A 57,267-nucleotide genomic window follows, 5' to 3' on the forward strand; every position below is an offset into this window, starting at 1 on the left:
AATTTCGAACTCCGCATCAAACTGAAGACTGTGACGCGAGAGGTCGTGCAGGTACTGTGAGGCATTGACACCTATTTCGATTCCTCCCCAAGGCTGTACGACTTCATACCCTGCGTTGAGCAGATGCTGTGGAAGCACTTCTTCGATTTCGTTGTAGATGGTCGTGTCTCGGTATGAGATGTGTGAGGTGCCCAGCCGATAAGCAACCGTCAGCTGTCGCCGATTCGCCTCGCGGTAAGGGTAGAGGCTCCATTCCACTGCACCCATGAAACGGTAGCGCCAGTCTACATTAGAGTAGGTGGAGGTTAAAACGTCTCCATAGGCACCGACAGACCAGTGAGGCGAGATGCTTCGTATGGCATAACTGGTAAACCCATCACGCCGGGCGGAACTCGTGATCGTTTCTTGTTCACGCTCAAATCGGTCGTAGTTGTAGTTAAAGAAGGGTCGGAGCTGAAGCTTCCACTCCTCGGTCACACGGCTGACGTACATCCCGTACCGGGTGTCGAAGGAGCGCTGCTGGGATTCGAAGTCGGCACTGCCGTCAGCATAGATCTCGATCGTCCAATGATTCCAGGGGTCTTCCATAGTCTGGGCCTGTCCGGCGGCGTACACCTCGGCAGGAGCAATGTTCACACGCAGTCGGTCTCGTATGGGAGTCTGTATCAGGTACGGCACCAGTGCGGCTTCGAGGGTTCGGAGGAATCCGTTCCGCTCTTCGGCCTCAGTGGCGTTGGCAGGTGTATTGAAGACGGTCGAGAAATCCAGCCCATCGAAGATGCCCAGGCCGATGACGTCGATGGTCAGTGCTTCCCCGCCCGATCCCGTGTCCTCCCGGGTTACAAGAACGTGAACATCAGCGACTTCACGGTCACGGACATGATCCAGGTAGGGCATCTCCTGACGAATGAACGTCTCATCGCAGAAGTTACAGTCGAGGAAGAGGGCGAGCCGGTTGGGTGTTCCCATCTCGGGTTCCTGTGCTGCCAAAGGACTGACGGCAGCACCGATCCATAAAAGTACGATTAGACAAACCTTGATCGTGGTACAAACTTTTCTCTTCATGAAGTCGCGTACCCGGGGTAGTGGAGTTGAATGAAGCTTGAGGCCCGGGCTGAAGGAAAACATAGTGTCATCTCTTGCTTCAGTGTGTGCAAGCCCAAAGTATGGATCACTTAGGCAGGTACCTTGAAAATCTAAACCGTTACGAATTTTCCGGGAATTTTGGTCATGGATTGGTCGCGGCATGGCTCTCTAATTAGGGAGTAATGACCCGCGATATCGGCGCGGGGATTATGATTTTGTTGAAGTAGCGAAATTAATTTCTTGCAATCAAGTTTCCATCGCACCCAGTTCTGCCTGTTCCGATTATTTGGGGCGTACGATTTAAAAAGCTTTGCTATCACCGGTCATTTTCTTGACTCCCAATATCCCGGTTTTCTTTTCAGATGCTTGACAGCAGTAATTGTGATAATAGTTTTAGAAATGTCATAAATAATTTCATAAGGAAAACGGTCAAGTAAAATCCTTCGATCTTGTTTGGTAAGTAAAGATCCGGATTTGGGATGTGCTAATGCCTGAGCGATGGCTTCTTCTATCTCATCAAGAAATTCAGCCCCAAGTCCAACAGACTTATCTTCGTAGTATTGAATGGAAATCGTTAACTCTTTAGCTGCATCAGGATGGTATTGAAAAGTCACTATTTTAGAAGTTTTCGAGCAGCTTTATGTACTTCCTGACCTGAAATTGGAGTTACTTTTCCCGACTGGATCTCAGCTTTTCTTCGTTTGACTTCATCAATCCAAGCTTGCTCAATATCATCATCAATTCGCTGATCAAGGCTATCAATAAGCTTTTTGGCTAATTCAGCGCGATGATTTTCGTCTAACTCAAGAGCCGAATTCTGAATTTCTTTATAATCTGTAATCATAGCTTTGGGGTTAGTTTCTTTCTCCAATCTATTGAAAAACGAAGAATTCTTGCAATTATTTATTTAGTGGAAGAGTGGGTATAACGGCCCGGCGTTTAAGCGGCGCGGGGATTATGATCTGGTTGAAGTAGCGAAATTAATCCCTGGCAATCAAGTTTCCATCACACCCAAGTCCAGCCTGTCCCGATTATTCGGGGCGTCCGATTTAAAACGCTTTGTTATGTTTTGAATTTACTGGATTTCGAGCTTTACCTTTTTACCCAATGCCTTTGCATATTTGGTAAGCGTAGAAAGTTTAATATCCTCGGCATGATTCTCCATTCTGGAAATCACTGACTTAGTGGTGTTCAACTTCTCAGCAACATCAGCTTGAGTTGCTCCCATATTTTCGCGGGCCTGTCGAAGAATCACTCCGATTTTGAAATTGAGATATCCTTCCTCAAAGTTCTCAGCAAACTCTGGGCTTTCGGCTTTCTTTTGATCGATGAAAATTTCTAAATCATCTTTACTCATTGTTCTTTCCTCCGGTAATAATCACGTTTACGTTCTTCAGGTGTCTCAATTTCCTGTTTTGGGACTTTATTTGTTTTCTTGGCAAAACCACTGGTTAATACAATTAGTTTTGGCCCGTCAAAGAATCCTAATAACCGAAAAGTGTTGTTTCCAAGCGTTGCCCGAACTTCCCAAATATCATCGGTGCTTTTGAGCTTCTTCAAATACTGAGTGGGAACCTGTTTTAAATCACGAACAACACGAAGTGTCCAGGCCACTTTCTTGGATTGCTTGTCAGGAAGACTTTGCAAGAAATCTTCGACAGGACAATTCCCGGCTTTAGTTCGGTAAAACTTGATAACGCGCATATTTCAAAGTTAGCATATATGCGAACATTGTCAAATAAATTTTATTCCGAAAAGAGAGGGGAAGTAAATGAGGAAAATAACGACCCGGCGTTTAAACGACCCGGGGATTAAAGTTTCTTTGAAGTAGCGAAATTAATACCTGGCAATCAAGTTCCATCACACCCAAGTCCAGCCTGTCCCGATTATTCGGGGCGTCCGATTTAAAACGCATTGTTATGCTACCGGATTAGTCGTAATGAGTCCACATTCTGATTACTTTAACAACTTTCTCCTTTTCATATACTTGATACACTAAGCGATGCTGGATATTAATTCTCCGTGAATAAGCCCCTTCCAAACTACCAACCAATTTTTCATAGGGAGGATATTCTTCAAAAGGATTTTCTTCAATGATCTCCAATAAGTCTTCGATCTTTGATTTTAAACCGGATGAAGCTGCTTTCTTGGCATCCTTTTTTGCTTGTTTGGTATAAACGAGTTTGTAATTATTCACCAGTCAAGTTCGTCTTCGGTTTCTTCAAGAGGGGTATTCATTCCTTCAGCAATAGACTCTTGCATGCCAGGAATTGAGCTCAGATAAAGAGTTTCTTGAATAGACCGCCAATCATCTTCACTGATTAATACGGCATTTGATCGCTTTCCGGTAATTTGAATTGGCTGGTGCGTATCAGACGCTTCGTCCAATAATCGATATATATCTTTGCGAGCTTGAGTAGCTGTTAATGTTTTCATGGGGTAAAATTGGTTGGTTAATCACTTACTTAAAACGTACGTCATTCCGTACATATTATCAAGTCTTAAGAATAGGTAGCATAACGACCCAGCGTTTAAACGGCGCGGGGATTATGAGTTTTTGTTGAAGTAGCGAAATTAATTTCTGGCAGTCAAGTTCCATCGAACCCCGCCTGCCTGCCGGCTGAGGCAGGTCCGCGTCCGATTTAAAACGCCTTGTTAGTGTGCTGATTGCTAATCAATGAAATTTGGTAACCTTTATGCTGTCTTCTCTAAAGCCAATTAAATAATTATTGTCAATTATGTATTCAGTTGAATCTGTCAAAAGTACTATTTGGCCATTTTTATCTTCAAATTTTCCAGTTAAAAACAGAGTCGAAAACCCCGGCTTGGTAGAGTAAGAAAAGCTGAACGTATCGGTCTTATCATAATGAATAACAGAATACAAAGTATCACTTCTTTGAAAAGTCCATTCATTCAGACTTCTTTCATCCCGTGTATCAATTCCTTGAAGAAATAAAAAACTTATTACAACAGATGAAATTATTGAATTGATTAAAAATGCTATTACATATTCTTTTCTAACAAAGTATAAAATGCCGGCAATAATCACGTTTAGGAAAAAGACAAAAGGGACAGCAAAAAAAATGTAAATGGTGACACTTGGATCAGGATCTATCTCTTCAACCCACAACCAGATTAAAATAAAGTCAAGTGTAGTAAGAACTAGTAATTGTGGTATGAGCTTTTTCATCTAATTCAAATTGGGAAGCACACTAACGGTTTGGCGGCTAAGCGGCGAGGCAACCAATTTTCCAATGCCCCGTAACGCAAACTCGTCCGCTTAAGCCGCATGTTAACCACCGAGGATAACTAAAGTATAGAAGAAGAGAAATTTTGCCGAAAATGGCGTATTGTCAAGATTTCAATTATATCAGGATTTATTTCATAAATGACTCCATAGTTTTTATGAACAACTAACTCCCGGATTTTGTCATCTTTTAATTCTGGCAAAACTCTTCCTGATTCTGGATTTTCTTTTAATTTTTCAACTTTTGCTTCGAACTGATCGATAAGAGATAAAGCCGCTTCTGGATTATCCTCAGCAATGTACTCGAGAATTTCATTAATTTTGGTTTTGGCGGTTGGCGACCATATAATTTTCATGAGGTGTATTTGGCTCTCAGTTCACTAAAAAAATCTTTCTGGCTAATACCTTCGCCATTTTCTAATTCCTTTCGGGCAGTGGATACTTCTTCCAATAATTGAATCTTATCGAGTAGTTTTTGATAATCTTCTACATCAATTAATACTGCAGAACTTTTACCATGTTGGGTAAGAACTAGTGGCCGTCGTTTTGATTTAACACGCTCTATGTAAGAGGCTGCATTAGCTCGAAAATCTGAGAGTGATCGAATGTCTTGGTCAAGTTGAATTTGCGACATGATTCAATTGTGTTAATTTACGTTCTATTAAATGTACGTAATTTAGCACAAAATAGTCTGGAATTTCTCTCTAAGATTAGGTGGTTAACGGTCTGCGGTTTAACCGGCTTGGCCTTATTGAATGGTAATGTAATTAAAACTCGGAATTTCTTTAAGCCAAAAAATATTGAACCAGAAACAGCGGCCAAGTCCGCGTTGAAACCGTTGTTATAGCCCGATTTACTCTTTTAGTAATTCCCAAAACCCTCGCGGCGAAATAATCTTTAGTTGTGGTACATTGTTTGCTATGACCAATAAATCCTTATCTCCGGTTACTAATATGTCGGCTTTTGCCCTCAATGCTGACTCCAACACCCATCGATCATCTTCATCTCTTACTTTTACATCAGAAGGTTTATCAGGAATCGGCTCTATTTGATATTTTCGAAGAAATAAAAGTGTTTTGGAAACTTTGTTCTGTGGAACATTGAGTTTCTTAGTTAGTACCCGTTCCAATTCAGTTAAAACAATTTCCCCAGTTATTAACTGATGATCTGCAAGAATAACTTCAAGAAGGTCTGCACATAATCCCCTTGCGGTGAAAGCACTTACTAATACGTTGGTGTCAGTAAAAATTTTCACGAAACTTCACGAAAAACATCTTCATCGGTAAGCCACCCTTGGGCTTCTCCATAGGGTAAAAGTTGTTTACGCAATTCCTGAAAAGTCTCAATGGATAATTGCCGTTTTAAAGCTTGTCGGACTAATTCACTTTTTGAACGACCGGACTTTTTCGATGATTCTTCAAGAAGTTGATCTAGTTCTTTGTCAATTCGAATAGTGAGAGTTGTATCCATGAAAGTAGAATTACGTTTACTGTTTTACAATGTAACACAACTTTAACGAGAGAACAACTGAATTATTAAGAAAGGGCTATAACGACCCAGCGTTTAAACGGCGCGGGGATTATGATTTCTATTGAAGTAGCTATTAATTTCTGGCAAACAAGTTTCCATCGCACCCCGCCTGCCTGCCGGCTGAGGCAGGTCCGCGTCCGCTTTAAAACGCCTTGTTATAATGCGCTTTACTTCGTTTCGGCTTATCTTTTAGACATGAAATATCAAACGCCAAAATCAGAAGATGAAATCCTGCCCAACAAACTTGGACTAACCGATCCTGATAAGATCGCAGAAGAAGAGTATCGGGGATTTCTTAGAGCTGAAATTAAATTTGAATCCGAATTAGATAAAAATGGATTCCTTCGAATGGAATTTGATCTCGGAAATTCACAAGACTGCTCTACATCATTTATACGAATTTGCAGGAGAACTCAGACAAGTGAATATGTCCAAAGGTGGATTTACTTTTCCAACGGCTAAATTTCTGCCAGACATTATTCAGGAATTTGAAACTGAGTTTCTTGGTGATCTTCCAAAGCATGTAGAAGGATATGAAGAGCTCATACAATATGTTGCCCCAATACACGCAGAATTACTATTTATTCATCCATTCAGAGAGGGGAATGGACGTACAGCTCGACTCTTCGTAGATTTAATTGCGGCAAAGTTTGATTTCGAAAAATTCAGCTTCGGAAAGATTACAGAGAAGAAGATGTCGGAATACATAAAAGCTGTGCAATCGGCAGCAGAAAAGAATTACCAGCCGATGATCGAGCTTTTCAGGATGTTGGAGAAGTAACCTTTTGCTGAAATTCCTGAACAACTTCTCGGCGGATTTGCTCAGCTTTCTTTTTGGATATATTAATCCCTTCAATACGAAAAGATGCCCGCTGTGATTTCATAGCTCCACGGGAAATAGACTCGATATTTTTCTTTGATTTCATGCCTCTAATATACCAAAAAGTGAATAAAAGTTCTTAACTGGCAAGCATTATAACGGGTTGGCGTTTAAGCGGCGGCAGAATTTAGAACTAAAATTATAACCAGGACGGCAACGCCGTCCGACTTGAAACGCCTTGTTATACCCACGGTTTTAGGTTCGAGATTCCCAGTACCCTGGCTTTCGCCTTAAATTCATGACGGCAAATATGGTAATAAGCTCATCTTCCACAGAGTAGATGATTCCATACGGAAAGCGTGAAACTAAAAATCTTCGTTCTGTTTTAGTGATTTTAGTTCCGGATGAAGGTTGTTTTTCAATGACATCTAAAACTTTTTCTACTTCATCAATAAAATCATCCCCAAGGCCAACAACCTGTTCCTCGTAGTATTCCGAAGTTTCAAAGAATTCTTTTCTGGCTTCTGAATGAAATTTAATAGTCACTTTTGAACACGTTTTCTCGCTTCTTTTAAAACTTCAGTAGCTGAGTGAAGAGAGGCATCTCCTGATTTAAGCGATTCCTTTCTCTTTTGAACTTCATCAATCCAAGCCTGTTCTATTTCAGGATCAATTTTACCATGAATACTTTGTAATAATTTATCAGCCAGGCGGGCTTTATTCTTACGGTCAAGATTTAAGGCAGAATTTTCTATCTCTTTGAAATCGGTAATCATAATAAATGAGTTAGTTTACCTGAATGTAATTATTACTTAAGAGAACTGGAAGTGAGAACCATTATTGTAGTGGGCATAACGGCCCAGCGTTTAAACGGCGCGGGGATTATGATTTGGTTGAAGTAGCGGAATTAATACCTGGCAATCAAGTTTCATCGCAACCCCGTCCGCGTCCGATTTAAAACGCCTTGTTATGCCTCGAATTATTTTCCAAAGTATTCCAACCCTAATTTTATTGAAAGAAGTATGCTTGTGAAAAGTAACGTTGAATAAAGGGCGATGAAAAATGTATAGGTTTTTGGGTTTTTTGCCTTTGTGTAAACAGGACCCTGAGTCCAAGCCTCTTTATTTCTAATCTGAAGACCTAATAATAAAGCCCAAAAAAATGTCATGAGAAGAATTTTCCAGAAAATATCCATAAACCAGAACTATTTATAAGAGGCATAACATATAATTATTTGGAATGAGGGAATGTGCAAAAATTCTTTATAAAATGACAAATGTGTTAATTATAAGTCCCTGATATCAATTGAAGTATGTTATCAGGAATTATATCCTCAAAAAATTCCAGATAATATTTCCTGATAAAATCTGTAAGGAATGGCTTTGAAATCGCTCTTACTAAAAAAGGCAAGTAAGAGTATCTCATGAAAAAACCAAAACTTTTAGAGCAAGTCCGTACCGAAATAAGACGCAGGAATTACAGCTACAAAACAGAAACCGCATATACCAATTGGATCAAGAGGTTCATAAAGTTTCATGATTTCAGGCATCCGGACAAATTGGCTAAATCCGAGATCGTGGACTATCTGAATTACCTGGCCAACGATATAAATGTGGCAGCCTCCACCCAAAACCAGGCCTTGTGCGCTCTTGTTTTTCTATACGAGCATATACTCGAACAACCTTTCGGAACACTGGATGATCTGAAAAGAGCAAAGAAACCAAAACGCCTTCCTGTGGTACTTTCAAAAAATGAAATAGCAAGGGTACTGCAACACTTATCGGGAGTAAAAAAGTTAGTTGTGCAGTTACTCTACGGTTCCGGATTCAGGATTTCTGAGGCACTCAGGCTTAGAGTTCACGATCTTGATTTTGAGTATCAACAGATCAATGTCAGAAATAGTAAGGGACTTCGTGATCGGGTGACCATATTACCGGAAAGATTGCAGCCTTTACTGAAGACCCATATTCAGAAAGTGAGAAACTTACATGCCAAAGATCTAAATAAGGGATATGGAAGCGTGGTACTGCCAAAAGCATTAAGACGAAAATATCCTAATGCAGAAACCGAATTGGGTTGGCAATATATATTTCCTTCTAAAACCAGGGCAAAAGATCCGCGGAGCGGTAAATGGCAGCGATACCATATTTCCGGCTCAACAATTCAGAAAGCAGTTAAAGAAGCATTCCATAAAGCCCAAATTAATAAGAAAGCGAGTTGTCATACATTTCGCCACTCCTTTGCAACGCATCTCCTTCAAAACGGCTACGACATCCGCACCGTCCAGGAACTGCTGGGCCACAAAAACCTGAAGACGACCATGGTTTACACCCATGTAATAAATAAAGGCGGCAACTACATCAAAAGTCCGGTGGATGTTTTGTAGATCGTCCATCGAAAATCGGTCACTCGATCATTCGCAATTCAAGATCCTGAAATAAATTCAGCATGACGACTTTGAAATGAATTGTGTGAGGGGATGATGCCATAGCCAGAGAAAAATATTTAAAATCAGGTATGGGCAAAAGATATATCAGAAATAGGCTCAAGAGATATTTTGGAGCGGATTAATTTATAACGGGGCGCATGTAATAAATAAAGGCGGCAACTACATCAAAAGCCCGGTGGATGTTTTGTAGATCGTCCATCGAAAATCAGTCACTCGATCATTCGCAATTCAAGATCCTGAAATAAATTCAGCATGACGACTTTGAAATGAATTGTGTGAGGGGATGATGCCATAGCCAGAGAAAAATATTTAAAATCAGGAATGGGCAAGAGATATATCAGAAACAGGCTAAAAATATATTTTGGAGCGGATTAATTTCTAACGGGGCGCACGTCATCAACAAAGGCGGCAACTACATCAAAAGCCCCGTGGATATTTTATAAATCGCTCATCGAAAATCAGTCGTTCGATCATTCGCATATCAAATACCCGGATTCCTGGCTGTGCAGGAATAACAGCATAGGGGCAAAAGTGAAAGGGTAGTGAAAGAATAAGGTTCTCACCCAAACTGCTTAACCAGCTCCCAGCGTTTTACCTTGCCGGTGCCGGTTTTGGGAAAGTCTTTAACGATCTTTAGCTCTTTGGGAATTTTGAAGTCGGTAAGGTGGGATTTTAATTCTTCCCTGATTTCTTCCAGCTCGGGAGTTTTGCCGTTTTTCAGTGTAACTACAGCCGTTACTTTTTGGCCCCATTCTTCATCCGGCAGTCCGATCACCACGGCTTCATCAATGGTGGAGAGCTTACGCATGGCTTCTTCCACTTCGGTGGGATTCACGTTTTCGCCGCCGGTAATAATCAGGTCGCTTCGGCGCGATTCAATGAACAGGTGCCCGAAACCGTTCATGTGGCCATAGTCGCCGGTGTTAAACCAGCCGGCGTCATCAAAGCGGTTTTGGTTTTCGTTGCTGTCGTAATACCCGTCAAAAACCTGCGGGCCTTTCAGCCACAGAGCGCCCGACTGATTTTTACCCAATACTTTTCCGTTGTCATCCCGGATCTGCATTTCATTTGGCGGGAAGGGCTTGCCGACGCTCTTGAGCGGCGTGTACATGCCGGAGGGAGCAAGCAGGGGATTGGCTATGATTTGGGCACAGGTTTCCGTCATCCCATAACTGGATACGATAGGAATGCCTCGCTCGGCCGATTTTTTCAGCAGGGTTTCTGAAATGGGTCCGCCACCCAACAAAATAGATTTAAATTCCCGGTGGGTTTTAAACAGCGGATCATCAAGCAGGCGCTTTAACATGGTGGGAACCAGGGAAGCGGCCTGAAAGCGTTTATTCTCGCCCAGGAATTCCTTCACCATTTCCTCATGAAATTCACCCAGGCGATAAATAGCTGTATCATAAATAACCGAACGAAGAATGATGGAAATACCGCCGATGTGATTCAAGGGAAGACACAGCAGCCAAAAATGATTCGGGTCGGGTTTAAAATTTTGTGCAGAAGCTTCCGCCGCACTTATAATCTGCCGGCGTTTAAGAGGTACAATCTTCGGTTTGCTGGTGGTGCCGGAGGTGAAAAAGTAACCGAATATCTGGGAGTCTTTAATGGAGTCCGGTTCGGGAAGATCAATATTTCGGACATCATGCGTGAAAGCATTCAGGAAAAAATTCTCGTCCATCTTAACCACATGGTCGTCACCAAGTCGCCGCCGGTTTCCCGTATCAGTAAAAACGAGTACGGGTTTCAGCGCTTCGAGGTATTCCTTCAGTTCATCGTCTTTAACTTTTGGATTGATGGGAATGAAGGGGATGCCCAGTTTCCAGCAGGCGGCAATTCCGAATATCAGCATATCGCTCGACTCAGATAGAAAAGCAACGGGCCATTTGAGCGAATCGGCTTTTTCTTCAACCAAATCTTTAAAGAAAGCGGTGAAGCGTTCTAAATCACTGTAGGTGTACATGCCATGCTGAGAAGACAGAAACACGTGCGGCGCTTCTTTTTTCTTAAACTCAAACATATGTAACCGTGACTTAAACATATACTTAAAATAACTTTTTTAATCCTTCCATATCCAGTGAAATTCCCAGCCCGGCTTTTTCCGGGAACCGAATGACGGGATTGTTCATCCATTCATCCGAACTGATGTCTTTGTCCAACAAACTTCCGGTCGCCAATCCGTGTGCCCGTTTTTGATTTCCCAAACCCGCTGCAAGGATGGATGTCATTGCTCTTCCCACTGCTGACTCGAGCATAGTTGTAACCATCACTTCTATATTATGAGTATCTGCCGTACGTTTTGTTACGAAAATAGTATCGAATGTACCCAATAGCATAGGTTTTACAATAAACAAGCTGCCGGCCTTAAGCTCTGATAGTTCAGTGGCATCCTTTTTGTTCCGTAAAGATTCGTCGGCAGCAACGGGTGTTTTTACAGCTTGCTGAACTGCCGCCATATCTGAAAATTTATCTTTGTGAACCGGTTGTTCACAATACTCAATATTCAACGAATCCAACGCCTTCAGATTCTGTATGGCTTCGTCTTTGGTCCAGCTTTGGTTGGCATCAATCCTGATTGCCAGGTCCGGAAATTGGTTTCGGAGATCCTGCAATAATTTAAGTTCAGCATTAAAGTTCTTACCTGCTTTTACCTTCAAGGTGGTGAACCCCTGCGCTGTTAAAACATTTGCTTTGCTGATTACCTGTGCGGGTTCTTGTATAGAGAGGGTGGCATTGGCTTTTACAGACTCCGGAAAATCAGGAAAAAGAAATGTGCCCAATGGTTTATTGGCTTTCTTTGCTTGCAGGTCGTGCAAAAGAGTATCAATCCCAAAGCTGAGGGAAGGGAACCGGTGAATTTGGTCCAATACAGTCAGAGTTTGTTTACCTTCGCCTGTACGAATACTTTCCTGCAGATGACCATGGTTAATTTTAAGGACTTCCTTAACCTGCTCCAAAGATTCCTCTGAAAAGCCGGGGAGAGGAGCAATTTCACCGTAAGCTTCAATACCGTCTTCCTTATAAACCAGGATAATACCTTCCCGGTGCGAAAACTCAGACCCGGCTGTGCGGAACGGTTGCTTGAAGGGAAGGCGGTATGTGTAGTACTTCAGCATTAATTCATCAGTATGCCGATGGAAAGCAAAACACCAAAAATAACCATGTATTGGGCCGTTCGTTCAAGCATGGGGTTTAGTTGGGTTTTGTCTTGTTCTGTCCAAATTCTATAGGTGTAATATGCCGCTAAAGGCAGGCTCAGGTAAGGCAACATAATCCACAAATTATAACCCAGTTGCACATAAAAATGAGGGGGGATGGCAAAGGCCAGCGCAACCATCATCAGGTACTCAAATTTGAGGGTAATTTCCCCAAACAGAACGCCAATGGTACGCTTCCCGGATTTCCGGTCCTGTTCCACATCCCGGAGATTATTGACAACCAGGATATTCACACAAAGCGCACCCACGGCAAGGGATGCCCAGAATGAAGCTTCCGACCATTCAAGGGCATTCACATAGTAAGTAGTCATAACCGCTACAATCCCGAAAAAGATGAACACAAAAATATCACCGAGTCCGTTATAACCCAAAGGGAAAGGCCCGCCGGTGTAAAGAATTCCAAATATCAGGGATAGAACTCCGATCGCTAAGACCACCCATCCCGCAGCCCAAACCAGGTAAAGCCCAAGTACAAAAGCCAGTCCCATAGTGAGGATGGTAGCTTTTTTCATGGCTTCAGCAGAAATCAGTCCGGCCGCCGTTGCCCGCCGGAAGCCAATACGTTCGTCCGTGTCGGAGCCTTTCACAAAGTCGAAATAGTCGTTGGCGAAATTGGTACCTATCTGAATAAGGAATGCACAGATCAGGCCGACCGATGTATTGACCCAGTTCAGGGAGTGAGACTGCCAGGCAAGGGAGGCTCCAACTAAAACGGGGACAAGCGCAGCAGCAAGGGTTTGTGGGCGGGCTGCTTCAACCCAAAGAGCAAATTTTGATTCTTTCAACGGGAAAAATTCGGTGATTTATTGTGGATAACTTATTTGATGAAGATACAACTTTTGGCAGGGGCTTAAAAAGTGAAGTCAATTCATTGTATGGAAAAATATATTAAGTACTACCCCGGCTGAAAGCGCTTCTAAGTAAAATAATTAAGTTGAGAATAAAAAATAGTTACTTTTATTAATTGTTAAAAAAGAAATGACTTAATTATTTGCGTATAATTAAAAGGTAGCTTTATATTTGGTCGTCATTTTTACTTAATAACAAAATTATTTTAACAATCATGACCAAAGTCGCACAACGCTACGATAACTTAGCCGCCGCCCGGAACTTCAAGCCCGGGAAAGCCAAAAACTCAACGATGGATATCCCTGAAATTTTCGGGGAGAATACGCTGACTCTCGACAAGCTGGAAGAACGCCTTCCCAAAGCAGCCTGGAAAGATCTTCAGAAAACAATTGATGAAGGGGAGTCACTGAATATTGACGTTGCCGATGCCGTGGCTTTGGCCATGAAAGATTGGGCTACCGAAAAAGGAGCTACTCACTTTACCCACTGGTTTCAGCCGTTAACCGGATCTACTGCTGAGAAACATGACAGTTTCATCACGCCTAACCAGGGAGGAGGTGCCATGGCGGTATTCTCCGGAAAGGATTTGATACAGGGGGAGCCGGATGCCTCCAGCTTTCCGAGCGGTGGCTTACGCCCCACTTTCGAAGCGCGCGGTTACACAGCCTGGGATCCAACATCTCCGGCTTTTTTAATAGAAAATCAAAATGGAACCTACTTGTGTATCCCAACCGCCTTTGCTTCCTGGAAGGGAGAAGCTCTGGATCATAAGACCCCTCTGCTTCGCTCCAGTGATGCACTGAATAAAGCCGCAAAAGCAGCATTGAAGTTATTCGGCATCGAGTCCAAAAAGGTAAACTCTACTGTTGGATGTGAGCAGGAGTACTTTTTAATAGATCAGGAATTCGTGTACCGCCGACCTGATATTTTGACTTCCGGCCGTACCCTGGTGGGAGCTAAACCGCCGCGCGGACAAGAATTGGATGATCATTACTTCGGCTCTATTCCCGAGCGTGTGCTTTCGTTTATGCTGGAGGCCGAGAAGGAATTATACAAGCTGGGTATCCCGGTAAAAACCCGTCATAATGAAGTAGCTCCGAGTCAGTATGAGCTGGCCCCGATTTTTGAAATGTCGAACGTTGCGGCCGATCACCAACAGCTCACCATGATGGTGCTCAAAAAAGTAGCCAAGAAATACGGGCTTGAGTGTCTGCTTCACGAAAAACCGTTTGACGGGCTGAACGGAAGCGGTAAGCACTTAAACTGGTCGCTTTCAACAGCAGAAGGGGATAACCTGCTGGAGCCGGGAGAAAGTCCGCACGAAAATATGAAGTTCTTATTCTTCTTCACAGCTGTGCTGCTGGGGGTATATCGTCACCAGGATCTGTTGCGAATTTCAGTAGCCCATGCCGGAAATGATCATAGGTTGGGTGCCAATGAGGCCCCGCCGGCAATCATTTCTTCCTTTATCGGCGACCAGCTGAATGATATTGTTGAACAGTTGATCAGTGGTGGGGCCAAGAGCTCGAAACAAGGCGGTTTGCTGGGACTTGGAAGTCCGGTTCTTCCACACCTGCCGAAGCATGCCGGCGATCGTAATCGAACTTCTCCTTTTGCTTTCACCGGAAATAAATTTGAATTCCGTGCTTTGGGATCCAATCAGTCACCTTCCTTCCCCATTGTGGTTTTAAATACCATTGTTGCCGAAGCCATAGAAGATATGACTGAAGACCTGAACAAAGCCAAGAAAGGGGATTCTATTGAAAAAGCTCTTGCTAAGGTGTTGAGCAGCCGTCTGAAGGAATGCAAAGCTGTTATTTTCAATGGAGATGGATACTCAGATGAATGGCAGGATGAAGCAAAAGAGCGTGGTTTACTTAATTTGAAAACCACACCGGATGCTTTGCCCTATCTCACAGAAAAAGAGAACATTACTCTGTTCAAAAAATATAAGGTATTGAACAAGAAAGAGATGCTTTCCCGAAAAGAGATCTGGACCGAGCAGTACATCACCACCCGCACCATTGAGGTGGATACGATTGAATCCATAGCCAAAACGATGATTTATCCCGCTGTGGTTCGCTATATCGGGGAACTCAGCAAAGCTGTGGATCAAACAAAAGCACTGGAATTGGATCATTCAGGATCCCTCAATATGCTTAATAAAGTGAATGATGGGCTGAACAGGCTGAATACTGCTCTTGAGAAGCTGGCTGAAGTTCAGGGCAAACTGTCTTACAAAGATACTTCCGATCACGCCAGGAAAGTGGAAACGGATGTGCTTCCGATTATGAAAGATATTCGGGATGCCATCGACTTTCTGGAGCGATATGTGGCTGATGATTACTGGCCGCTTCCGGTGTACCGTGAGATGCTCTTTATTAAGTAAAGCTCTCCAATATTTCATTCTACTCAGCCCTGTTTCCGAAAGGAGGCAGGGCTTTTTTTCTAATTTTATATTTCCCTTTTTTCAATCATATTCGATTTATGACAGCTTAATGTCATATAACAACCAAATACAAGAGGGGTATATGTTTGACAGAACTATAAATACCATTGTAGCCGGTTTAGTCGTGCTTTTCCTGACTACCGGCGTAGAACTACAGGCTCAATCATCGGTAGATGACGGCCGTAAATCAAAGAAATCTGCACTGCTATTCAAGCATTCAGATAAACCTTTATTACCATCAGATGTACTGAATGCGAGATTTAAAACTGATAATGATATCGGAAGGAGCACCATGCAATGGGCTTCAGAAGAAGGCTGGATGGATGCATACCGAATTACCTATTCGTACAGCACCGATCGGCTGACCATTACCCAAAACTGGCAGATTTACGACGGTGAAGGCTGGGTTGGTGATGGCGCTTATATATTCACATTTTCAGAAGAGGGATATCCATTGAGTTATTCATTTGAGTTCGGGGGAGATGTATTTTCTGAAGTATTTCATTACTCCGCCGGAAGACTGGACTCGGCTACCTTCAGTGAAACTTATGAAGGGGCATCCTATTCAGAAAAAATCGAGCTCGAATACGTTACCGACGATTCGATCCAAATATACAGCACCGTCTTTAGTGAGGGAGGTCAGCCAGAACTAACCGGGTATTTTGTAAACCGGCAAGACGCCTTTGTAGAAGCGTACTATGAAACCGAATACACCGACAGGTACATCTATTCAGGTATAGATTTTGATGAGTATTTAACCAATGTATTCAATGAGTTCTTTTTCGTGGAGATGTATAACGATGAATACTATGAGGGTGATGATGTTTGGATACCGTATTCAAGAACTACCCTGGCTTATGACGGGCAACTTGTTATCGAAGTAGAAGAAGAATACTTCTATGAAAGCGAAGGGGAGTGGATGGCTGAATACAGAAATACCTTTACCTACGAAAACGGGAAGATTGCAGAAGACCTGGCAACCTATTCTTTTGACGGAATGACCTGGGATGACGACAGCCGGACATTGTATGAGTACGGAATGGTTACTTCTATTGATGAGATAAATGATGATATATCCACCTTCAAACTATCCCAAAACTACCCGAACCCGTTCAACCCCACTACACAAATTGCCTACGAGATATCGGCTCCCGGCAAAGTATTGCTGGAAGTGTACAATGTGTTGGGCGAACGTGTGGCTACATTGGTTAATGCCAATCAGGTAGCCGGTGAGTATGTAGCGGGCTTCAATGCATCCGGGTTTCCAAGCGGGATCTACTACTACAAACTGGTATCAGGGCAACACCAACAGGTACGTTCGATGACGCTTATCAAGTAAGCTCAGTTTTATACTGATGAAACCTTAAAAAAGCCCTACTTTCTGAAAGGAAAGAAGGGCTTTCTTTCTTTTACCAACATAATGAGTTCCTATGAAATCACTTTTACTGTTTATCACCTTTCTGGTTCTTGCCAATCCAATTATTAACGCCCAGGACAGAATGCCGGATGGCGGCGGCCTTTATCAACCGCCCACTGATCATATGACTGAAGAAATGCGGGCAAGCATGATCGAGCAGCTGCAACAGAATATAGACAGCCTCAAAGCGATGGGCAGAATTTCTACTGCCAAAACCATCGATATTAAATTGGGCTGGCCGCTGCGTGGACAGGATCATTTATTTGATTTCGATTACCACGGGGTTTCCAATTTTGTGGATTTAAATAACTCCTTCCCCAATCAAATAACTGATTATACCTGTGGTTCACGGAGCTATGATCTGGAAAGCGGATACAATCATGCCGGTACCGATTTTTTCACCTGGCCTTTTGCGTGGAACAAAGTTCAGAATGATGATGTAGCCGTGGTTGCAGCCGCCCCCGGAGTGATTATTCAAAAGATTGATGGTAATCAGGATCAGAGTTGTTCTTTCAACAACACGCAATGGAATGCGGTTTATGTTCGACATTCCGATGGCTCGGTGGCCTGGTACGGACACCTGAAAACAAACTCTACAACCGAAAAAAATGTGGGGGATAATGTTACAGAAGGGGAGTACCTCGGCATTGTTGGCAGTTCCGGGAACTCAACCGGTCCGCATCTTCACTTTGAACTTCATGATGAAAATGGCGCTATTGTAGATCCATTTGAAGGAGCTTGTAACTCTATAAGCGAAAGCCTTTGGTATGATCAGCGGGACTATTATGATTCCGACCTGAATGCCCTTCGGACGCATGGCTCAGCACCCGTCTTTAATCAATGCCCTACGCCGGGTATCCCAAATTTTAAAGATGCCTTTTTGAAAGGTGACCAAATTATTAATGCTATTTACTATCGGGATCAGCTGGAAGGGCAAACGGCTTTTTATTCCGTGAACCGTCCATCGGGGCAAACGCTATGGAATTGGAGTCATGCTCTTTCTGAAATCCCTCATTACTCCGCTTCTTATTGGTATTGGCAAAATGATTTACCCGTGATGGCAGAAGAAGGGGTTTGGGAATTCAGGGTTTCATTCCTGAATGAGGTCTATACTCATCAGTTTACGGTAAGTGATGGAAACACAAGGCCGATTCAGGTTCACCTTCAAAACCCGCAGAATGATACCGAGATAACCGGAAATGAAGTGATTCTGCGCTGGCTTCCGTTGGCCGATGCGGATGAATATGAGCTGGAGCTTGCCATGGACAGTGAATTTTCGGAGATAGTCGATTCATATCAACCTACTGACAGAGAACTGCTGGTGGGGGATCTTTTGGATGGAGAAAGTTATTACTGGAGAGTACGAGCAAAAAATTCGGTAGGCACTGGAGACTGGTCTGAAACCGGAACATTCAACACTGGTGTTTCTACATCTGTTACAGAACCTTTTGCAGACTATCCGGATCAGTACCACTTATATCAAAACTACCCGAACCCGTTTAATCCGACCACTCAAATTCAGTACATCTTGCCGAAAAGAAGTACAGTAAAGCTTGCCGTTTACAGTGCTTTGGGTAAAGAAGTATCACTTTTGGTGAATAAAGTTCAGAACCGGGGAAGCTTCCATGTTACTTTTGATGCCTCACTGTTACCGAGCGGAATTTATTATCTGAAATTACAAACCGAGGACTTCAGCGAAGTCAAACCTATGACGCTCATTAAATAGTTATGAAAGAAATTAGCTGGGCAGACTTTGAAAAAGTAGAATTACGAACGGGTACTGTTGTCGAAGCTGAGTCATTCCCGGAAGCCCGAAAACCGGCTTATAAACTGACGGTAGATTTCGGGGATGAGATCGGTATACGTAAATCATCGGCCCAGATAACGAAGCATTATGACCTTAAAGAATTGAAGGGAAAACAGGTAATCGCAGTGGTGAACTTTCCACCAAAGCAGATTGGGCCGTTTATGTCTGAATGCCTGGTAACCGGTTTTCCGGATGAAAATGGCGATGTGGTACTTGCCGTTCCGGACAAAAAAGTGCCTAACGGAATGAAACTATTTTAGTTTATTTAGGTTTCATAAATTCATCACTCCCAATAATTTTCATCTACAAACCTGTTATACCGCCAATGAAACACTTCCTGTTTCTTAGTGCTTTTTTACTTACCTCATTCACCCTTTGTGCCCAGGAGATATCCTATCCGGAAGACGAACGGAGAATGTCCACCTTCGAACTGAAAATTGAGGGTATCGATAGAGTTGAGGGGGAGATCAGGATTGCCCTGTTCAATTCGGAAGAAGAGTATAACAGGAAAGAGAATCCGCTCTACGCGGTGGTGCTACCTGTTGATGATGAAACAATTACCTGGTCGCAGGACAGCCTGTTTTTTGGAGAATACGCCATTGCCGTATATCATGACAAAAACGAGAACGGTGAGCTCGACTCCAACTTGCTCGGTATTCCCAAAGAGGCTTATGGCTTTTCGAATAATGCACGGGGACGTTTTGGTCCCGCTTCCTGGAAAGATGCTCACTTCAGCATCAATTCTGAAAGGTCAACCATGGCTATAGAGATTAAATAATCAGGCTTATCGGTTGATGCTCATCTACTTGTAACAAACATCCGTTTTCTACATATTCCCCGACTACCATTAACAAACGGAGACAATTATGGAAAATATCCAAGGGGAAACAGCACCGGTAATGAGTCTTAAAGACTGGGTTATTTCGGTTTTAATTTCATTCATTCCGGTTATCGGGTTTATTATGCTGTTAGTTTGGGCATTTAGTGACAGCACCAATCCAAATAAAAAGAATTGGGCTAAAGCAACATTGATCATATTTGCGGCAGGATTTGTACTCTACCTGGTGTTCGCATTCATTTTCTTTGGGGCAATGATGTCGGCAGGTGCCGGAGGGTTTGATTCGATGTAACCGGCAGCAAGACTCACTTATTAATTAAGCCCCGTGTACTATTGTGTGCGGGGCTTTTGTTTTTTATGAAGGTGAAACAATGGAAGAATGCCGGCGTAAATCCATCGGAATCCACATCCCATACTTTATGCAGCAGATTATAAAATCGGTTTCCATTGCCCTTCAGAATATCAAATCCAATCCCTTACACACCTTTTTATCAACGCTTGGAATCATTATTGGGGTGGCTTCTTTAGTAGCCATACTTGCCCTTGGTGACGGATTGGAGCAAACGGGCCGGGAGCAAATCGAGACCACAACCTCAGTACAAATGATGTCGGTAACTCCCAGAACAGTAGATCTTGTAAATGATGTGAGGGTTCCCAGAGATACCGTTTATGAATTTGGAATTGCAGAGGCCCGAGCGATTGAAGAAATGGTAAGTGAATGGGGATACACCGAACTGCTTGCTCAAAGCTCCCGCCTGGCTACGCTACAGGATTCTTCGTTGGCAATTTATATTCAGGCCACCTTAGAAAACATTCCTCATTTCACTGAATCTGAAATCAATGGGAGATATTTTAACAGCGCGGATGTAGAGAATGCCGCCCGGAAAGCCGTTCTGACAGCTCCACTGGCGCAAAAATGGTCACCGGATAGCGAACTTATGATTGGAGAAACCATCACCTTTGAGGGAACAACCTTTGAAATCATTGGGATTTGGAAGAAGAGTCGAGGGGCGCCCAGGCGATGATTCCCATGAGTACATACCGGCATGTGGTGAAAGGGAGCAACCCGGCCAACCTGGTATTCAAAAGCCGGAAAGTGGAAGACCTCCCCAAGATGAGATCGGAAGTAGAAGCCTGGCTGGATCAAAACTATACAGAAGGTACAGAGGCCTTTTCGGTATTTACGTATGAGGGGAGGGTGGAGCAGTTAAGCCAGGGCATTCTGGTTTTTAAACTGGTGATGGGAGCGATTACCGGTATTTCCGTATTGGTCGGCGGGATTGGAATTATGAACGTACTGCTGATTTCGGTGACCGAAAGAACCACGGAAATCGGAATCCGAAAAGCCGCGGGAGCCCGAAAGAAAGATATTGTGATGCAGTTTATTTCGGAGTCAGTGACCATTTCCATCGAGGGGTGCATCATCGGATGGGTGGTAGGAGTTCTCGGAGTATTCGGGCTGGTCGAACTGATAAACCGATTTACCGACTTCGGATTTCAGGCAGCGTTAAGTATAGGTACGGTTGGCGTAGTTTTAATTGTAGCCATAATAGTGGGGATGGTTTTTGGAACTTATCCTGCCTGGAAAGCAGCTAATTTGACCCCGGTGGATGCCATCCGGCATGAATAAAAATTGATCAAGTCACATCCCTGATTTCCGGATTTTTGCTAAAAACAGAGCGTGCAAAAGGACACAGCGGTAATATCTTTAGGTTATTTTCCCGGGCAAATTCCACAGCTTTATAAACCAGTTTCTTTCCTAAACCTTCACCCCGGGTTTCATCGGCTACCTCGGTATGATCAATGATAATACGTTCAGGTCCGGCTTTGGAGTAAGTCATTTCGGCAACTCGTTTGCCTTCGCGCTCTATGTAAAAGGAGCCTTTGGTTTCAGCGGTATCGTGTTTTATTTGCATTGGATTAATTTGAAGTTCGATACTTTTTTCGAGTGATGCAGAGAATCTAACATAATTAGTTGTAAATGAAAGCTAAGAAGACAACGAATATGGCAGCTTTGCAATAAAGGTGAATTTTATTAGTTTCATAATGAAACCAAAATGAAACTACTGAAATGCCTACAAATATTACCATTAAAGGGATTCCGGATGATGTGTACGAAAGCATCAGGAAGAAAGCGGAGTTAAATCATCGCAGCATTAACAGTGAAGTAATAGTAAACCTGAAAAAAGCAGTTCAAAGTACGCCGGTTGATTCCCGCCACATTATTGAACAAGCAAAAAAACTCAGAGAAAAAGCCAAAGGTTCTTTGTCTTTGAAAGAGGTACAGCTTGCCATTGAAGAAGGCCGCCCGTGATAGTAGCTGATACCAATGTAATAGCCAGTTTGTGGTTGCCTAATGGGATGGTAGAAATAGCAGATCAGGTGATGGAAAAGGATCCGGAATGGATTGCACCCGTTCTGTGGAAACCGGAATTCCGGAATGTTCTGGCTCTGTATTTCAGAAAAGAAATCTTTGATCTCCCAACCATTCTGCAAATCATGGAGCAGGCTGAAGCCTTAATGACATCGAATGAATTTCAGGTAAACTCAACACAGGTACTCAGTTTTGTAAAAGATTCCACCTGCTCAGCTTATGATTGTGAATTCATTGCACTGGCAGACGATGCAGGAGTGCCACTGCTAACATTTAACCAGAAGGTATTAACCGAATTCCCATCTTTAGCTATACACCCCGAAAGTTTTGTCTGAGCATTGGAAAACATCAACAATGCTATGCAAGCTGATATTGTTTCGCTAAAATGCTTTGTGGTTAGAGCTTTCGTGGCAACCTTATGAAGGTGAACGGTCAAATTTGTCCCAGTTGGGCTTCCGTTTCTCCAGGAAGGCATTGCGACCTTCTTCGGCTTCGTCGGTCATATAAGCAAGGCGAGTGGCTTCTCCGGCAAATACCTGCTGTCCCACCATACCGTCATCAATCGCATTAAAGGCAAACTTGATCATTTTGATAGCCGTCGGACTTTTCGCCAGTATTTCCTGAGCCCATTCATAAGCCGTTTCTTCAAGGTCATCATGTGGAACTACGCGATTCACCATTCCCATTTCAAAAGCTTCCTGAGCAGAATAGTTGGCACCGAGGAAGAAAATTTCCCGGGCACGTTTTTGTCCAACCTGTCGGGCAAGCAGGGCAGAACCGAATCCGCCGTCAAAGCTGGCAACATCGGCATCCGTTTGTTTGAAGATGGCGTGCTCTTTACTGGCCAGGGTAAGGTCGCAAACTACATGCAGGCTGTGTCCGCCACCCACGGCCCAGCCGGGAACCACGGCAATCACTACTTTGGGCATGAACCGGATGAGTCGCTGTACTTCCAGGATATTGAGTCGTGCAATGCCGTCATCGGCTTTGTAGCCGGTTTTGGAACGCACATTTTGATCTCCTCCTGAACAGAATGCCCATTTGCCGTCTTTGGGAGAAGGGCCTTCACCGCTCAGCAGCACCACGCCGACGTCATTATCCTCTTTGGCATCACTTAAAGCCTCGTACAGCTCAAACACCGTTTTAGGACGAAATGCATTCCGGATTTCCGGCCGGTTAAATGCGATTCTCGCCACGCCATTCAATTTCTTATAGGTGATGTCTTCGTATTCTTTGACGGTTTGCCAGTTCATAAAATTGGAATAATTATTTTGTGAATTATATACTGAAGGTAAAAAGGAGAGAGCATTAAATCTTAGAGAGTTGGAAAGTGATTAAGATTCTTGATTTATTAGAATGCTTGAATTTACTTCTATTATGAGAAAAATGACTTATTTAGTTCTGGTATTATCATTATGGCCTTTTATATCACAAGGACAAACTCCCAAGCGAATACATGATTTAAAAAGCCTTACTGACAGTTCGGGTACTGTTCATTTATTCTACAGAATTTATAGTGAATATGAGGGCACAGAGTACTTCACTGATAATATCTACCAATACAACACAGAAACCGGAGAGAAAGAGCTTTTCTTGGAGGATTATTTCGATGATCGGTATGGCTTCGAATTGAAAGTTACAATTCCAGATTATCAATTTTTTGAGGGTAATTTAGAAAAGTATTTATACATACAAGAAGAATGTTCAAACGAATGTGAAAGATATTTGAACCGATTTGACTCCTTAAGAGTAGTTGGAGGTTATTTTATGTGGGTTGAAGATCTTTTGGTACCTAATTCAGAAAATGAAGTTATCTATGCAAAAGTAAGTGCTCAAAACTTGAAAAGTTTTGACGGTGGACTGACTTGGCCTACCAGACGGCAAATTGAATTTTCTGAGGTACCAGACTCTGTCAAAATTGATATCCCAGCCTTTGCATTCAATCCATATCGAAAGAATTTATTATTTGGTCATAATTTTAGATCTGGAGGTGATGATAATTTTTTTTACCGATCCGTAGATAATGGAGAAAGTAGTGAGATTGTAAGTGATACATTATTTCCAATAGGAGAGATGAGTTTTGATTTAGATTCAACAACCGTTTTTATGTTGGATGTAATAAATGCACCAAGACAGGAAAATCCTTTTACTCCGAATACTTGCCCTGATGAATCTTGTGCTATCGGGTTGTATAAAAGCAATGGGCTTGGGGAGATTGGGACATGGGAGTTAGTGAATGTATTTAGCGAGTCTGTTAAAATTATCAGTAGCGATGTAAACATTGGAGAAATATATGCTTGGGATAATCATTCAATACGTCACTCGTCTAATTATGGGAATGACTTTAATATTCTATATAATAATGATGAAGTAGTCATTACGGGCTTAGATATAAACAATGGTGAACTTTTCTTTTCAACAAATTCAACGATCTATAAGCTTGAAGAAAACCAACCTATACCTATTTATTCAATTCCAACTAGTATCGAAGACCCCAAATCACTTCTGCCTAGTAAGATCAAATTAAATCAGAATTACCCGAATCCCTTCAATCCTTCGACAGTTATAAGATTTAGATTATCCCAATCTACTCAGGTATCATTAAAAATATATGATGTGTTGGGTAACTTGGTTCAAACGCTGGTTTCTGAGGAAGCACTTCCTGCAGGAGAACACCATCATACATGGAATGCAGGTTCTAATATTAGCAGCGGGGTATATTTTTATCGTTTGGTTACAGGGCAGGAAGTCCTGACCAAAAAGATGATTCTCATAAAATAAAACAAGTGTTAATAGATGCTCTTTACAACCCCCAAATATATTTTAGCATTTGTACTACTATTATTTTCAGGCTTATTGCTGACAAGCTGCAAGGATAAAGGAACAAATCCACCTGAACTTCCTGAATTTGAAATATTGAATGTTCAGGTGAATCCTAATCCAGTAATTGGGGGAGATGCTGTTCAGTTTACGGTAATAACTGACGATAGCGTAAAAGCTCCATATGGATTTGAATGGCAATTAGAATATGAAAGTAACAGGGTGATTGATACGGTTACCTCAAGCAATCAGTTGGTTTGGAAAGCACCACAAGATAGCGGTTCGTTTCAACATCAAGTTTGGGTGAGTTCGGAATCGGGAGAACAAGTATCTGATAGCTATACCTTCTCATTAGAGGTTGAGAAGAATTCGGATTCAGCATTGTCAGGAGAAATAGTTTTTTCGGCTAAAGATCAATCAGGTACATTTCAAATTTTCAGAATTGATGCCGATAGTTCTGATCTTCAGCAGCTTACTTTCTTTGATATCGGGGAAGATGCCACTCAACCCTCCTGGAGTCCTGACGGCGAGAAAATTATTTTCACATCCAACAAATATGGAATTTCTACAGGTCCTGCATTGTGGACCATGAACTCAGATGGAAGCAATCAAGAAGTATTATATGATCCTGAACCGGAAAATGAACATGTGCCCCCGCTTATAGGTGAATATCCACATTGGAGTCCAAATGGTGAACATGTTTTATTTCAACTTTGTATGAACTGTCAAATCATAAGCGACTACAACATATTTACTTTTAATTTCACGACTAAAGAGGTTCGTCAAATTACAGACCATCAAGCAATCGATATAGATCCTTATTGGAGTCCTGATGGGGCGGAGGTTTCTTTTATATCAGATCGGGAGTATAGAGAATCGGGTTCAGGTGATTATTACTCTGATCTATATGTATTAAAAAGTGATACCATTAAAGAAAAGCTTACACAGAACCGAAATGTTCGTTTTCCTATTTGGAATTCAACAAAACAAGAGATCGCTTTTACTTCTATTAGTACACCAGAAGGTATTTATAGCATAGATTTAGATAACCAAGAGGTTTCACCAATTATAGAAAACAGTTCTGATAGAGTTCAGGTAATTCCCCATTCATGGTCAGCAGATGGTGAGAAAATACTTTTTAGCAGATTAGAATTAGACTCCCCGAGGAATCATACCATATACATTTATGATAGGGAGAGAGATAGTTTGTATTCTATTTACAATCAAATTGCACCGACTGGTAATCCTGCCTTAGATGGGGCGGACTGGTTTTCTCAATAAACTAAATAGTTTGCCAGTTCATGACTAACGATGGTTTTGAATGAAATTTTTAAGTTGAGCTATCAGCTGTTCAGGCTGATCCAAATGTACGCGGTGACCGGCGTCTTTCACAACCGCTAATTCCGGTTCACGGAGCTCTTTTTCCATCTGCCGGTTGATGTGCAGAAACTTGGAATCTTTTTCCCCAACCAATAACTGTACGGGAATAGGAATTTCACCCAGCCGGTTTCTTACACACGGCATGGTGCCGGTTCCGAACCCCTGCAAGCTGTTGGCCAGCCAAAACGGGTTTTGGTTTTGTTGAATCTCATTCATCTTATCAATAAGTTCAGGAGCCGGATTTGCTGAATTAAACAGCGGCATCTTTGCCCAGTCTTCCAGAAAACCTCCAAAATTTCCGGTTATGGCATCTGAGCGGCGGGCATCCAGCGACTGCCGGGCTTGTTGTTCGGTTTCTCCCTCAATGCCAAAGGTGCTGCTTTCGAGAATCAATCCTTTATACAAATCGGGGCGGTGGAGAGCAAGCTGAAGGGCTAACCGCCCGCCCATGCTATACCCGTACAGAAAAAGGGGAATCTGTAACTGCTCACTGATGAGTTTGGTGAGATCGGCGACCTGTTCTTTGGTGGAAAAGCGGTAATGGAGTTCAGCGCCTTCGGTATTTCCGTGTCCCAGCAGGTCGATGGTAATGGGATTGCAGAATTTCTTGAGTTCAGGAATCAGGTGATCAAACTGCCTTCCGCTTCCCATAAAACCGTGAAGGAGTACAAGGTTAGGCAGTGTTGCAAGTTCCTGTTGAATATCAATGTGATAAGAGATGCCTCTTACTCGAATATTCATGCGTCTTTTTTAATATCGAAATTCCAAAGTGCGTGTCGCTGTTCCATCGACTCATCGGCTCCGGTCATGCATTCCATGACATGAACGCCATTTCGTTGAATCAGCCGCTCAAAGGTAGCAATAATTTGCTCCGGTCTCGAAACGAGGGTATGATCTATGTTATGGGCCCGGCACAATGCGGCAACTTTCGCGGTTTGGGGAGTTTCAAAATAGGGGGTGTACTTGCTCTTAATCTGATGAACCGGAAGCATCCGGAATATGGTACCCCCGCCGTTATTCAGTAAAACGATAACGAGCGGATGTTTGATTTTTTTAGCCATCAATAAGCCATTGGTGTCATGCAAGAAGGCAATATCACCTACAAACAGAACGCCCGGTTTCTCAGAAGCCAAGCTTATTCCTAATGCCGTGGAAGTGATCCCATCAATACCGGCAGCTCCCCGGTTTACATATATATCCTTCCCGTCAAATTCCCCAAATAAAGACATATCCCGGACCGGGAAAGAATTGGAAAGCATGGTGAAGGCCTTCTTTGGGATATTTTCCATCACTTTGGAAAACACATAGCCATCCGTGATGGGGGCAGAAGGGTGAAGTTGCTGCTCCCGATATGTTTTGAAATCCTTTTCAATTTTGCGCCACTTTTTCATCCATTCTTTGTCAGCAGCACCGGTTACTTCCGGAATCTTCAGCGGTCCTTTGAGCGTAACCTGTTTATCGGAGGATAAGCTTCCATCTACCCATCGGTTGGGCCCCATAAAGCTGATTTGCATCGCTTCAGAGTGTTTATCCAGAAACTGGTTGACTGCCTTGCTGACGGGTTGAGCTCCAAAACGAAGGATTAAATCGGCGTTTAACTCTTCCCGGTTGGTTTCATTTTTGAGGAATCCATCAAACCCCTGAATGGTATGCCTGGAAGTGGGAACTTGTGAACCGGGTTCTGCTAAAATGGGGGCATCGAGGGCGCGTGCAAGCGGAGTGATAAACTGTAACTGATCCGATTTATTGGTAGGGCCAACCACAATCAGCGGGCGTTCGGCAGAAATAAGATCCGACCAAAAAGTTTCTCCCATTTCGATTGCACCATCTTCCCGGCTGTATTTTGGTGACGGCCTGCGCGATTGCTTTTCATTCTCAAATTCAACCTGCCGAAGGTATTTCCGGTCCGGCTCAAAAGGTTTTGTAAACGGGAAGTTTAAATGGGCAACCCCTTCTTTTTGTACCGATTGCTGAACGGCCTGTGATGCAGCCAGCTTCAGGCGATTTCTGCTTCGTTGATGAGTATCCGGTTCTCCAATCTCATGAAAAAAGACGGGATAGTTGCCAAACAGCTTTAACTGATCGATGGTTTGGGAGGCTCCCAATTCGCGATAATGAGGGGGGCGGTCGGCACTCAGAATAATCATAGGAATACCGGACTGAGCAGCTTCAATTACAGCCGGGTAGTAATTGGCGGCCGCTGTACCGGATGTACAAACTAAAACGGCCGGATTTCCGGTGTATTTACCAATGCCAAGGGCGGTGAAAGCGGCAGAACGCTCATCAATAGCTACATGCTTTTTGAATCCGGAGTGAGCAGCAAAAGCAAGGGTTAAAGCCGTGGAGCGGGAGCCCGGTGAGATTACAACGTGTTCAATGCCTTCTTCAAACAGGGAGCGTACGAATGTAGTGCTCCAGTAGAAGGCAGCATTTTGCGGTTCATTTTCTTGCATGTTCCAACGCAGTTAGCATGGGGATGAACTTGAGATTGGTTTCATCCCATTCTTTTTGAGGGTTTGAGTCCTCAACAATACCACATCCTGCAAAAAATCTCACCTCATTAGATTTAATTAATCCGCTGCGGATTGCCACCACAAACTCTCCCTCGCCGTTTGCATTAATCCAGCCAACCGGAGCGGCGTACCATCCTCGGTCAAAATGTTCGAGCTTGCTGATGTATGGCATCGCTGTTTCCCGAGGGTACCCGCCAACAGCCGGTGTGGGATGGAGGCGGGAAAGAACTTCCGTTCTTGAAACGCCTTCTTTAATGCGGGCATGAACCGGCGTGTAAAGGTGCTGTACATTGGAAAGCTTTTTCACTCCCGGAGTTATCGGGTGTTCGAAGACATCCGAAAAGCGCTGCAGGTTCTCTTCAATAGCGTCCAGTACAAAAGCATGTTCGCTGAGGTCTTTTTGGCTGTGCAGAAGCTCGTATTCAAGTACCGCATCTTCAGAAGCAGTTTTGCCCCGTGAAATACTACCTGCAAGTCCCTCGGTGAGTACTTCACGGTCGTGAAAGGAAGCCAGTCGTTCCGGGGTGCTGCCTATAAAGCTGGACTCCCCATTCTGACTGATTAAAAAGGAGTAGCAGTCCGGATACTGATTTCGCAGGTGATTGAGCAAGCGGGTGTCGGATACCGGTTCTTTTAGCTTAACGTTCAGCTCGCGTGCGAGCACAATTTTCTTAAACTCCCCGGATTTAATCAGGTCGGTGGCGTTCTCAACAGAATCCACCCATTTGCGGTAATCGTCTGAATCGGTATCAGGAGTGTTAATTTCAGAGGTAAAAGATTTTTTCGACTCGATATGGTAGGTGCCGGCGTCACAAATCCGGTCAAGACTGTCAAAAGTATCGACAAACGAGTTATAGATATCGGTCTCCGAAGCGGTCGATTCAATTTTCTTGGTTACGGTTAATACAGTGAATTTTCCTTCACGTACCAGCACCCATTCGGGTAAACTGAATGAACCCGCTCCAAATTCTCGCCATTGTTTCCCGATGTTGTGATCAAAAAATGAAAAACCACCCAACAGGTGAACGGAAGCCAAATGATGCTTAAGGTTGGTAATGTGATGAACGGTATTCAGCAGTTCTTTTCCCCGATCGGAAGCATTCCTGAACCGCTGCTGACCGGTGGTTTGAATACGGGCCAAAGAACCGGCTGCGGCAATAGAAAACTCTGCCGAAGGCTTTTCCCAATAATATTGAAAAGTATCTTTATCAGGATATTGCTCCAAAACGGCGAGCGCATCTACGGAAGGAATCTGAATTGAAAAGGACAGATATTGATATTGCTTCCGGTTTTCAGAAATAAAATCTATAGCCTCGAAGAGGTCAAGCTTTGACACCTGTTGCCTGAAGCATTCTTTCACATCTTGTAAGGCTGGATTCTGTGAATCCATATATTAGCTGTAGTTTAGTTTTCAATCTAAATTGAAAGTACGGATTATTACAGCAATGTTAAACTAATTTTAGTTCCTGTTTTTTAGAACTTGTTGAGTCTTTCTTATACAATGAAATAGGATGGATCAGAGACACAAAAAAGCAGGGTGAAGATAAGCCTGACGAAAAGAGATGTACGCTTTTATACGCTTATTGGGCATCATCATCTTCGCCGGTAGCGTAGGGATTATAGATCCCGTGCTCGGTGGGCTCATACTCGGCAAGCTTAAAGAAATGATTCCAGGCGGCTTCGCTTTTTCCGTTATCATCAACCCAGGTTGGGTGACTTTGCTTAATGAGCCCAACTACACGCTTGGCATAGGTAACGCGCTCTTCGGTGTCTTCTATTCGGGGAAGGGCAGCAATCATTAAATCTAAATTGTAGCCGCAGTCAAAGTCTTTGGGTTTTTGTTGGTGTATAAACATGAATTGAGATAGGTTGTAATAATTCTGCAGGAAAATAAGCCATAATGGGGATAGATTAAAATTGAATATGCTGTATTTACGGTGGGATAAAATTTTCAGTCAATATATCTCAGACTATCGGTGAATTATTTCTTAGTTTTGAGAATTAGATAAGAAAACATCAACACGAAGAAATTTATGTATCACAATTCCATACTGGAAGCGGTTGGCAACACCCCGCTTATCAAGCTGAACCATGTAAACGGAAATTCAGAAGGCACACTGTTAGCTAAAGTAGAATATTTCAATCCGGGACATAGCATTAAGGATCGTATTGCGATCAAAATGATTGATGATGCGGAAGAAAAAGGTTTGCTTAAACCGGGTGGGACCATTATTGAAGGCACTTCAGGAAATACAGGGATGGGACTGGCCCTGGTAGCCGTTACCCGGGGTTATAAATGCATATTTACTACCACCGACAAGCAAAGTAAATCGAAAGTGGATTTACTCAGGGCTTTGGGGGCTGAAGTGATTGTTTGTCCCACAAACGTGGAAGCCGATCACCCCGACAGTTACTACTCTGTTGCTAAACGACTCAGTGAGGAGATCGAGAATTCATACTATCCCAACCAGTATGATAACAAGAGTAATTTTGCTGCTCACTATGAAACAACCGGACCGGAAATTTGGGAGCAGACGGAAGGCAAAATCACCCACTATGTAGCCGGGATGGGTACGGGCGGTACGATTTCAGGAACAGGGAAATTCCTGAAAGAGAAAAATCCGGATATCAAGGTAATTGGTATCGACAGTGTGGGTTCGGTGTACAAGAAATACTTCGAAACCGGTGAGTTTGATAAGAATGAAATCAAGCCCTACATGACCGAGGGAATCGGGGAAGATATCATTCCCGGGACCATCGATTTTGATTATGTGGACGACGTGCTTCAGGTTAATGATAAAGACTCAGCATTGGTAACCCGCCGCCTTGCCCGCGAAGAGGGACTGTTGATTGGCTGGTCTTGTGGCGCAGCCGTAAAAGGTGCGCTGGACTATATTGAAGAACATCCATTGGGCAAGGATGATGTTATGGTCATCATTATGCCCGACAGCGGTACCCGTTATATTGGTAAGGTGTATAATGACGAATGGATGAAAGAGCAGGGTTTTCTGAACGAAGACGAATAATTTTTGTATCTACGGTTAACTATTACAAGACAGAAAAAAGGAATGTATGGCTAAGAAAGATCAGACGATGAATCCCGGTAAAATGGAAATTGAATTGAAGGAAGAGGAGGCCACGGGTACGTATTCGAACCTGGTGATGATTACGCATTCACCTTCCGAGTTTATCCTGGATTTTATCGCGGTGATGCCCGGAGTTCCTAAAGCCCGGGTTGTGAAGCGAATGATCCTGACTCCGGATCACGCCAAACGACTGGCCAATGCCCTTAACGACAATGTTGCTCGCTACGAGCAGGAGCATGGCGCCATCAGTTCCAATGAGAAAGTGGATATGCATATGTACCGGGGGCCGCAGCCGGAAGCGTAGGAACTTCGAACCTGCCTTTGCAGGCAGGCAGACAAGGAACACCGAACATTGAACGATAAAGTGTTGCTTTTTTTACTCGCTAAAATGCTCTTCGTCTGGGAAAAGGGTTGGCTATACTTAAAATCGCTCTGACGCTCTGCGTCGGAGCGAAATAGGCGGTTATTTTTTCGCCTCTATCAATAGACCGATCCCCAAAAGGAAGAAAAAGATATGGGGAAGTGTGGCGGCTAATTCAGGGGAAAGTGTTCCATAATACCCGAAGGGCTCAATAATTTTCATGAAGGCCAGGTATAGGAAACTAATGGTGAGTCCGGCTGCTAAATAAGCTCCCTTTCCACCTCGCCGGCGCACGCTGGCAAATGAAAAGCCTACAATTATGACCACGATAATGGAAAAAGGGTAGGCCAGCCTTCCATAAAATTGCACTTGCGGGATTTCAATGCCGCCTGCACCGCTTCGTTCAATGGAAGCTATGTAATCCCGTGCTTCTTCATAGGTCAGCTGATAAACATCAGAAGTAGTGCGGGCCAGGTCGCGTGGGAACACATTCAGTACCGTATCCTTCTTTATAAAATCTTCTTCCTCATATCCTACATCCGTGAACACCCGTTCGGTTCCGCTTTCCAGCCTCCAGCTTTGGGTTGAATCCACCCATTCCATCCGGTTAGCACGTGTGCTTTTTATGATTTGCTGATCTTTAAACTGAATGAGCCGGATGCGATATGCAATTTGCTGGTTCTTATCGAAGTAGTTTACCTGGAGTTTGGTATCGGGTGAAGGCTGCCGGTAAATATCACTGCGGTCAATTTTCTCGGATTTATCCTGCAGGTATTGTTCTTCAAAAGCAATCCGCTGGGCATTGGATTTAGGGATGACGTGTGCGTCCAACAGGCTGATCCCACCAGCACAAAGGGCCGCAAAAACAATGTAGGGTACAATCATGCGGTACAGGCTAACCCCGGCCGCTTTCAGTGCGGTTATCTCCAGTCGGTCCGACAACTGTCCGGTGAGAAAAAGGCAGGCTACAAAAACAGCTACAGGGAGTACCAGACGGGTCATTTCCGGAACATAATTCAGGTAATAATTCCTGAATATTTCTGCCATCTGAGCTCCCTGATCGGCAAAGTCATCGCTGTTCTCGGAAAAGTCGATCATGATGAAAATAAAGATCAACATGAGCAGCACAAAAGCCGTGATGGCAAACAGACGCAGAAATATATATTTATCAAAATGTTTAATCACGGTTTCGGAACAGCTTGGTAATTCGAATGTCGGTTGTCAGGTGAATGATAAGGTACGCTCCTACTAAGGAAAGAACCACGTTAAACGTCCACATGCCTACTAAGGGGGTGATAAAAAGCCGGTCGGCCAGTTTTTCTCCCTGTATCAAAGAAACCCAGTAAAAAGTCAGAACCACGGTACTGATGAGGGCAGCAAAACCAAAATTACCACGTTTGGTCATAATACCAACCGGTGCGCCAAAAAGGATGAACACTACACAGGCAAACGGAATGGATAATTTTTTGTGAATCTCCACCAGGTAGCGGGCTATTCTTTTTTTGCGCCACTCGACATTAGCGTTTATTGATTCCACTTTATTCCGGTATTCCTTCATCTGACGAATGGATTCTTCCACGAAGATGCGCTGTATTTCAGCTTTGGGAAAGGTGTTTGTAACCAAATAGGGGCTTTCAATGGAGGTGATGTAATCCAGTGTGTCTGGCAGTACTTTTTTGGGGTTGAAGTAAGAGGTTCTTCCGGTGTATTTATCCTCAGGGTAAACCATGGTGTTTTCACTCATGTTAATCCTCTGCTCCTCAATTTCTGTAAACAGTGAATCAACTACAGCAATCATAGCTCTGGAACTCATGGTACGGTCGCTTCGGTTGCGGTCTTCAGGGTCGGAGCGCATGAATGACAGGTCGGAAAGGTCCAGCGTCATGATGTGTTTGTCAAACCGGTTACGTTCTATCATGGTCTCATTTCGCCGGTCGGTAGCAAGAAACTTCAGGCTGGTTCCTTGTATCAGGTGAAGGGTGAGGGCTTGTTCTCCTTTACTAACGAGCAGTCCCTTATCGGCAACAATGTAGGCGCGGTCGCGATTGTTTTCGGGCTTTTGGAATAGGGTAATATCATAAAGGCTGTCGGTTTCGCTGTCAATCCGTTCAACAAGAAAGGTATATCCTTCGATGCCATCGTAAAACGTGTTGGGTTTGAGATCGAAACCGGGCTTTTTGAGGCGAATGTCTATAAACAACGAGCGCGCTTTTTGATTCGCTTCCGGTAACACATTATTTGAGAACCATGCCAGCCCGATAAACAGAAGGACAGAGGCAATTAACACCGGGCGTATAATTTTCATGGGGTTGATGCCAGAGGCCCGCAGCGCGGTGAGCTCGTTCAACTCTGAAAACTTGCCGAAAGCCATCAGCGTGGCTACAAGAACAGCCATAGGAGCAGCCAGCACAACCATATAGGCCAGGTTCGTAATAATAAGCTCAACAATGATGAGCAAGGGAATATCCTTGCCAATTAGCTTGTCGATATGCAGAATCAGGAACTGCATCAACAGCAAAAACATGAGGGTAAAAAAACAGAACAGAAAAGGGCTCAGGTGCCTTTTAAGCAGGTCTATCTGAAGTTTGTTGATGAATTTATTCAAAGCTTGCTGTTGCTCGGGTACTTTTTAATTTTCACAGACGTAAATAATAGACAATTTCCGCTTATAAATTAAAGGATGGATTATCGTATTATACTTTCAACATATTCAAATATATAGTATTATCGACCGCACCCATTCATCTACAAACTAATTTAGAATAAAAAACAGATCCGCCTATCGCCTAACGCTACAGACAATAAGTAATAACCGAGTCAGTAATTAAAGCCGGTGCATTCTTTTTTTAAGTTAGTTTATTACCTGCCATTCGTATGTTTGATGAATGGATTGCTGTTGGTTGGTGTATCTGCACAAGATACCAGCGATACTACAAAAACAGTCAGCGAGGCGGATAGTACCCTTGAAGGGGTGAAATTTATCTACCGTCCACCTCAAGGTCCGGTGAGTAATAAAAGAGTAGTAAAGCCCGGAAACCTTTATTACATCAAGCTTTCCAAAGAGCAGTATCAGGCTACCTGGGATTCTGCCGATACCTACCGCATCACCCACAAGATTGACGGTATTGAAGTATCTTCGCCTCAAATTTTCAATTTTGAGCAATACGTAGCTGAAAAGCGTAAACAGCAGGAAAAAGAGATACGATTTAACCTGATTGAGGAAGGTAAGAGAGAAAGCCAGCAACAACGCGGCCTGCTTGATTTCAGCCTGCAAATTCCGGGCGGACAATCATCGGTATTTACAACCATTTTTGGAAAACCTGAGGTAAACCTGCGTGTTAACGGTTCAGCGAATATGAACGTTGGGGTTTCCATACAGAATATTGAAAATCCCACCATTGAGCCGGATTTACAACGCCGGGTTGATCCGACCTTCAACCAAAACCTGCAGCTGAATATTCAGGGAACCATCGGGGACAAGCTTACCATTGCCACCGACTGGGATACGGAAAGGGCATTCGACTTCCAAAACCGCCTGAGTATTGTGTACGAGGGATATGAGGATGAAATCATCAAGCGGATTGAGATGGGTAACGTGTCGATGGAGACCGGGAACTCACTTATTCGTGGAGGGGCATCCCTTTTTGGAATTAAATCGATTGCCGAACTCGGGCCGCTGCGACTGACATCCGTTGTTTCACAACAAAAAGGGGAGAGCGACACTCAAACTATCACCGGGGGTTCGCAGGAAACTCAATTCTCCATCAGGCCAATTGAATATCAGAACAACCGCCACTTCTTCCTGGATTTCTACAACCGGCAGGAATTTGAATCCAACGTTTCAAATCCTCAACAAAAGACCCAGGCTTACCAGATTTCAGATATCCGGGTGTGGATATCCGAACCTCAGATTAATACAACTGATCCTGAGGCAGTGCGAGCTGCATCGTTCGTTGATTTGGGTGTGAATGACCGGGGTGATGGGACCTTTGGCCTTCCCACTGAGGCAGCTGATGTGATTGATGACAACACCCTGGAAAACAACAGGAGTAATCTTAGCGCTGCTGCCGATGATTTTGGGGTTGCCGGCAATGACTTCTACAATGGATATTTCCGGCCGCTAACAGAAGGTGCCGATTACACCATCGATAAAGCCCTGGGATTTATCAGCCTGAACCGGTCACTCAGTTCGGGTGCCTACCTTGCCGTTTCCTTTATCAGGCAACCGGTTGGAGGTGAGAACTCTCCGGCTGAAATTGGAGATATATCTCCCCGTTCATCTAACGAGTTGACCTATTTAAAACTTCTGCGAACGGATAACCCAACCCCGGATTTAAAATCCTGGCCTCTTACCATGCGTAACTTCTACTCGCTGGGTGTTTCTAATCTGACGGCAGATGGGCTGGAGCTTGATCTTAAGTTTACTCAGGGTAACGTTGATGACACTAACCTCCCCAACCTGAACACCCCGCTGTTACAGGTGCTGGGCCTGGACAGGGTAAATACCCAAGGTGCTGCACAGCCTGATAACCTTATTGACTTTTCCGGCTATGTACTGGATCCTCGAAACGGAAGCATCATGTTTCCATACCTGGAGCCTTTCGGAAACAGGATTACCGAGCTCCTGGAGTCAACCTCTTCCTCTGACTCTTTGGTACAGGCTCTGTCCTACACCGAATTATATAATGAAAAACAGACCACGGCTGATGAAAGTCCCAAGAATAATTACTACCGCATTGAGGGGACTTCAAAAGGCGGAGTGTCGGGAAATTTCTCACTTGGGTTTAGCCTGGTTGAAGGTTCGGTAAAAGTATTTGCGAATGGAACCCAACTAACTGAAGGCGTTGATTATGAGGTGGATTATTCTTTTGGCCTGATTACTATTTTGAGTGAGCAGTATCTGGCTTCCGGTCAGGATATTCGGATCGAGTATGAGAACAACCAACTGAATGTAATTGGGCAGAAGAACTTTACCGGGCTACGGGCCGAGTACCAAGTAAGTGAGGATATCAGTATTGGAGGAACGTACTTTAAGCTGAAGGAACAGCCCCTTTCCGATAAAATCAGAATTGGGAATGAGTCGATTAATAACACCATTCTTGGGATGGATGCAGATGCGGAATTCGACACACCATGGCTTACCCGCTTCATCGATAAAATCCCGCTGCTGCAGACCAAGGCCGAGTCTAACATCAGCGTAAGCGGAGAATTTGCTCAGCTTCGCCCGGATGTGGCACAAACCAATGCCGTGCGTGATGCTATTGATAACAATGAGCTTTTTAAAGATGAAGTGAACGGTTTGTCTTTTATAGATGACTTTGAGGGCTCGGAAATCAGCATCACCTTTACAAGCCCAACCCGTTGGGAGCTGGCTGCAGCTCCGGCAGCTATTCCCGGTTACGGCCCCGACCAAGCCTTTTTTGATAATCCCGATGCCACGCTGAACAACTCGCTGGAATCCAAGATTGCCCGCTCTGACCTGAGAAGTCAGTTTTCCTGGTACACCATTCCCAGAAACATATCGAGTATATTGGGGAATGCACGTGGGACGCCGGAATCAGAGACTACGCCAACCGAAGAGGTTTTCCCCGGAAAGGAAACGAATAACGCCCAGGATGAAGTCATTAATACCCTGGATGTGTACTACAATCCCACCGAGCGGGGCCCCTATAATTACAATACCGATTTAAGGAATAAGCTGGAGAACGAGCCGGAAAACCAGTGGGGAGGAATGACGGCGGCACTTCCATCGGGGCAGGAAGATCTTACGCAGAATAACATAGAGTTTATCGAATTTTGGGTGCAGCCTATTTTGCCCGGTGGAAGAGAACCCACTGCTGAAGACCTGGAAGACTACGACGGTAAGTTATACATCGAGATTGGGACTATCTCCGAAGACGTAGTTCCCAACTTTGACCTGAATTCGGAGGATGGTCTGGCCAATAACCTCGAAAACCTGGAGCTGGATACCTTTCAGGAAAATCCCCGTTCGTATGTTCCGGCCAACCCAACGGCACCGCAAGGGCAGTTTTCGAACGACAACAGGGAGCTCGAGGATGTGGGCTTTGATGGAATTCCCAGTAGTAACGGCTTTGATGATGAAAAAGTAGAGACAGCCCTCTTCAGTCCCTTTATCGATTCTATGCGGATAGCTTATGGTGAGCAAAGCGATGAATTTCAGTCCATTTTAGCCGACCCATCCAACGACGATTATATTTTTTACGGGGAATCTCAGGTTCAGGATCTGCCGCTTCAGGAGCGTTTTTACCGGGTGATGGGCTACCATGAAGGGAACACACCGGCGGCTGGTGGAGATAAACGAGCCATTACTTCCCGCCCGGATACGGAGGGTCTGGTAAGCCGAGCCAACATCGAAACGAACAATAATTATTATCAATATGAGATTGCGTTGAACCCGGCAGATTTCAGCAGTCTCGAAATTGAAACGAATCCTGATCCCGATAACCGGACTTTTATTGTGGATAAGGTGAATGCACCGCGACAGGCAGACCGGTGGCATCTGGTTCGGATTCCGTTGACCGAATTCAAGCGAAAAGTAGGAGATATTGAAGGGTTTCAGAACATCAGTCACATTCGCATGTGGATGTCTGGTTATGAAAAGCCGTTCACTATGCGTTTTGCCACTTTTGAGTTTATAGGAAGCCAGTGGCGAAAAGTGGAAAATATTGACGAAGGGCAGAATTTCAACGGGGATTTCAGGATTGCGACCATCAATATCGAAGAAAATGCCAGCCGGGAGCCGGTTCCGTACCGCCAGCCGGATGGATCAATCCGTGCCATAAACCGGGGAGTGCAGGTGCAGTCTTTGGCCAATGAGCAGTCTTTGGTGTTAGGGGTTGAGAATCTGGGTTCAGGCCAAATTCAAATGGTAAAACGAATTTATCCCGGTGGGTTGAATCTGTTGAACTACTCTAACATGAGGATGTTTGTGCACGGGGAAGGGTATGGGGATGGCCCGGAAGAAAGAGGCCATGCCGAGCTGGTGGTGAGGATGGGAACCGACTTAAATGCCAATTACTACGAATATCGACAGCCGGTAACTCCTTCAGATCCCGATTACCCGTATTCTCCCTACAGCGCTGATGGCGGCGGGGAACTCGAAATTGATGCTGAACAAGTATGGCTGTATGATGAAAACAGCATGAATATTGTTTTGGCAGCTTTCAACGAACTTAAGCAACTCAGAGATCAGCAGGGGGTAACCGACTTTACTCAGAAATTTGAACAAGAGCTTTCTCCCGAAGAAGATGATGCCGTTGAAGGGGCTGTGGTTGCTATAAAAGGGAACCCTTCGCTTGGCCGTGTGTCTGAAGTTGGGATGGGGATTTTGAACCCTCACGACCCGACAGATGTAAACTCGCCCGGCACGCCAAATTTGAATGCGGAATTCTGGCTGAATGAACTACGTGTTTCCGGTTTTGATAATGAAAAAGGATGGAAGGCAAACGCCAATGCCAGTTTCAAGCTTGCTGATTTTGCTACCTTCAATACCAATTTCAGCCGGACAACCACCGGTTTTGGCGGGTTGGAATCACGTTTGGGTAACCGAAGTGTGGCAGATGAAATCGGGTATGACCTAAGCTCAACTGTGAACCTGCATAAGTTAATCCCTGACCGCTATGGATGGAACTTCCCGGTAACCGTTTCAAGCCGTAAGAACATTTCTACGCCCAAGTACTTGCCCAATCAGGGGGATATTCGTCTGGATGATTTCATTAACGCCACCAACAGCAATGATGAACTTACCGAATCTGAAAAAGAGACCATTATTGACGAACGCATTGATGCGGTTGAAACCGTTCGGGATAATTTCTCGGTTAACGTTTCCAATATCTCGAAGCAGAACTCCAAGAGTAAGCTGGCTCAGTACACCATCGACAAAACCAAATTGAGTTACGTGTATAATGAAGGGAGTGCAAAGAACCCGGAGATTCAGTTTCAGGATGACTGGAACTATAATACATCCATTAATTACAGCTTGTCGTTTAATAATGTGAAGTTGTGGCAGCCATTTGGGTTTACCGAAGATGTACCTGTAGTTGGGGCACTTTCCGGAATCAGGTTGGGATATATGCCTTCATCTATTAATGCCTCTGCAAACCTGAACCGATCTTATACCGAGAAGAGACGACGACCAGAGTTTGATGATGAAGGGATGGAATTGATACAACCTCTACAGCAAAGCCATACATTCAACCAGCGTTCGGGGTTTGGGTTTAACTATAATTTCACGCCCAGCATCCCTATTTCATTCCGCACTACTACAAACTATGACCTATCGAGTGCCGGCCGTGAGAACATCAACAAAACAGGCTTGCCGGCCGACAGTAACTCCTATCAGTTGACGCCCACCTTCGAGGTGCTTAACAATCTGCTTACGGATACGCTTTCGGCGAGAAGGTCGAATTATGAAGAAACGTACACGGCCAGCTGGCGTCCTCAATTCAATAAGATAGAGGCGTTGAAGTGGCTCACCTATTCCACTTCTTATGCGGGTGGCTACGGATGGACGAACAGCCCGAGCGGTTCCGGGTTGGGAGCGGGTGTTTCCAATCGTTTCCGGCTGGATCATACGGTTAAATTTGGTGTAGGCAGTCTTATTGACAAGATTGGGTTTTTCCAGCAACTGGAGGATGCAGATAAGAAAGAAACCACCGCCCGGAATAGAGCGAAGAACAGCGATGCAGAGAGTGAAGATTCGGCATCTCCGGATTTGATGAAAGACCTTCAGTACCTTGGCCGGAAAGCGCTATTGGCTATCTTCAGCATGGAAAATATTGACATCACCTATAATAAGAACAAGACTTCAAATCAGGCCGGATACAGGGGAGATTCCCAAATATTTTATGCATTAGCGGGCGAAGCAGATGATAATTTTTCTCCGCCATTTGGCTATCGGCTGGGTATTGATGAGGAGCTGCCGCGATCACAGTTAATTCAGCAGAGTCCATCGGGGAATTCTATAAACCTGCCCAAAAACAATACCTATACCGATAAGATTACGATGGGTACCAAGCTGAACCTGTTCAAAAACTTTACAGTTGATTTGAACTGGTCAACGAATTGGGATGAACGAGAGACGAATACGATTACCCTGACTCCGGCCGGTGATTTCTCCTCAACCGTTTCATCCAGTGGGAATATCAGCTCTTCGGTATGGGCCTTTGGCGGTGGATATCGTGACCTTTACGAGCGACAACTTAAAACCGCTTTTGCTGACGCCAACAGGGATGAGGGCATTATTTCTGATGATGTTAGCGAAGGAGGAAACGGAGATGGCCGGATTGTATTAAACCGGAATACCCTGGAAGAGGATTTTAGAAAAGCATATCTGGGAGGGGGAACCGGTGCGGTAGGTGAGAAAGGGTACACCCCAATCCCCAAACCAAACTGGAGGGTTACCTGGTCGGGAGTTCAGAGTTTTATACCCATTATTGGGGATAATATGCGAGCTGCAACACTGACCCACGGCTATACCGGAACGTACAGGCTGGGATGGAGTCTGAATACGCTTACGGGGATTCAGGACCCGCAGGGGCTGGGCAGTTTCAGCGTTATAGATCGAAAGGAGCTGTATGAACCGAATTCAATTAACGTAGAGCAGCGCTTTTCACCACTCATTCAGCTAAACATAACCTGGGAATCAGATCTTAGGACTCAGGTCAGCTTTGACCAAAGCAAAACAAGCAGCCTGGCACTTTCAAGCCGTACGGTTACGGAGCGAACTTCAAAGGGATTAAGTACCTCAATAAATTATACGTTTAAGAATTTGACGATACCGTTCTTCCCGAAGATTAAGAATAATGTCACGCTTACCATTAATGGGGGCTTTGCGGATGACACCGAGAGTAAGTACACGCTCAGTTCTGATATTGATGAGGTATTAAGTGATGTGAACTTTGTGCCTGATGTAAGCCAGTATGATTACACCGATCCATTTGTTACAGGTCAGCAGCGAATAAACGGTTCGGTCGTTATCGGGTATCGCTTCTCTCAAACGGTGACGTCTAACTTTGAATACACCTATACCAAAGTGAATCCGAAGTCATCGGCTTACTTCCCGAGAACCAATCACGAAATCCGGTTCAACTTCAAGATTTCCATTCAGTCCAGGTAGGCTACTCTTTTTTCCGGGAAGTGAATGTGAAGTAACCCCAACCGAAAAAAGTAGCCATCAGGCAGAGAAGAGAAAGCCAGTTTCCAAATCGGGTGAAGAAGGTTTGGGTAGTTAAATTTTCTACGGTTCCTGTGAACCCGGTACGTATCCAATAGTCTGTTTTTTGGACAATAGCTCCATTGGGAGCAATGATACCTGAAATCCCGTTATTGGCACTCCGGGCAATCCAGCGGTCAAACTCTATAGCTCTGAGCCGCGCATAAGCAAAATGTTGATGGTGTCCGCTGGTATCGCCCCACCAGCCATCGTTAGTGATGATGGTGAGAAAAGAGGCATTTTTCTGTACAAAAAGCCGAATCCAGGATGGATACACCGAATCATAACAGACCAGTCCCGGTGAGCTGAAGCTTTCCGTTTCAATCATATCCGGCCGGGAGCCTTTCCCGAAGCCGGCTATTTCTCCCCAGTTAACCCAGCCGAAGACATCCAGTGCACTCAGGGTTTCAACAAAAGGAATACGCTCTACAATGGGGACTAAGTTACCCTTCTCATAGTCAGAGATGGTACCCTCATCATCTACAAAAAGAGCGGCATTAAAAACGTTGTAGGGCTCGCCGGTTCGCAGCGTTCCCCGGTGCAAAAGCTCAGTATCTTCCGGGTAGGTCTTATAAAGTCCGGTTCCAACTATGAAATTCTTATTCCAGGCTTTGGCAGAGTCAGCAATGCGAATGGCCGTGCGAGAGTCGGCAAAGATAAACCCGTCAATGGCATTTTCGGGCCAGATTATGAGCTCTGTATCGGGAGTAATAGTCCGCTCGGTGAGGGTGAACAGGCTGTCAACTACCTCTCTTAATCCACTCATACCCCCATAGCTTTGATAAGAATCATGATTGGGCTGGATTATAGCTACATGCGTTTGATCAGAACCACCGGATTTGGTTTCACTTTCAAACAGAAGAAAGGACCATGCAGGGAAAATCAGGAAAATTCCAATTACCACATACGCTAACTTCTTCTGCTTTCTCTTGAAAACCTGATAGGCTAAGGCTGAACTCAATACTACCCAAAAAGTAATACCCAGATGTCCGGTGAGGGAAATATATTGAATCACCCCAATAAAGTTGGACCACGCATTTCCGATAGAAAGCCAGGTCCAGGATAAATCCCACTGGTGATGCAGAAACTCATAACTGACCCAGGCCGATGCCTGAAGGAACGCAACCAGTATGGGTGATTCAGATTTTTGTGTGAAGAACTTAGCCAGGCAAAGCGGGATCGTCATGAGCACACTGTTGGCTAAGATGGCGGCAATACCGGCGCCGAGGCTAGCCATCATCAGCCAGTACGTTCCAATCAGATTCCAGACCACAAAGCCGGCATAGCTGTAATAAGCCAGCTGCTTGTAGGAATCGCATTTATCCGACAAATAAAACAGCAGGATAAATGCCGGAAAGCTTAAAAAGGAGAGGTTTATGGGAGGGAAGCTGAGCCCCAATAAAACCCCCGCGATTACCGAAATCACCCACTTATTTTCCAGCCACTGTTTCACATTCATTCCGAATATCCTTTACCTGATACAATTACTACGATTTCACCTTTAATAGAATCACGACTTTCAAACTCTGTTTTTAGCTCACTTATTGTGCCCCGCACCACTTCCTCAAACTTCTTGGTGAGTTCGCGGGCTACCGCCGCCAGCCGTTCGGGTTCAAAATGTTCTTCCAGTTCACCCAGCAGTTTGAGCAGGCGGTTCGGACTTTCATAAATGATAATGGTGAGCTCTTCCTCTGCCAGTTGTCCCAATCGTTTCTGCCGGCCTTTTTTGTGAGGAAGAAATCCCTCGAAGATATATCGGTCGCAGGGCAAACCGCTGGCTACAACGGCTGTGGTAGCTGCATCCGGACCCGGGATTACACTTACGGTATGATTGCCATTTTGAGCCGCTCTCACAGCCAGAAAACCCGGATCCGATATCCCGGGCATGCCGGCATCGCTGATTAAGGCTACATCCTGCTGGGCATCCAGGATGTTCATTAAATGCCCGACTTTACGGTGTTCATTATGCTGATGGAATGAAAACGTGGGCTTGTCGATCTGGAACCGCTGTAACAGGTGACCGGAAGTCCGGGTGTCTTCACATGCGATGTAATCAACCGACTGCAGCACCTCAACCGCCCGGGGTGAAAAATCCTGCAAGTTTCCAATTGGCGTAGCTACGATGTAGAGTGTGGACACGGTTTACCTCATTGATTAAAGTGCACAAATATCAAACTACCTCACTCCAAAAACAACTGTGATGGGGGTGATTAATGGGATGTTCTGTGATGGTTTAGTTTTATATAGAAACGAAAGAGCAAATAAAAGGATCCTATCCCATCAATATCACAAACATCACACTCATCACAGCCCGCTTTGGAATTTAAAAAGAGGGTTGTATGTTTGTGGCGTTATAATTGAATGTAAACACTTATCATAAATACGAATATGAATTTTCAACCATCCGGATTAAACCACATCACCATAAGAGTAAACAGAATTGATGCCTCCAAAGAATTTTATGGTGACATTCTGGGCCTTGAACTCGTAAAAACCATGGGGCAGAGCATGGCTGTGTACCGAATAGGAAAAGAAGACACGTTGGTGATTGTGGAAGCGGAAACGAGTTATGACCCGACCTCTCGGGACTTTCGGGTCGATCACTTTGGCTTTTATGTGGATGAACCTGAACAAGTGGATGAACTTGCCAAATACTTCCGCGAGAAAGAAGTAACTATCATGAGTGGCCCGGCTAACCGTAAAAAAGGCCGGTTTCTATTTGTGGCCGATCCTGATGGGAACATGATCGAATACTTTTATGAAGAGAAAGAATGAAATAGAGCAGGAGCTGGACCGGAAAGAGTTTGAAAATGAGATTGGGAAAGACTTAGCCCAGCAATACCGCAGGCTGAACATTGAAGAAAAGCTGCGTGGGGATGCCAATAAGTACGTGGTGGGTGTTCTTTACTTTACTTCAACCTTGGTATTTTTTGAAGTTCTCTGGTGGTTGCTTTCCTCAATATTAGGTCCCATTTCATTAGGTATTCTGGTTGCATTTTTTGAGACCATGACACCCTTCATGCATGTTGTATTCCTGATTATGGCTATCAGCTCGGCCATTACCTGGAAATCACCGATCATATATATCCTGAAGTTAACGCCCAATGGCTGGTATGAATGAAACCCTACCGATTCAGGTAATAGGATGTACTTACAAGGAAAAGATGGCTGATTCCGCCATCGCTAAAGATATCCTGGGTTCGGTACTGAAGTCCCAATTCAAATTTTTGTTTTGAATTGAAGTACCAGCCCAAACCAACGGAAGCACGGTTTTCAGCATCGGCTTCATCTTTATTGAAGGCAGTCATCATTTCGTCCTTCAGAATCAGGTATTTCTCGCCGGGATCCAGCTTTTCACCTTCCAGTGGGAAGTCATAACTCAACCTATAACGCAACCTGTTTTGGTAGGAACTGGATCGAACGCGCTGTTCCAGTCGCAATCGGTGAGCAAGTCGCCGATCCCCCAAATAAGAAACAAAACCTACCTGTTGCAGAAACCGGTGCTCGTATTGGTAGCCATCAACCATTGGAGTGGAGAGCCGGTAATAATAACCACCGCCGATTTTAGTGCCGGCTGAAAGTCCGTAGGAAAAACTAAACTGAGGCTCGATATACCGAATGGCGGCTTCGTTGTCAAAATCCCTGATGGAGTTGAAGACCGAAAGCTTGGTATTGAAGCCCAGCCGGTCAGAGGACTTCCAGGAATACGAAAGTTCCGGATTCCAGATAAGATCCGCTTGCTGCGAGAAGGCACAAACCGGCAGCAGAATGACTACAGCCAGGAGTGCCTTGAATTTCATAAAGTTCATGTATTACCAAATGTTATCCAGCGAACGTCTCACAATTCTACGTTTCTGAATGAGATTACAGTTTACATCAAACAGCATTTCAAATGAACCGAGTTCTGTCTTGTTTTGTCCGTCAATCTCAATTTCGTAACGAATCAACAGGTCTTCAAAATCCTCTTCGAGAATTTTTTCCAACACCTCTTCATCATCGTCGTTTTCGAAAGCAGAATATTGACGCTGAACACGGGTTAATCTGAATGTTGTGTACTGATTGTTTATTTCTTCTGTGATGGTGTTCTGTAAAGCACGGGGAAGCTCTTCGAACTCGATAAGCTGCTCAATGTCAATGAGCGAACCTGTAGCATCAAATTCGATACTGTACGGGTGATCTTCCCAATTCAGCTTTACTTCATAGCTGATCATTTCACCGTCCGATTGGCGGTAAAAATCTGCTTTTTTTGGCTCTTTCCAAAATTGATTTATCAGTGATAAAGCCCTGGCAGGCATGGCATCACGATCAATCGATTTTTCAACCTCATTTTTTGTGTGCTGAGCTGCACCAAAGCGGGTTGAGGAGAGGATAAGAATCGGCAGAAGTAATAATATTTGGTAATACGTTTTCATACCGGAATATGGAAAACAGGTATTACCAAATCTTTAATAGAGGGTTAAGCGTGGATAAAGGGTTGGTATGTTAAGGCAGATCACAAAAAGTCTTTATAAAAGAATGCATCCTCAAAACAGATGGGTTAACTTAAGCCGATATCTCATCAAAAAACGAACCTATTCTATGCGTAATGTCCTTATTTCCGAAGAAGCATCATTTAACCTCGACGTTCCCTACAAGCTGATTGAAACGGGAGATAAAGGAAAGAAACCCCTCATAGTATATTTGCACGGCTACAATCAAAACATAGAATATTTTGAAAAGAAAACTGCCCCGTTGTTAGAACTTGAAGCTTTTCATTTATTCATTCAGGCTCCGTATCCCATTTATGACACCTCCCGAAAGCTTAAAGTATCGCAATGGGGAAGAGCGTGGTATTTGTATGACGGTTCCCAGCAGCAGTTCTTACAATCGATGGAAAATGCCTCTCGTTTCATTCTGGAAATTATTGAGGATGTGAAAGAAAAGATTGAAATCAGCCGTATATGTCTGTTCGGCTACTCGATGGGTGGTTACCTGGGCGGATATTTTGCACTGTCGCGCTGGAAGCATGTAAACGATTTAATTGTGATTGGTGGACGTATTAAAACGGAAGCCTTTGATGGGAAAAGGGAACAGGCCCGTCACATACGGATATTAGCGCTGCACGGAAAAGACGATGACAGTGTATATCCGGAGCCACAGCAGCAGTGCGTGGAACTGTTGAAAAGTGAAGGGTTTAACGCGGAGTTTAAATTAGTGGAAGCTGGACATAAACTGGAGTCAATTTTTATAGAAGAAGCGAAAGACTGGCTGAAGGAATCAGGTTACGTTGAATCAAGTTGATTTTTGTTATACTTTAGGCTCTAATGTTTGTTAAGTTATTTTAATTAAACTATTGCAAAGCAGTTCATAAATCATTACGATATCCCTGAAAACCGCTACAAAAACCCCGCGAACATAAATGAATATATTAGTAATCGAAGATGATCCATCTGTCCGAACGCTTGTAAAGGCTGTTCTGGAGCACAACGGAAACTCCGTATCCACCGCTGATAATGCGACTGATGGTGAAGCCAATGCTGTAGGGAATGATTTTGATATGATCATACTCGATTTGGGTTTACCGGATGGGGATGGCTACGAGGTATGTAAAAATATTCGCGACAAGAATGTCACCACACCCGTTCTGATCCTCTCCGGCGAGCAGGAAACAGATGTAAAGGTGAAATGTTTAAAGGTAGGGGCAGATGACTACCTGACCAAACCCTTTAACACCGAAGAGTTGATAGCCCGAATGGATGCCATTAAAAGGCGTACAGAATCGGGAGGGGAGCAGCAGCTTACCTGTGGCGAACTTAAAGTGGATTTACTTAAGCGGGAGTTCTCCATTAAAAGTGAAAAAGTGCAGCTCACTAATAATGAATTTAATCTGCTGGTTTACTTCCTTAAAAACCGAAATCGCGTGATTACACAGGAAGAACTGGCGGAGAAAGTTTGGGATATTCATTTTGATACCCAGACCAACTATATCAATGTGTACATCAGTTACCTGAGAAAGAAAATCCGCGAACATTCTGAGGTGGACTATATTGAAACCATTCGCAAAAAAGGATTTGTATTCCGTTGCGAATAACATTTTAAATGAATTTACCAGCCTCGTATGCTATAGCCGTGTACGAGGCTTTTTTATTTTTAGCTTATGGATGCATCTACAAGGCAGGCAATCACCGAACACCTGAAAGAATTTGCCACTGAGGCACGGTGGCAAAAGATTCAAGAAGTTGTACAGCAACGCACCCGGCATATTTGTGTGGTGGTTGAAGATATTTACCAGCCTCATAACGCCAGTGCGGTATTGCGGAGCTGTGACGGATTTGGCATTCAGGATGTGCATATTATTGAAAACTCCAACACCTTCGATGCTTCCACGCAGGTTACCATAGGCGCCGATCAGTGGCTGACTTTGCACCGGTACAGGGAAAAGCGAAAAGATAACACCGAACTTTGTTTTAACAGGTTAAAGGAGCAGGGGTTTAAAGTGATAGCAACCTCGCCGCATGAAAATGATACCAACCTGAACGATCTCCCTCTTGATCAGAAAACAGCGCTCGTTTTTGGAACCGAACTCGACGGAATTAGTGAGCGGGCTAAAGAGATGGCCGATGGTTTTGTCAAAATCCCCATGGCCGGCTTCAGCGAAAGCTTTAATATTTCTGTGAGCGCTGCGGTTTGCCTGTATAACGTAACCCGGCGACTCAGAGCCTCAGAAATAAACTGGAAGCTCTCCGATAACGAACTTGAAGAGTTAAAATATCAGTGGCTAAAAAAATCCATTAAAGCCGGCGAACAAATCGAAAAAGCTTTCCTGCAGGAAAAAGGGCTGTCTCTTTAAGGATTACCGGGGCAGTCTTTCTTCAATATCTGCCACGGCATAGGCAAATACAGCCATGGTAGCCACGCACTCATTGAAGTCTTCCTTGTTCAGCTTGTCCATGGTATCGGCGCCTGTGTGGTGGTACCAGAAGTAGCGGGAGCCATCCACAACCAAACCCATTCCAGGCACACCATCTCGCATCAACGGACCAATATCTGCTCCGCCTCCGCCTTTGGTAACCTGTCCTGATTCAATAGGCCGCAGGGTAGTGCCGATTTCAGACAGAATATCATAAGCGCGTTCACTTCCGGAAAACCCAAACCCGATGGGGTCAAAAACCCCGGCATCAGATTCAATAGCCAGTACATGGTTTTCCAGAGATTTCTCTTCCTCTTTTACCCAGCGGTGATACTCTCCCGCACCGCGCAGTCCGTTTTCCTCATTGGTCCATAGTACTACCCGAATGGTTCGCTTGGGTTTGATACCCAATTCATTCATTAATCGAACGGCTTCCCATGCAGCTATACAACCTCCGCCATCGTCCATCACGCCCTGGCCCACATCCCAGGAATCAATATGTCCTCCCATCACTATAATTTCTTCCGGGAATTCGGTTCCTTTTATCTCGGCGATCACATTTCGGGATTCAGTATCCGGCAGTGTCCGGGCCTGTATGTTCAGGTTGATTTCAATCTTCTCGCCCCGGTCATATAATCGTTGTATCAGCATGGCATCTTCTATGGTGATGGCTGCATGGGGAATCTTCTTTACTTCATCGTCATAATACATTGTTCCGGTATGCGGAGTTTGCATGGAATAAGGGCCAACTGAACGAATGATACTTGCCACTGCGCCGTGCCTGGCTGCCTCGATGGCACCGTTTACCCGATATTGTACGGTACGGCCGTAGGACGTAAATTCAGCGTTATACAGAACAATCTTACCCTCTACCTGCTCTTTAACCTTATCGAGTTCGTCAAAACTCTTAACTACGATTACTTCGGCTGATATTCCGCCCTCCGGAGTGGCAACACTGCCCCCAAGGCTTAGCATTGGTAAATTCTTTTCCCGGGGTGAAAGCAACGTAGCCGACTCCTCGCCGCGTACCCAATGAGGAACCATCACCGGCTGTGTCCACACTTTATCAAAACCGTCTTCTTCCATAGTTTCCACAATCCAGTCGATGGAATTTTCCAGATTTTCAGAACCACTGAATCGTGCTCCAAAAGTATCGGCCATGTAGGTCAGGCGTTCCCAGGCTACATCACTGCCCATCGCTTTTTCAATAAGCTGTTGAGCATGTTCTTTGTGCTGATTGGTGAGCACCGATTGCGCCTTCGTTAAGTTGGGAGACAGGAGGAATACAGAGAGGAGAATGGGTAGGATGTATTTCATGGCATTGAGTGATTCATTTTTGTGAACGAATCAAAGAAAGGGAAAAGCGATGTTCAATGCCACAAAAAACCCCGGATATAAATTATAAGCGGGGCTGGTTAGGTCGTTTAGTCAAGGGAGTTTTTATTCGTCTCCGATATCTCTTTAAACATTGCATATTCTTCCGGGGAAGTATCGGCAAAGAGATAATAGATCGGATCTACCGGCTCGCCTTTGAAATGAACTTCGTAATGAAGGTGAGGTCCTTCAGATAGTCCGGAATCGCCGGCCATGCCGATTTGCTCACCACGTTCTACTTCACTTCCGTTTTTAATGCCTTTAGCCAGGCCGGAGAGGTGTGCGTATAACGTTTCGAAGCCAAAGCCATGATCTACAATTACTACAAGGCCAAGGGTTCCTTTACGACCTGCAAATCGGATTTTACCGTTTCCGGTTGTAAATACGGGATCCCCTATATCTGCCCGGAAGTCTAATCCATTGTGCCGGCGGTTGTATTTCAGAATTGGGTGGTAGCGAACGCCATAACCACTCAATAAAATTCCAGAGGTGGGTTTGATAGCCGGGATATGGCTCATCTTCTCTTTATTCACGTTGTACTGGCTTTTAATTTCTTCAAAGCTCAATTTCTGAATGCCAATACGCCGCTCGAGGTTATCTACTTTGGAAGCCGTCCATTTCAATAATTCCGAAGTGGATTCATTATATACGTCAAATTCGTTATAAGGATCAGAGCCACCCACACCGGCCTGTCTTTCTTCGTAGGAAATTTGATCCATCCCCAGTACAGAGCGGTACATCTCATTATCTTTTTCAGCTATAGCTGTGATTTGTTCATCCAAGTCCACAAGTGCATCTTTGGTGCTTTCCAGCTGTTCGTAGAGGGCTTCATTTTCGGCTTTAAGGGCGAGTTCAGCCGGGGTTCCGATGTAGGTAGAGAGGAGGATAATACCAATGCCGGTCAAAACCACACCGGACAAGATCCAAATAGAAAGGTTATAAACAACCTGTTCGAGGCGATTGTACTCAATAGGTACAAATTCGCAATTCGTTTCGTCGTAGTAATAGTGATTTTTTATTGACATATACTAACCTTGTTCCAAAACTTGCCTAAGATAGTAACCTTCGTATCACATTCAAAGAGTAAGCCGGAACTCTAATGTTACAGTTATTCAATATCTCCTTCAAAGTATTCGATAGCTCTTTTAGGAGTCATGTCCCGTCCTTTTGTTTTTTCGCCAATGCTCGACTTAATCCTGTCCTGGAATGCTTTTGCGGGATCGTACCCATAATGTTTCAATAAATAATTCATAGCAATTACTTCTGCTATCACCGTAATGTTTTTACCGGGGGTGATAGGGAGGTGGATGAGGGGAATTTCCAATCCTAATACATTTACTGAATCGTGATTTAAACCGGTTCTTTCTACTTCGCGGGTTTCATCCCACAGGGTCAGCTCCAAAACCACCTCTAATCGTTTCTGGTATCGGATAGCGCGAATCCCGAACATCGACATCACGTCCACAATACCGAGCCCTCTGATTTCCATAAAGTGTTTACTCATTTCCGTAGCCGACGACATCAACACATTGTTCTTTTTGGTAAGCATCACAACGTCATCAGCTACCAGGCGGTGTCCGCGTTCAACCAGGTCGAGGGCAACCTCACTTTTACCGATACCGGACTTTCCCGCTACCAAAATCCCGATTCCATATACATCCATCATAGAACCGTGAACCATAGTTTGAATGGCAAACTGATCTTCCAGGAAATCCCGCAGAATGTACATAAAACGGGTGGTTTCAAGGGGGGTGGAGAAGATGGGGATGTTGGCTTCTTTTGCAATCTGGAATAAATTCTCGGGCAGCTTATTGCTATCGGTGAGGAAGATAACTGGGATATCAAACTGCGTGATATTCCGGAACGACTCTTCCTGTTTGTCTTTACCCATGTGCTCCAGAAACTGGGTTTCGGTATTCCCGATAATCTGAATTCGTTGGTAGGTAAAAAGCTTTTTATACCCGGCAAGCGCCAATCCCGGTCGGTGCAAATCGGCTTCCACCACATAATGGTCTTCAGCACAATTTTCAGATACGCACGCTTCTAAATTAATATTTACGCGCTCTCGCAGCTTTTTAACAAGGTAAGCCACGCTAATCTTGTCTTTGCGCGGAATTGGTGCTTGGGGCGAAAATGGCATAGATTTTAAATTATATGGTTAGTTGACAGCATGCATTTTTTCCTTGTACTTCTTCAGCTGTCGGCTTACGGTTTCTACCGCATTATGCACAGCCTGTTCGTAGGAGCCGGCCGATTCTTTCGCCGTTAAAACTTTACGGGGTACTTTTACAATAATTTCAGCCTGCTGTGGATTCTCGTCGGAGGGAGTAGGTTGCAAAATAATATCGCACATTACAATCCGGTCATAAAACTGTTCCAGTTTCTCCACACTGTCTCTGCAGTATTGTTGAAGGTCAGCGCTGGCTTCAAAATGGCGTGCTGTGAATGTAGTTTTCATATTCTACTCCTTAATTTATAGTTATGTAATTATTACGTTTTTGCTCTTGGGTGGGCTTGCTCATACACATTCTTAAGCCTTTCCATGCTTGTGTGCGTGTAAACCTGCGTTGCCGCTAAGTTGGCATGCCCTAAAAACTCTTTGATGATTCTTATATCCGCTCCGTTGTCGAGCATGTGAGTTGCAAAACTATGCCTTAAAACGTGTGGACTTTTCTGAGTGACCTCACTGGTCTGTTTTAAATAATTTTCAACCATCGACTGAACAGCCCGGTCATAAATCCGCTGACCGCTTGCGGCAAGGAACAGTGCTTTTTTTGCGTCGCTATCGGTGCGTTCTCCGTATAATTCCGGTCTTCGTTTAATGAATTGTTTTAGGATGGAAGCCACTGTGTTACCCAATGGAATAATCCGTTGTTTATTGCCCTTACCGTGAACGGTAACTTGCCGTTGCTTTAAGTCGATGTCTGTAATGTTCAGTCCGGTCAATTCACTCAGCCGCATTCCGGTTCCATAAAAAAGCTCGAGGATCGCTCTGTCCTGCAGTCCGCTTATGGTGTCGGTATTCACATTGTCCATCATGCGGGAGATGTCTTCAACAGTAGCTGTTTTGGGCAGTGTTTGTTCTTTCTTGGGTACAACCAGCAGGTGGGCGGGATTTTTATCAATGTGTCCCCGCTTAAAGCAGTATTTAAAAAAAGATCGGAGTGCGGCAACCTTGCGGGCAATGGATGTTTTTGCCAATCCCTTTTCGGAAAGATCTCCCAACCATAACCGGATGTTTAAGCGGGTGATCGATGAAATATCAACCTGTTCATTCGTCTGTTCATTTACATGAGCTGTGAATTCGAGAAAAGAACTCAGATCATTTTGATAAGAGGTAATGGTATGTTCCGAAGCATTTCGTTCTACACTCAGGTATTTCAGATATTTCTCGATCAATGCTTTCATACACCTCAAATATGTCTATGTATCTGCAAAAAAGAAAACACTTATTAGTGAAGAACGGATAAATTTTTAACCGACTTCACGACCTTTCCAGCGGGCTCTTTTTCCGGTAAAGTGGTCCCATAAGCATCGAATACCAAGCACTTCATACCAAAGTATGGTTACAGGCTGCAAAAGGCTCATAATTGGATTCCAGCTAAACCTGAAGTCAAGAAGCCAGCGCTGGATCACAAAAACTCCAATCAGTATAGCTGCAAGTTGTTGAGAGCCGGAAGCTCCGAAGAACAAAGCCAAAAACGGGATCACAAACACGATGAACTGCATTGAAGCCATGAAAAGAAAGAGGGGGACGTTTCTGCCAAATCCCACAAAGAAATTCTTGCGGAGTCCCTCAAATATTTCTTTATGAGAGCGATACATCCGGCAATTCACCGTTCCAACTCCGTCAAACATAGTTATGGTGAGGCCTTTTCGCTTTACGTTTTTTGCCAGCTCCACATCCTCCACAATTTCTTGTTTTACGGATGAATGTCCGCCAATCGCCGAGTAGGCTTTTTTATTGAAGGCGATAAACTGTCCACAGGCGGCTGCAAATTGAGGGGCCATTTTCTGCCGAAGATTCCGGGGAAGCCATCTGGGATTTTGTTCCACATACTTTGCAGGCAGCAGGGTAAAGAGTCCGTAATATATCATCGGGATAATCAGCTTTTCCCAGAAGGTGACGACCTGCTGTTTCGGCCAAACGGTGATTACATCGGATGTTTGAAGCACCTGAACAGCTTTTGAGACCGCATCTTCTTCCAGCCACACATCGGCATCGATAAAGATGAGGTAAGAACCCTTTGCGTGTTCGCTCAACTGATGACAAGCCCAGGGTTTGCCCAGCCAGTCATCCGGTTTTGGCAGGCCTTTCAGGTGATGCAGGTTGTTAATGATTCCGCTTAGCTTGTCCAGTATCTCCGTGGTTTTGTCGGTGGAGTTGTCGTCCAGCACCAGCACCTCAAAGTTTGCATAATCCTGTTTCAGGGCCGAAGTGACACAATGCTCTATAACCGCCTCTTCGTTGCGTGCTGGAATGCAAATGCTTACCAACGGTGCTTCACTTGCTTTAACTGTTGAGGGAGACTGTTTTGAAAGGGAGCGGAATTCAAACCAGTTTCGTACAAAAACAAAAACCGTAAAACCGATATAAGTAGCTGCGATGTAAAGAAGTATGTCCATTGAACGAAAGTTAGCAAACAGTTCGTTGCCGTTCACCAATACGATTATTTTATTTGATCATGAATATATCTACAGACGTCAGGCATATAACTCCGGATTTTAACAAGTCGTTCGGCGGGTACGAGTGGTGGTATTTCGATGGTTTAAGTGAGGATGGCCGGCAGGGTTTCGTCATCATTCTGTACCAAACCAATCCTTTTTCCATTCAATATATCCGCGATTTAGAAGAAAACAGGGTTCGTGAGGTTTCCTATCCGGCCATTAGTGTTTCACTGTATAAGGATGGAGAGACGGTGTACTACAGCTTCCTCGAATTTGGAAGTGATGAGTTTAGCTGGGATGAAGACAAGAAAAAGCTTTCGGTTAAGAATGATTCTGTTATCTACCGGCTTGATCAGAATGAATCCGGCTTTGAAATCACTTTGAGACAGGAGCTGCCATCGGGGCATAAGGTTGAAGGAACGGTTGCCGGGAAAGCACCGGTAGCGGATAAAACTCTGATACAATCAACAAGCGAAGACCGCCACAGTTGGAATTTGTTGTTCCCTCAGGTATCAGTTGAGACAAAGCTGAATATCATTGGCAGGAATGGGGAAGAGGAGCTGAACTTTTCGGGTGCAGGATATCATGATCACAATACAGGACACGAACCGATGAAAGAGAGCTTCCGGGATTGGTACTGGGGAAGGTATCACTTCAAAGATTTCACTCTTGTTTATTACCTGATGCAAAAAAGGAACACCGAGCAATTTGAAGCCTGGCTAATCGACCGGGAAAGTCAGCAGGTGCTGGAGAAATTCAGCGATGCAGAAATGAGCTATTTCACCCGAAATTGGTTTGGATTGAAATCAGCCCGAAAAATTGAGTTAAAAGCAAGTGAAGCTACTGTAAATATTCAATGTAGCACTAAAATCGATGATGGGCCTTTTTATCAAAGATTTAAAGGTGAATCTATTTTAAGGTATAGCGATCAAGTCTATGCGGCACATGGTATTTCAGAGTATATATACCCCCTGAATATCTACAATCGGGTATTTTGGCCATTAGTGAAAATGAGGCTGAATGATAATCAACAGAACCCACACTGGGTGCAAAAATCCCGCCGTATGTATCCATGGACATGGTAACCTAAATTATTTAGGCTAGAATTGCGGTTTGAAGCCTTCATCCGAAAAGCCAGCAACAAGCCTGGTTTGCTCATTTAAACGCTGAATATCTGTTTCAAAAAGAGAGGTTAATTCATTTCTGCTCTTTGACTTAACATGATTAACTGATTCTCCTATTGATAAATAAAGCTCCGGTTTGCTGCTTCGAAGAAAATGGGCGTAAATATGGATGGGAACGTAGTCAACATTCTCCGTTTTAGTGTACAGCCAGGCCAGGCCATCTTTGAAATCAGGAGCTGAATCTGAAGCCGGAGTGATGGTTCCTTCCGGGTAAATAAACAGGCAGGAATTTTCTCGTTCCAAAGACTTTACCGCATAACGCAGCGATTGAATAGAGGCTCTCGGGTTTTCCAGGTTAATCGAGAAAGCTCCGATTTTACTAAAGAAGGTGTACTGCTGCATCTGCTTGTCTTCCATCAGGGCCCGTGCTTGTTGGTGAAAGAGGTTCTCGTTTAGATAAAGAGGGATCAGTCCGTCCCACCAGAGGTTATGATTTAAAAAATAAACAGTGCGGGAATCGGGTTCAGGATGGTATTCCTGCTTAATCCAGAGTTGTTTGAACCTTCGTTTAAGAGACCAGCGGGTGTAACGGTCAAAAAACCATATGAAAAAGCGGGATTCGTCAGCGGGGATGAAATTCAATGCGTTCTTTTTTTGGTGATAATAGGGGGTTGTGCCTTATCTTTCAATTATGAAGAAGCACAGAGATAAATCGATCGTTCAAATTACAG

The 57,267-nt window shown here is 44.1% G+C and carries 62 protein-coding genes (2 of these 62 running past the window's edge); 25 read left to right on the plus strand and 37 right to left on the minus strand.

The window, feature by feature from the left end; all coding sequences use genetic code 11:
• The 12 genes from JJ941_RS03625 to JJ941_RS03680 form a co-directional block, all read right to left on the minus strand.
• Positions 1–1,065: the 5' portion of a hypothetical protein gene (locus JJ941_RS03625; RefSeq protein WP_290962319.1), read on the minus strand. 234 nt of this gene lie to the left of the window's left edge; only the first 1,065 of its 1,299 coding nucleotides appear in the window; the start codon lies at positions 1,063–1,065; its stop codon lies beyond the left edge, outside the window.
• A 344-nt stretch (positions 1,066–1,409) separates the two neighbouring features.
• Positions 1,410–1,700, minus strand: a complete 291-nt coding sequence (locus JJ941_RS03630; protein WP_290962320.1) for a type II toxin-antitoxin system RelE/ParE family toxin — start codon at positions 1,698–1,700, stop codon at positions 1,410–1,412.
• A complete protein-coding gene (locus tag JJ941_RS03635) occupies positions 1,700–1,930 on the minus strand; it encodes an addiction module protein (RefSeq protein ID WP_290962321.1) in 231 nt (76 codons plus the stop codon). Before JJ941_RS03635 ends, JJ941_RS03630 begins: the two co-directional genes overlap by 1 nt.
• A 231-nt stretch (positions 1,931–2,161) precedes the next feature.
• Positions 2,162–2,443 (minus strand): helix-turn-helix transcriptional regulator, encoded by a 282-nt coding sequence (locus JJ941_RS03640; protein WP_066220362.1) that lies wholly within the window; start codon positions 2,441–2,443, stop codon positions 2,162–2,164.
• Positions 2,440–2,790 (minus strand): type II toxin-antitoxin system RelE/ParE family toxin, encoded by a 351-nt coding sequence (locus tag JJ941_RS03645; protein ID WP_290962322.1) that lies wholly within the window; start codon positions 2,788–2,790, stop codon positions 2,440–2,442. Before JJ941_RS03645 ends, JJ941_RS03640 begins: the two co-directional genes overlap by 4 nt.
• A gap of 226 nt (positions 2,791–3,016) precedes the next feature.
• A complete protein-coding gene (locus tag JJ941_RS03650) occupies positions 3,017–3,283 on the minus strand; it encodes a Txe/YoeB family addiction module toxin (RefSeq protein WP_290962323.1) in 267 nt (88 codons plus the stop codon).
• Positions 3,280–3,522, minus strand: coding sequence for a type II toxin-antitoxin system Phd/YefM family antitoxin (locus tag JJ941_RS03655; RefSeq protein WP_290962324.1), 243 nt, complete (start codon positions 3,520–3,522; stop codon positions 3,280–3,282). Before JJ941_RS03655 ends, JJ941_RS03650 begins: the two co-directional genes overlap by 4 nt.
• Positions 3,523–3,760: 238 nt before the next feature.
• Positions 3,761–4,276 carry a hypothetical protein gene (locus JJ941_RS03660; RefSeq protein ID WP_290962325.1) on the minus strand — a complete coding sequence of 172 codons (516 nt, stop codon included), beginning with the start codon at positions 4,274–4,276 and terminating at the stop codon, positions 3,761–3,763.
• Positions 4,277–4,395: 119 nt separating this feature from the next.
• Entirely contained in the window at positions 4,396–4,689 is a 294-nt protein-coding gene (locus JJ941_RS03665) for a type II toxin-antitoxin system RelE/ParE family toxin (protein ID WP_290962326.1), read from the minus strand.
• Positions 4,686–4,967, minus strand: coding sequence for a type II toxin-antitoxin system Phd/YefM family antitoxin (locus JJ941_RS03670; protein WP_290962327.1), 282 nt, complete (start codon positions 4,965–4,967; stop codon positions 4,686–4,688). Before JJ941_RS03670 ends, JJ941_RS03665 begins: the two co-directional genes overlap by 4 nt.
• Positions 4,968–5,186: 219 nt before the next feature.
• Complete coding sequence (locus JJ941_RS03675; protein WP_290962328.1) at positions 5,187–5,588, minus strand: putative toxin-antitoxin system toxin component, PIN family; 402 nt, start codon at positions 5,586–5,588, stop codon at positions 5,187–5,189.
• Entirely contained in the window at positions 5,585–5,803 is a 219-nt protein-coding gene (locus tag JJ941_RS03680; RefSeq protein WP_255131565.1) for a ribbon-helix-helix protein, CopG family, read from the minus strand. Before JJ941_RS03680 ends, JJ941_RS03675 begins: the two co-directional genes overlap by 4 nt.
• Before the next feature lie 111 nt (positions 5,804–5,914).
• On the opposite strand from JJ941_RS03680, the gene JJ941_RS03685 reads away from it, so the two are divergent.
• Together JJ941_RS03685 and JJ941_RS03690 are read left to right on the plus strand one after the other, a co-directional pair.
• The gene (locus tag JJ941_RS03685) at positions 5,915–6,325 is read left to right on the plus strand and encodes a hypothetical protein (protein ID WP_290963145.1); all 411 of its coding nucleotides are present in this window, start codon (positions 5,915–5,917) and stop codon (positions 6,323–6,325) included.
• Positions 6,219–6,644: a Fic family protein gene (locus tag JJ941_RS03690; protein ID WP_290963138.1), complete on the plus strand. Its 426-nt coding sequence runs from the start codon at positions 6,219–6,221 to the stop codon at positions 6,642–6,644. Before JJ941_RS03685 ends, JJ941_RS03690 begins: the two co-directional genes overlap by 107 nt.
• Here JJ941_RS03690 and JJ941_RS03695 read toward each other — a convergent pair.
• From JJ941_RS03695 to JJ941_RS03705, 3 genes are all read right to left on the minus strand, one after another.
• Positions 6,625–6,789 (minus strand): hypothetical protein, encoded by a 165-nt coding sequence (locus JJ941_RS03695; protein WP_232802958.1) that lies wholly within the window; start codon positions 6,787–6,789, stop codon positions 6,625–6,627. The two genes, JJ941_RS03690 and JJ941_RS03695, sit on opposite strands and share 20 nt — an antisense overlap.
• A gap of 149 nt (positions 6,790–6,938) precedes the next feature.
• Positions 6,939–7,229: a type II toxin-antitoxin system RelE/ParE family toxin gene (locus JJ941_RS03700; RefSeq protein WP_290962329.1), complete on the minus strand. Its 291-nt coding sequence runs from the start codon at positions 7,227–7,229 to the stop codon at positions 6,939–6,941.
• A complete protein-coding gene (locus JJ941_RS03705) occupies positions 7,226–7,459 on the minus strand; it encodes an addiction module protein (protein WP_290962330.1) in 234 nt (77 codons plus the stop codon). The genes JJ941_RS03700 and JJ941_RS03705 overlap by 4 nt, the downstream gene beginning before the upstream one ends.
• Before the next feature lie 647 nt (positions 7,460–8,106).
• Here JJ941_RS03705 and JJ941_RS03710 point away from each other — a divergent pair.
• A complete protein-coding gene (locus JJ941_RS03710; RefSeq protein WP_290962331.1) occupies positions 8,107–9,069 on the plus strand; it encodes an integron integrase in 963 nt (320 codons plus the stop codon).
• Between the two features lie 622 nt (positions 9,070–9,691).
• Here the strand turns inward: JJ941_RS03710 and JJ941_RS03715 are convergent.
• From JJ941_RS03715 to JJ941_RS03725, 3 genes are read right to left on the minus strand one after another with little or no spacing between them, the layout of a single operon-like run.
• The gene (locus JJ941_RS03715) at positions 9,692–11,176 is read right to left on the minus strand and encodes an AMP-binding protein (protein WP_290962332.1); all 1,485 of its coding nucleotides are present in this window, start codon (positions 11,174–11,176) and stop codon (positions 9,692–9,694) included.
• Between the two features lie 4 nt (positions 11,177–11,180).
• Entirely contained in the window at positions 11,181–12,251 is a 1,071-nt protein-coding gene (gene menC, locus JJ941_RS03720; RefSeq protein WP_290962333.1) for an o-succinylbenzoate synthase, read from the minus strand.
• Positions 12,251–13,138 (minus strand): 1,4-dihydroxy-2-naphthoate polyprenyltransferase, encoded by an 888-nt coding sequence (locus JJ941_RS03725; RefSeq protein WP_290962334.1) that lies wholly within the window; start codon positions 13,136–13,138, stop codon positions 12,251–12,253. The genes menC and JJ941_RS03725 overlap by 1 nt, the downstream gene beginning before the upstream one ends.
• A 278-nt stretch (positions 13,139–13,416) precedes the next feature.
• Here JJ941_RS03725 and JJ941_RS03730 point away from each other — a divergent pair, with 278 nt between their 5' ends.
• From JJ941_RS03730 to JJ941_RS03765, 8 genes are all read left to right on the plus strand, one after another.
• Positions 13,417–15,591: a glutamine synthetase III gene (locus JJ941_RS03730; RefSeq protein ID WP_290962335.1), complete on the plus strand. Its 2,175-nt coding sequence runs from the start codon at positions 13,417–13,419 to the stop codon at positions 15,589–15,591.
• Positions 15,592–15,733: 142 nt separating this feature from the next.
• Positions 15,734–16,990 (plus strand): T9SS type A sorting domain-containing protein, encoded by a 1,257-nt coding sequence (locus JJ941_RS03735; RefSeq protein WP_290962336.1) that lies wholly within the window; start codon positions 15,734–15,736, stop codon positions 16,988–16,990.
• Between the two features lie 91 nt (positions 16,991–17,081).
• Positions 17,082–18,794, plus strand: a complete 1,713-nt coding sequence (locus JJ941_RS03740) for a peptidoglycan DD-metalloendopeptidase family protein (RefSeq protein WP_290962337.1) — start codon at positions 17,082–17,084, stop codon at positions 18,792–18,794.
• Between the two features lie 2 nt (positions 18,795–18,796).
• Positions 18,797–19,135 (plus strand): tRNA-binding protein, encoded by a 339-nt coding sequence (locus JJ941_RS03745; RefSeq protein WP_290962338.1) that lies wholly within the window; start codon positions 18,797–18,799, stop codon positions 19,133–19,135.
• 65 nt (positions 19,136–19,200) lie between these two features.
• Positions 19,201–19,653: a DUF2141 domain-containing protein gene (locus JJ941_RS03750; RefSeq protein ID WP_290962339.1), complete on the plus strand. Its 453-nt coding sequence runs from the start codon at positions 19,201–19,203 to the stop codon at positions 19,651–19,653.
• An 88-nt stretch (positions 19,654–19,741) separates the two neighbouring features.
• Positions 19,742–20,005, plus strand: a complete 264-nt coding sequence (locus tag JJ941_RS03755; protein WP_290962340.1) for a hypothetical protein — start codon at positions 19,742–19,744, stop codon at positions 20,003–20,005.
• A 79-nt stretch (positions 20,006–20,084) separates the two neighbouring features.
• The gene (locus JJ941_RS03760) at positions 20,085–20,738 is read left to right on the plus strand and encodes an ABC transporter permease (RefSeq protein WP_290962341.1); all 654 of its coding nucleotides are present in this window, start codon (positions 20,085–20,087) and stop codon (positions 20,736–20,738) included.
• 5 nt (positions 20,739–20,743) lie between these two features.
• Complete coding sequence (locus JJ941_RS03765; RefSeq protein WP_290962342.1) at positions 20,744–21,343, plus strand: FtsX-like permease family protein; 600 nt, start codon at positions 20,744–20,746, stop codon at positions 21,341–21,343.
• 7 nt (positions 21,344–21,350) lie between these two features.
• Here JJ941_RS03765 and JJ941_RS03770 read toward each other — a convergent pair whose 3' ends face one another.
• A complete protein-coding gene (locus JJ941_RS03770) occupies positions 21,351–21,629 on the minus strand; it encodes a GNAT family N-acetyltransferase (RefSeq protein WP_290962343.1) in 279 nt (92 codons plus the stop codon).
• Between the two features lie 155 nt (positions 21,630–21,784).
• Here JJ941_RS03770 and JJ941_RS03775 point away from each other — a divergent pair, with 155 nt between their 5' ends.
• Both JJ941_RS03775 and JJ941_RS03780 read left to right on the plus strand, forming a co-directional pair.
• Positions 21,785–22,027 (plus strand): Arc family DNA-binding protein, encoded by a 243-nt coding sequence (locus tag JJ941_RS03775; RefSeq protein WP_255135392.1) that lies wholly within the window; start codon positions 21,785–21,787, stop codon positions 22,025–22,027.
• Positions 22,024–22,422, plus strand: a complete 399-nt coding sequence (locus JJ941_RS03780) for a type II toxin-antitoxin system VapC family toxin (RefSeq protein ID WP_290962344.1) — start codon at positions 22,024–22,026, stop codon at positions 22,420–22,422. The genes JJ941_RS03775 and JJ941_RS03780 overlap by 4 nt, the downstream gene beginning before the upstream one ends.
• 81 nt (positions 22,423–22,503) lie before the next feature.
• Here the strand turns inward: JJ941_RS03780 and JJ941_RS03785 are convergent, their stop codons facing one another.
• Positions 22,504–23,340 (minus strand): 1,4-dihydroxy-2-naphthoyl-CoA synthase, encoded by an 837-nt coding sequence (locus JJ941_RS03785; protein WP_290962345.1) that lies wholly within the window; start codon positions 23,338–23,340, stop codon positions 22,504–22,506.
• A 103-nt stretch (positions 23,341–23,443) separates the two neighbouring features.
• Between JJ941_RS03785 and JJ941_RS03790 the strand changes: the two genes are divergently transcribed.
• Complete coding sequence (locus tag JJ941_RS03790) at positions 23,444–24,868, plus strand: T9SS type A sorting domain-containing protein (protein ID WP_290962346.1); 1,425 nt, start codon at positions 23,444–23,446, stop codon at positions 24,866–24,868.
• 15 nt (positions 24,869–24,883) lie between these two features.
• A complete protein-coding gene (locus JJ941_RS03795; protein WP_290962347.1) occupies positions 24,884–26,188 on the plus strand; it encodes a hypothetical protein in 1,305 nt (434 codons plus the stop codon).
• Between the two features lie 24 nt (positions 26,189–26,212).
• Here the strand turns inward: JJ941_RS03795 and menH are convergent, their stop codons facing one another.
• From menH to JJ941_RS03815, 4 genes are all read right to left on the minus strand, one after another.
• Complete coding sequence (gene menH, locus JJ941_RS03800; protein WP_290962348.1) at positions 26,213–27,028, minus strand: 2-succinyl-6-hydroxy-2,4-cyclohexadiene-1-carboxylate synthase; 816 nt, start codon at positions 27,026–27,028, stop codon at positions 26,213–26,215.
• A complete protein-coding gene (gene menD, locus JJ941_RS03805; RefSeq protein WP_290962349.1) occupies positions 27,025–28,740 on the minus strand; it encodes a 2-succinyl-5-enolpyruvyl-6-hydroxy-3-cyclohexene-1-carboxylic-acid synthase in 1,716 nt (571 codons plus the stop codon). The genes menH and menD overlap by 4 nt, the downstream gene beginning before the upstream one ends.
• Positions 28,727–30,190 carry an isochorismate synthase gene (locus JJ941_RS03810; protein WP_290962350.1) on the minus strand — a complete coding sequence of 488 codons (1,464 nt, stop codon included), beginning with the start codon at positions 30,188–30,190 and terminating at the stop codon, positions 28,727–28,729. The genes menD and JJ941_RS03810 overlap by 14 nt, the downstream gene beginning before the upstream one ends.
• Before the next feature lie 190 nt (positions 30,191–30,380).
• A complete protein-coding gene (locus JJ941_RS03815; RefSeq protein WP_255135398.1) occupies positions 30,381–30,656 on the minus strand; it encodes a DUF4290 domain-containing protein in 276 nt (91 codons plus the stop codon).
• A gap of 177 nt (positions 30,657–30,833) precedes the next feature.
• On the opposite strand from JJ941_RS03815, the gene JJ941_RS03820 reads away from it, so the two are divergent.
• Both JJ941_RS03820 and JJ941_RS03825 read left to right on the plus strand, forming a co-directional pair.
• Positions 30,834–31,826, plus strand: coding sequence for a pyridoxal-phosphate dependent enzyme (locus JJ941_RS03820; protein ID WP_290962351.1), 993 nt, complete (start codon positions 30,834–30,836; stop codon positions 31,824–31,826).
• Positions 31,827–31,872: 46 nt separating this feature from the next.
• Positions 31,873–32,190: a DUF3467 domain-containing protein gene (locus JJ941_RS03825; RefSeq protein ID WP_255135400.1), complete on the plus strand. Its 318-nt coding sequence runs from the start codon at positions 31,873–31,875 to the stop codon at positions 32,188–32,190.
• Between the two features lie 159 nt (positions 32,191–32,349).
• Here JJ941_RS03825 and JJ941_RS03830 read toward each other — a convergent pair whose 3' ends face one another.
• A complete protein-coding gene (locus JJ941_RS03830; protein WP_290962352.1) occupies positions 32,350–33,432 on the minus strand; it encodes an LptF/LptG family permease in 1,083 nt (360 codons plus the stop codon).
• Entirely contained in the window at positions 33,425–34,852 is a 1,428-nt protein-coding gene (locus JJ941_RS03835; protein WP_290962353.1) for an LptF/LptG family permease, read from the minus strand. The genes JJ941_RS03830 and JJ941_RS03835 overlap by 8 nt, the downstream gene beginning before the upstream one ends.
• Positions 34,853–35,080: 228 nt before the next feature.
• On the opposite strand from JJ941_RS03835, the gene sprA reads away from it, so the two are divergent.
• A complete protein-coding gene (gene sprA / locus JJ941_RS03840; RefSeq protein WP_290962354.1) occupies positions 35,081–42,385 on the plus strand; it encodes a cell surface protein SprA in 7,305 nt (2,434 codons plus the stop codon).
• Position 42,386: 1 nt separating this feature from the next.
• Here the strand turns inward: sprA and lnt are convergent, their stop codons facing one another.
• Both lnt and rsmI read right to left on the minus strand, forming a co-directional pair.
• A complete protein-coding gene (gene lnt / locus JJ941_RS03845) occupies positions 42,387–43,940 on the minus strand; it encodes an apolipoprotein N-acyltransferase (protein WP_290962355.1) in 1,554 nt (517 codons plus the stop codon).
• Complete coding sequence (rsmI, locus tag JJ941_RS03850; protein ID WP_290962356.1) at positions 43,937–44,620, minus strand: 16S rRNA (cytidine(1402)-2'-O)-methyltransferase; 684 nt, start codon at positions 44,618–44,620, stop codon at positions 43,937–43,939. The genes lnt and rsmI overlap by 4 nt, the downstream gene beginning before the upstream one ends.
• 249 nt (positions 44,621–44,869) lie before the next feature.
• Between rsmI and JJ941_RS03855 the strand changes: the two genes are divergently transcribed.
• Entirely contained in the window at positions 44,870–45,256 is a 387-nt protein-coding gene (locus JJ941_RS03855; RefSeq protein WP_290962357.1) for a VOC family protein, read from the plus strand.
• Positions 45,240–45,602, plus strand: a complete 363-nt coding sequence (locus JJ941_RS03860; protein ID WP_290962358.1) for a hypothetical protein — start codon at positions 45,240–45,242, stop codon at positions 45,600–45,602. Before JJ941_RS03855 ends, JJ941_RS03860 begins: the two co-directional genes overlap by 17 nt.
• Positions 45,603–45,606: 4 nt before the next feature.
• Here the strand turns inward: JJ941_RS03860 and JJ941_RS03865 are convergent, their stop codons facing one another.
• On the minus strand, positions 45,607–46,281 hold the full coding sequence (locus JJ941_RS03865; protein ID WP_290962359.1) for a DUF2490 domain-containing protein: 675 nt from the start codon (positions 46,279–46,281) through the stop codon (positions 45,607–45,609).
• 12 nt (positions 46,282–46,293) lie between these two features.
• The gene (locus tag JJ941_RS03870; RefSeq protein WP_290962360.1) at positions 46,294–46,893 is read right to left on the minus strand and encodes a hypothetical protein; all 600 of its coding nucleotides are present in this window, start codon (positions 46,891–46,893) and stop codon (positions 46,294–46,296) included.
• Positions 46,894–47,059: 166 nt separating this feature from the next.
• On the opposite strand from JJ941_RS03870, the gene JJ941_RS03875 reads away from it, so the two are divergent.
• From JJ941_RS03875 to JJ941_RS03885, 3 genes are all read left to right on the plus strand, one after another.
• Positions 47,060–47,761, plus strand: a complete 702-nt coding sequence (locus JJ941_RS03875) for an alpha/beta fold hydrolase (protein WP_290962361.1) — start codon at positions 47,060–47,062, stop codon at positions 47,759–47,761.
• 118 nt (positions 47,762–47,879) lie between these two features.
• On the plus strand, positions 47,880–48,551 hold the full coding sequence (locus JJ941_RS03880; protein WP_290962362.1) for a response regulator transcription factor: 672 nt from the start codon (positions 47,880–47,882) through the stop codon (positions 48,549–48,551).
• Between the two features lie 66 nt (positions 48,552–48,617).
• On the plus strand, positions 48,618–49,310 hold the full coding sequence (locus JJ941_RS03885) for an RNA methyltransferase (RefSeq protein WP_290962363.1): 693 nt from the start codon (positions 48,618–48,620) through the stop codon (positions 49,308–49,310).
• A 3-nt stretch (positions 49,311–49,313) separates the two neighbouring features.
• Here JJ941_RS03885 and JJ941_RS03890 read toward each other — a convergent pair whose 3' ends face one another.
• The 6 genes from JJ941_RS03890 to JJ941_RS03915 form a co-directional block, all read right to left on the minus strand.
• Positions 49,314–50,687, minus strand: coding sequence for a M28 family metallopeptidase (locus JJ941_RS03890; RefSeq protein WP_290962364.1), 1,374 nt, complete (start codon positions 50,685–50,687; stop codon positions 49,314–49,316).
• Between the two features lie 107 nt (positions 50,688–50,794).
• A complete protein-coding gene (locus JJ941_RS03895) occupies positions 50,795–51,769 on the minus strand; it encodes a M23 family metallopeptidase (protein ID WP_255135415.1) in 975 nt (324 codons plus the stop codon).
• Between the two features lie 83 nt (positions 51,770–51,852).
• Positions 51,853–52,884 (minus strand): HPr(Ser) kinase/phosphatase, encoded by a 1,032-nt coding sequence (hprK, locus tag JJ941_RS03900; RefSeq protein ID WP_290962365.1) that lies wholly within the window; start codon positions 52,882–52,884, stop codon positions 51,853–51,855.
• Positions 52,885–52,902: 18 nt separating this feature from the next.
• Positions 52,903–53,202 (minus strand): ribosome-associated translation inhibitor RaiA, encoded by a 300-nt coding sequence (gene raiA / locus JJ941_RS03905; RefSeq protein ID WP_255135417.1) that lies wholly within the window; start codon positions 53,200–53,202, stop codon positions 52,903–52,905.
• Positions 53,203–53,234: 32 nt separating this feature from the next.
• On the minus strand, positions 53,235–54,152 hold the full coding sequence (gene xerC / locus JJ941_RS03910) for a tyrosine recombinase XerC (protein WP_290962366.1): 918 nt from the start codon (positions 54,150–54,152) through the stop codon (positions 53,235–53,237).
• 66 nt (positions 54,153–54,218) lie between these two features.
• Positions 54,219–55,370 carry a glycosyltransferase gene (locus JJ941_RS03915; RefSeq protein ID WP_290962367.1) on the minus strand — a complete coding sequence of 384 codons (1,152 nt, stop codon included), beginning with the start codon at positions 55,368–55,370 and terminating at the stop codon, positions 54,219–54,221.
• 59 nt (positions 55,371–55,429) lie between these two features.
• Between JJ941_RS03915 and JJ941_RS03920 the strand changes: the two genes are divergently transcribed.
• On the plus strand, positions 55,430–56,497 hold the full coding sequence (locus JJ941_RS03920; RefSeq protein ID WP_290962368.1) for a hypothetical protein: 1,068 nt from the start codon (positions 55,430–55,432) through the stop codon (positions 56,495–56,497).
• 15 nt (positions 56,498–56,512) lie between these two features.
• Here the strand turns inward: JJ941_RS03920 and JJ941_RS03925 are convergent, their stop codons facing one another.
• Positions 56,513–57,178 (minus strand): lysophospholipid acyltransferase family protein, encoded by a 666-nt coding sequence (locus JJ941_RS03925; RefSeq protein ID WP_290962369.1) that lies wholly within the window; start codon positions 57,176–57,178, stop codon positions 56,513–56,515.
• 49 nt (positions 57,179–57,227) lie between these two features.
• On the opposite strand from JJ941_RS03925, the gene JJ941_RS03930 reads away from it, so the two are divergent.
• Positions 57,228–57,267: the 5' end (the start) of an O-methyltransferase gene (locus JJ941_RS03930; protein WP_290962370.1), read on the plus strand. 620 nt of this gene lie beyond the right edge of the window; 40 of the gene's 660 nt are visible here — the first part of the coding sequence; the start codon lies at positions 57,228–57,230; the stop codon falls past the right edge of the window.

The sequence above is a fragment of the Gracilimonas sp. genome (assembly GCF_017641085.1).
Lineage (GTDB): Bacteria > Bacteroidota > Rhodothermia > Balneolales > Balneolaceae > Gracilimonas.

Bases quoted from the DNA above. Each gene is read 5' to 3' on its own strand.
- JJ941_RS03635 (WP_290962321.1), bottom strand. From the start codon at position 1,930: ATGATTACAGATTATAAAGAAATTCAGAATTCGGCTCTTGAGTTAGAC.
- JJ941_RS03640 (WP_066220362.1), bottom strand. From the start codon at position 2,443: ATGAGTAAAGATGATTTAGAAATTTTCATCGATCAAAAGAAAGCCGAA.
- JJ941_RS03645 (WP_290962322.1), bottom strand. From the start codon at position 2,790: ATGCGCGTTATCAAGTTTTACCGAACTAAAGCCGGGAATTGTCCTGTC.
- JJ941_RS03655 (WP_290962324.1), bottom strand. From the start codon at position 3,522: ATGAAAACATTAACAGCTACTCAAGCTCGCAAAGATATATATCGATTA.
- JJ941_RS03660 (WP_290962325.1), bottom strand. From the start codon at position 4,276: ATGAAAAAGCTCATACCACAATTACTAGTTCTTACTACACTTGACTTT.
- JJ941_RS03665 (WP_290962326.1), bottom strand. From the start codon at position 4,689: ATGAAAATTATATGGTCGCCAACCGCCAAAACCAAAATTAATGAAATT.
- JJ941_RS03670 (WP_290962327.1), bottom strand. From the start codon at position 4,967: ATGTCGCAAATTCAACTTGACCAAGACATTCGATCACTCTCAGATTTT.
- JJ941_RS03680 (WP_255131565.1), bottom strand. From the start codon at position 5,803: ATGGATACAACTCTCACTATTCGAATTGACAAAGAACTAGATCAACTT.
- JJ941_RS03685 (WP_290963145.1), top strand. From the start codon at position 5,915: ATGATTTCTATTGAAGTAGCTATTAATTTCTGGCAAACAAGTTTCCAT.
- JJ941_RS03695 (WP_232802958.1), bottom strand. From the start codon at position 6,789: ATGAAATCAAAGAAAAATATCGAGTCTATTTCCCGTGGAGCTATGAAA.
- JJ941_RS03705 (WP_290962330.1), bottom strand. From the start codon at position 7,459: ATGATTACCGATTTCAAAGAGATAGAAAATTCTGCCTTAAATCTTGAC.
- JJ941_RS03710 (WP_290962331.1), top strand. From the start codon at position 8,107: ATGAAAAAACCAAAACTTTTAGAGCAAGTCCGTACCGAAATAAGACGC.
- JJ941_RS03715 (WP_290962332.1), bottom strand. From the start codon at position 11,176: ATGTTTAAGTCACGGTTACATATGTTTGAGTTTAAGAAAAAAGAAGCG.
- menC (WP_290962333.1), bottom strand. From the start codon at position 12,251: ATGCTGAAGTACTACACATACCGCCTTCCCTTCAAGCAACCGTTCCGC.
- JJ941_RS03730 (WP_290962335.1), top strand. From the start codon at position 13,417: ATGACCAAAGTCGCACAACGCTACGATAACTTAGCCGCCGCCCGGAAC.
- JJ941_RS03735 (WP_290962336.1), top strand. From the start codon at position 15,734: ATGTTTGACAGAACTATAAATACCATTGTAGCCGGTTTAGTCGTGCTT.
- JJ941_RS03740 (WP_290962337.1), top strand. From the start codon at position 17,082: ATGAAATCACTTTTACTGTTTATCACCTTTCTGGTTCTTGCCAATCCA.
- JJ941_RS03745 (WP_290962338.1), top strand. From the start codon at position 18,797: ATGAAAGAAATTAGCTGGGCAGACTTTGAAAAAGTAGAATTACGAACG.
- JJ941_RS03750 (WP_290962339.1), top strand. From the start codon at position 19,201: ATGAAACACTTCCTGTTTCTTAGTGCTTTTTTACTTACCTCATTCACC.
- JJ941_RS03755 (WP_290962340.1), top strand. From the start codon at position 19,742: ATGGAAAATATCCAAGGGGAAACAGCACCGGTAATGAGTCTTAAAGAC.
- JJ941_RS03760 (WP_290962341.1), top strand. From the start codon at position 20,085: ATGGAAGAATGCCGGCGTAAATCCATCGGAATCCACATCCCATACTTT.
- JJ941_RS03765 (WP_290962342.1), top strand. From the start codon at position 20,744: ATGAGTACATACCGGCATGTGGTGAAAGGGAGCAACCCGGCCAACCTG.
- JJ941_RS03770 (WP_290962343.1), bottom strand. From the start codon at position 21,629: ATGCAAATAAAACACGATACCGCTGAAACCAAAGGCTCCTTTTACATA.
- JJ941_RS03775 (WP_255135392.1), top strand. From the start codon at position 21,785: ATGCCTACAAATATTACCATTAAAGGGATTCCGGATGATGTGTACGAA.
- JJ941_RS03785 (WP_290962345.1), bottom strand. From the start codon at position 23,340: ATGAACTGGCAAACCGTCAAAGAATACGAAGACATCACCTATAAGAAA.
- JJ941_RS03790 (WP_290962346.1), top strand. From the start codon at position 23,444: ATGCTTGAATTTACTTCTATTATGAGAAAAATGACTTATTTAGTTCTG.
- JJ941_RS03795 (WP_290962347.1), top strand. From the start codon at position 24,884: ATGCTCTTTACAACCCCCAAATATATTTTAGCATTTGTACTACTATTA.
- menH (WP_290962348.1), bottom strand. From the start codon at position 27,028: ATGAATATTCGAGTAAGAGGCATCTCTTATCACATTGATATTCAACAG.
- menD (WP_290962349.1), bottom strand. From the start codon at position 28,740: ATGCAAGAAAATGAACCGCAAAATGCTGCCTTCTACTGGAGCACTACA.
- JJ941_RS03810 (WP_290962350.1), bottom strand. From the start codon at position 30,190: ATGGATTCACAGAATCCAGCCTTACAAGATGTGAAAGAATGCTTCAGG.
- JJ941_RS03815 (WP_255135398.1), bottom strand. From the start codon at position 30,656: ATGTTTATACACCAACAAAAACCCAAAGACTTTGACTGCGGCTACAAT.
- JJ941_RS03820 (WP_290962351.1), top strand. From the start codon at position 30,834: ATGTATCACAATTCCATACTGGAAGCGGTTGGCAACACCCCGCTTATC.
- JJ941_RS03825 (WP_255135400.1), top strand. From the start codon at position 31,873: ATGGCTAAGAAAGATCAGACGATGAATCCCGGTAAAATGGAAATTGAA.
- lnt (WP_290962355.1), bottom strand. From the start codon at position 43,940: ATGAATGTGAAACAGTGGCTGGAAAATAAGTGGGTGATTTCGGTAATC.
- JJ941_RS03855 (WP_290962357.1), top strand. From the start codon at position 44,870: ATGAATTTTCAACCATCCGGATTAAACCACATCACCATAAGAGTAAAC.
- JJ941_RS03860 (WP_290962358.1), top strand. From the start codon at position 45,240: ATGAAGAGAAAGAATGAAATAGAGCAGGAGCTGGACCGGAAAGAGTTT.
- JJ941_RS03865 (WP_290962359.1), bottom strand. From the start codon at position 46,281: ATGAAATTCAAGGCACTCCTGGCTGTAGTCATTCTGCTGCCGGTTTGT.
- JJ941_RS03870 (WP_290962360.1), bottom strand. From the start codon at position 46,893: ATGAAAACGTATTACCAAATATTATTACTTCTGCCGATTCTTATCCTC.
- JJ941_RS03875 (WP_290962361.1), top strand. From the start codon at position 47,060: ATGCGTAATGTCCTTATTTCCGAAGAAGCATCATTTAACCTCGACGTT.
- JJ941_RS03880 (WP_290962362.1), top strand. From the start codon at position 47,880: ATGAATATATTAGTAATCGAAGATGATCCATCTGTCCGAACGCTTGTA.
- JJ941_RS03885 (WP_290962363.1), top strand. From the start codon at position 48,618: ATGGATGCATCTACAAGGCAGGCAATCACCGAACACCTGAAAGAATTT.
- JJ941_RS03890 (WP_290962364.1), bottom strand. From the start codon at position 50,687: ATGAAATACATCCTACCCATTCTCCTCTCTGTATTCCTCCTGTCTCCC.
- JJ941_RS03895 (WP_255135415.1), bottom strand. From the start codon at position 51,769: ATGTCAATAAAAAATCACTATTACTACGACGAAACGAATTGCGAATTT.
- hprK (WP_290962365.1), bottom strand. From the start codon at position 52,884: ATGCCATTTTCGCCCCAAGCACCAATTCCGCGCAAAGACAAGATTAGC.
- raiA (WP_255135417.1), bottom strand. From the start codon at position 53,202: ATGAAAACTACATTCACAGCACGCCATTTTGAAGCCAGCGCTGACCTT.
- xerC (WP_290962366.1), bottom strand. From the start codon at position 54,152: ATGAAAGCATTGATCGAGAAATATCTGAAATACCTGAGTGTAGAACGA.
- JJ941_RS03915 (WP_290962367.1), bottom strand. From the start codon at position 55,370: ATGGACATACTTCTTTACATCGCAGCTACTTATATCGGTTTTACGGTT.
- JJ941_RS03920 (WP_290962368.1), top strand. From the start codon at position 55,430: ATGAATATATCTACAGACGTCAGGCATATAACTCCGGATTTTAACAAG.